This window comes from Uliginosibacterium sangjuense, assembly GCF_059132465.1.
In genome coordinates this window covers 4,403,174-4,458,900 of the sequence record NZ_CP101132.1, presented here as the reverse complement: position 1 = coordinate 4,458,900, position 55,727 = coordinate 4,403,174, and the positions used below count along the sequence as shown (strand labels likewise).

At 67.1% G+C, this 55,727-nt stretch carries 54 protein-coding genes (2 of these 54 running past the window's edge); 33 read left to right on the top strand and 21 right to left on the bottom strand.

All coding sequences use genetic code 11. The features are described from left to right. From mnmE to NMB43_RS20650, 4 genes are all read left to right on the top strand, one after another. A protein-coding gene (gene mnmE / locus NMB43_RS20665; protein ID WP_494352175.1) for a tRNA uridine-5-carboxymethylaminomethyl(34) synthesis GTPase MnmE crosses the window boundary here: on the top strand, positions 1–1,166 show its 3' portion. It extends 181 nt beyond the left edge of the window; only the last 1,166 of its 1,347 coding nucleotides appear in the window; its start codon lies off the left edge, out of view; its stop codon occupies positions 1,164–1,166. Between the two features lie 8 nt (positions 1,167–1,174). Then, positions 1,175–1,534 (top strand): hypothetical protein, encoded by a 360-nt coding sequence (locus NMB43_RS20660; RefSeq protein ID WP_494350064.1) that lies wholly within the window; start codon positions 1,175–1,177, stop codon positions 1,532–1,534. A 3-nt stretch (positions 1,535–1,537) separates the two neighbouring features. Then, complete coding sequence (locus tag NMB43_RS20655; protein WP_494350063.1) at positions 1,538–2,305, top strand: sulfite exporter TauE/SafE family protein; 768 nt, start codon at positions 1,538–1,540, stop codon at positions 2,303–2,305. A 127-nt stretch (positions 2,306–2,432) separates the two neighbouring features. Beyond that, on the top strand, positions 2,433–3,698 hold the full coding sequence (locus NMB43_RS20650; protein WP_494350062.1) for a PQQ-dependent sugar dehydrogenase: 1,266 nt from the start codon (positions 2,433–2,435) through the stop codon (positions 3,696–3,698). 106 nt (positions 3,699–3,804) lie between these two features. On the opposite strand, the gene gntR is transcribed toward NMB43_RS20650, so the two are convergent. Continuing rightward, positions 3,805–4,821 carry an HTH-type transcriptional regulator GntR gene (gntR, locus tag NMB43_RS20645; protein WP_494350061.1) on the bottom strand — a complete coding sequence of 339 codons (1,017 nt, stop codon included), beginning with the start codon at positions 4,819–4,821 and terminating at the stop codon, positions 3,805–3,807. Between the two features lie 175 nt (positions 4,822–4,996). Here gntR and NMB43_RS20640 point away from each other — a divergent pair, with 175 nt between their 5' ends. The 5 genes from NMB43_RS20640 to NMB43_RS20620 all read left to right on the top strand — a co-directional run bounded on the left by NMB43_RS20640 (position 4,997) and on the right by NMB43_RS20620 (position 9,129). Further along, a complete protein-coding gene (locus NMB43_RS20640; RefSeq protein WP_494350060.1) occupies positions 4,997–5,545 on the top strand; it encodes a gluconokinase in 549 nt (182 codons plus the stop codon). A 64-nt stretch (positions 5,546–5,609) separates the two neighbouring features. Then, positions 5,610–6,125, top strand: a complete 516-nt coding sequence (locus tag NMB43_RS20635; protein WP_494350059.1) for a TRAP transporter small permease — start codon at positions 5,610–5,612, stop codon at positions 6,123–6,125. A 13-nt stretch (positions 6,126–6,138) separates the two neighbouring features. Then, the gene (locus NMB43_RS20630) at positions 6,139–7,416 is read left to right on the top strand and encodes a TRAP transporter large permease (RefSeq protein ID WP_494350058.1); all 1,278 of its coding nucleotides are present in this window, start codon (positions 6,139–6,141) and stop codon (positions 7,414–7,416) included. A gap of 47 nt (positions 7,417–7,463) precedes the next feature. Beyond that, entirely contained in the window at positions 7,464–8,474 is a 1,011-nt protein-coding gene (locus NMB43_RS20625) for a TRAP transporter substrate-binding protein (RefSeq protein ID WP_494350057.1), read from the top strand. 349 nt (positions 8,475–8,823) lie between these two features. Next, positions 8,824–9,129, top strand: coding sequence for a TFIIB-type zinc ribbon-containing protein (locus tag NMB43_RS20620; protein ID WP_494350056.1), 306 nt, complete (start codon positions 8,824–8,826; stop codon positions 9,127–9,129). Between the two features lie 192 nt (positions 9,130–9,321). Here the strand turns inward: NMB43_RS20620 and NMB43_RS20615 are convergent, their stop codons facing one another. The 9 genes from NMB43_RS20615 to NMB43_RS20575 form a co-directional block, all read right to left on the bottom strand. Beyond that, a complete protein-coding gene (locus tag NMB43_RS20615) occupies positions 9,322–10,146 on the bottom strand; it encodes a hypothetical protein (protein WP_494350055.1) in 825 nt (274 codons plus the stop codon). Positions 10,147–10,315: 169 nt separating this feature from the next. Then, positions 10,316–10,681 carry a cupin domain-containing protein gene (locus NMB43_RS20610; protein ID WP_494350054.1) on the bottom strand — a complete coding sequence of 122 codons (366 nt, stop codon included), beginning with the start codon at positions 10,679–10,681 and terminating at the stop codon, positions 10,316–10,318. Positions 10,682–10,744: 63 nt separating this feature from the next. Then, entirely contained in the window at positions 10,745–11,335 is a 591-nt protein-coding gene (locus NMB43_RS20605) for an NAD(P)H-dependent oxidoreductase (protein ID WP_494350053.1), read from the bottom strand. Between the two features lie 194 nt (positions 11,336–11,529). Beyond that, the gene (locus NMB43_RS20600; RefSeq protein ID WP_494350052.1) at positions 11,530–12,240 is read right to left on the bottom strand and encodes a hypothetical protein; all 711 of its coding nucleotides are present in this window, start codon (positions 12,238–12,240) and stop codon (positions 11,530–11,532) included. Between the two features lie 144 nt (positions 12,241–12,384). Then, on the bottom strand, positions 12,385–13,062 hold the full coding sequence (locus NMB43_RS20595) for a hypothetical protein (RefSeq protein ID WP_494350051.1): 678 nt from the start codon (positions 13,060–13,062) through the stop codon (positions 12,385–12,387). 140 nt (positions 13,063–13,202) lie between these two features. Beyond that, positions 13,203–13,622 (bottom strand): hypothetical protein, encoded by a 420-nt coding sequence (locus NMB43_RS20590; protein ID WP_494350050.1) that lies wholly within the window; start codon positions 13,620–13,622, stop codon positions 13,203–13,205. Positions 13,623–13,815: 193 nt separating this feature from the next. Further along, positions 13,816–14,901 carry a chemotaxis-specific protein-glutamate methyltransferase CheB gene (cheB, locus tag NMB43_RS20585; protein ID WP_494350049.1) on the bottom strand — a complete coding sequence of 362 codons (1,086 nt, stop codon included), beginning with the start codon at positions 14,899–14,901 and terminating at the stop codon, positions 13,816–13,818. 28 nt (positions 14,902–14,929) lie between these two features. Further along, complete coding sequence (locus NMB43_RS20580; RefSeq protein ID WP_494350048.1) at positions 14,930–16,606, bottom strand: chemotaxis protein CheA; 1,677 nt, start codon at positions 16,604–16,606, stop codon at positions 14,930–14,932. After that, positions 16,603–16,896: an STAS domain-containing protein gene (locus NMB43_RS20575; RefSeq protein WP_494350047.1), complete on the bottom strand. Its 294-nt coding sequence runs from the start codon at positions 16,894–16,896 to the stop codon at positions 16,603–16,605. Before NMB43_RS20575 ends, NMB43_RS20580 begins: the two co-directional genes overlap by 4 nt. A gap of 115 nt (positions 16,897–17,011) precedes the next feature. Here NMB43_RS20575 and NMB43_RS20570 point away from each other — a divergent pair, with 115 nt between their 5' ends. Continuing rightward, positions 17,012–17,719, top strand: coding sequence for a fused MFS/spermidine synthase (locus NMB43_RS20570; RefSeq protein ID WP_494350046.1), 708 nt, complete (start codon positions 17,012–17,014; stop codon positions 17,717–17,719). A gap of 489 nt (positions 17,720–18,208) precedes the next feature. Here the strand turns inward: NMB43_RS20570 and NMB43_RS20565 are convergent, their stop codons facing one another. Together NMB43_RS20565 and NMB43_RS20560 are read right to left on the bottom strand one after the other, a co-directional pair. Next, positions 18,209–18,607: a hemerythrin domain-containing protein gene (locus NMB43_RS20565; protein ID WP_494350045.1), complete on the bottom strand. Its 399-nt coding sequence runs from the start codon at positions 18,605–18,607 to the stop codon at positions 18,209–18,211. 108 nt (positions 18,608–18,715) lie between these two features. Beyond that, a complete protein-coding gene (locus tag NMB43_RS20560) occupies positions 18,716–20,140 on the bottom strand; it encodes an undecaprenyl-phosphate glucose phosphotransferase (RefSeq protein WP_494350044.1) in 1,425 nt (474 codons plus the stop codon). 383 nt (positions 20,141–20,523) lie between these two features. Here NMB43_RS20560 and NMB43_RS20555 point away from each other — a divergent pair, with 383 nt between their 5' ends. The 17 genes from NMB43_RS20555 to pepN all read left to right on the top strand — a co-directional run bounded on the left by NMB43_RS20555 (position 20,524) and on the right by pepN (position 39,093). Further along, the gene (locus NMB43_RS20555; RefSeq protein WP_494350043.1) at positions 20,524–20,781 is read left to right on the top strand and encodes a hypothetical protein; all 258 of its coding nucleotides are present in this window, start codon (positions 20,524–20,526) and stop codon (positions 20,779–20,781) included. Positions 20,782–20,857: 76 nt separating this feature from the next. Continuing rightward, positions 20,858–22,021 (top strand): DUF1972 domain-containing protein, encoded by a 1,164-nt coding sequence (locus NMB43_RS20550; protein WP_494350042.1) that lies wholly within the window; start codon positions 20,858–20,860, stop codon positions 22,019–22,021. Between the two features lie 7 nt (positions 22,022–22,028). Then, a complete protein-coding gene (locus NMB43_RS20545) occupies positions 22,029–23,123 on the top strand; it encodes a polysaccharide biosynthesis/export family protein (RefSeq protein ID WP_494350041.1) in 1,095 nt (364 codons plus the stop codon). A gap of 36 nt (positions 23,124–23,159) precedes the next feature. Then, positions 23,160–24,536, top strand: coding sequence for a GumC family protein (locus NMB43_RS20540; RefSeq protein ID WP_494350040.1), 1,377 nt, complete (start codon positions 23,160–23,162; stop codon positions 24,534–24,536). Positions 24,537–24,567: 31 nt separating this feature from the next. Then, on the top strand, positions 24,568–25,191 hold the full coding sequence (locus tag NMB43_RS20535; protein WP_494350039.1) for a P-loop NTPase family protein: 624 nt from the start codon (positions 24,568–24,570) through the stop codon (positions 25,189–25,191). A gap of 9 nt (positions 25,192–25,200) precedes the next feature. Beyond that, positions 25,201–26,739, top strand: coding sequence for an O-antigen ligase family protein (locus NMB43_RS20530; protein WP_494350038.1), 1,539 nt, complete (start codon positions 25,201–25,203; stop codon positions 26,737–26,739). Next, a complete protein-coding gene (locus tag NMB43_RS20525) occupies positions 26,732–28,177 on the top strand; it encodes an oligosaccharide flippase family protein (protein WP_494350037.1) in 1,446 nt (481 codons plus the stop codon). The genes NMB43_RS20530 and NMB43_RS20525 overlap by 8 nt, the downstream gene beginning before the upstream one ends. Beyond that, positions 28,174–29,316, top strand: coding sequence for a glycosyltransferase family 4 protein (locus NMB43_RS20520; RefSeq protein WP_494350036.1), 1,143 nt, complete (start codon positions 28,174–28,176; stop codon positions 29,314–29,316). Before NMB43_RS20525 ends, NMB43_RS20520 begins: the two co-directional genes overlap by 4 nt. Before the next feature lie 2 nt (positions 29,317–29,318). After that, positions 29,319–29,915 (top strand): serine O-acetyltransferase, encoded by a 597-nt coding sequence (locus tag NMB43_RS20515; RefSeq protein WP_494350035.1) that lies wholly within the window; start codon positions 29,319–29,321, stop codon positions 29,913–29,915. Further along, complete coding sequence (locus NMB43_RS20510) at positions 29,908–30,504, top strand: hypothetical protein (protein WP_494350034.1); 597 nt, start codon at positions 29,908–29,910, stop codon at positions 30,502–30,504. Before NMB43_RS20515 ends, NMB43_RS20510 begins: the two co-directional genes overlap by 8 nt. Next, positions 30,501–31,145, top strand: a complete 645-nt coding sequence (locus NMB43_RS20505; RefSeq protein ID WP_494350033.1) for a serine O-acetyltransferase — start codon at positions 30,501–30,503, stop codon at positions 31,143–31,145. The genes NMB43_RS20510 and NMB43_RS20505 overlap by 4 nt, the downstream gene beginning before the upstream one ends. Further along, a complete protein-coding gene (locus NMB43_RS20500) occupies positions 31,142–32,074 on the top strand; it encodes a glycosyltransferase family 2 protein (protein ID WP_494350032.1) in 933 nt (310 codons plus the stop codon). Before NMB43_RS20505 ends, NMB43_RS20500 begins: the two co-directional genes overlap by 4 nt. Positions 32,075–32,079: 5 nt before the next feature. Beyond that, positions 32,080–33,180 (top strand): glycosyltransferase family 4 protein, encoded by a 1,101-nt coding sequence (locus NMB43_RS20495; protein WP_494350031.1) that lies wholly within the window; start codon positions 32,080–32,082, stop codon positions 33,178–33,180. Beyond that, entirely contained in the window at positions 33,177–34,037 is an 861-nt protein-coding gene (locus tag NMB43_RS20490; protein ID WP_494350030.1) for a class I SAM-dependent methyltransferase, read from the top strand. The genes NMB43_RS20495 and NMB43_RS20490 overlap by 4 nt, the downstream gene beginning before the upstream one ends. Beyond that, positions 34,034–35,590, top strand: a complete 1,557-nt coding sequence (locus NMB43_RS20485) for an alpha-L-arabinofuranosidase family protein (RefSeq protein ID WP_494350029.1) — start codon at positions 34,034–34,036, stop codon at positions 35,588–35,590. The genes NMB43_RS20490 and NMB43_RS20485 overlap by 4 nt, the downstream gene beginning before the upstream one ends. A 1-nt stretch (position 35,591) precedes the next feature. Further along, positions 35,592–36,299 (top strand): class I SAM-dependent methyltransferase, encoded by a 708-nt coding sequence (locus tag NMB43_RS20480; RefSeq protein WP_494350028.1) that lies wholly within the window; start codon positions 35,592–35,594, stop codon positions 36,297–36,299. 91 nt (positions 36,300–36,390) lie between these two features. Further along, positions 36,391–39,093 carry an aminopeptidase N gene (gene pepN / locus NMB43_RS20475; protein WP_494350027.1) on the top strand — a complete coding sequence of 901 codons (2,703 nt, stop codon included), beginning with the start codon at positions 36,391–36,393 and terminating at the stop codon, positions 39,091–39,093. A 3-nt stretch (positions 39,094–39,096) separates the two neighbouring features. Here pepN and NMB43_RS20470 read toward each other — a convergent pair whose 3' ends face one another. From NMB43_RS20470 to NMB43_RS20455, 4 genes are all read right to left on the bottom strand, one after another. Continuing rightward, positions 39,097–42,420, bottom strand: a complete 3,324-nt coding sequence (locus NMB43_RS20470; RefSeq protein WP_494350026.1) for a hypothetical protein — start codon at positions 42,418–42,420, stop codon at positions 39,097–39,099. A gap of 12 nt (positions 42,421–42,432) precedes the next feature. Then, entirely contained in the window at positions 42,433–42,891 is a 459-nt protein-coding gene (locus NMB43_RS20465; RefSeq protein WP_494350025.1) for a hypothetical protein, read from the bottom strand. Positions 42,892–43,030: 139 nt separating this feature from the next. Beyond that, positions 43,031–43,405: a DoxX family protein gene (locus tag NMB43_RS20460; RefSeq protein WP_494350024.1), complete on the bottom strand. Its 375-nt coding sequence runs from the start codon at positions 43,403–43,405 to the stop codon at positions 43,031–43,033. Positions 43,406–43,769: 364 nt separating this feature from the next. Continuing rightward, positions 43,770–44,498, bottom strand: coding sequence for a restriction endonuclease (locus NMB43_RS20455; RefSeq protein WP_494350023.1), 729 nt, complete (start codon positions 44,496–44,498; stop codon positions 43,770–43,772). A gap of 181 nt (positions 44,499–44,679) precedes the next feature. Here NMB43_RS20455 and NMB43_RS20450 point away from each other — a divergent pair, with 181 nt between their 5' ends. Both NMB43_RS20450 and NMB43_RS20445 read left to right on the top strand, forming a co-directional pair. After that, positions 44,680–45,144, top strand: coding sequence for a hypothetical protein (locus tag NMB43_RS20450; RefSeq protein ID WP_494350022.1), 465 nt, complete (start codon positions 44,680–44,682; stop codon positions 45,142–45,144). A 196-nt stretch (positions 45,145–45,340) separates the two neighbouring features. Next, positions 45,341–46,969, top strand: a complete 1,629-nt coding sequence (locus NMB43_RS20445; protein WP_494350021.1) for a cyclic-di-GMP receptor FimW-related protein — start codon at positions 45,341–45,343, stop codon at positions 46,967–46,969. Here NMB43_RS20445 and phoR read toward each other — a convergent pair. Beyond that, positions 46,963–48,210 (bottom strand): phosphate regulon sensor histidine kinase PhoR, encoded by a 1,248-nt coding sequence (gene phoR / locus NMB43_RS20440; RefSeq protein ID WP_494352174.1) that lies wholly within the window; start codon positions 48,208–48,210, stop codon positions 46,963–46,965. The two genes, NMB43_RS20445 and phoR, sit on opposite strands and share 7 nt — an antisense overlap. A 184-nt stretch (positions 48,211–48,394) precedes the next feature. Further along, a complete protein-coding gene (gene phoB, locus NMB43_RS20435) occupies positions 48,395–49,099 on the bottom strand; it encodes a phosphate regulon transcriptional regulator PhoB (protein WP_494350020.1) in 705 nt (234 codons plus the stop codon). A 145-nt stretch (positions 49,100–49,244) separates the two neighbouring features. On the opposite strand from phoB, the gene NMB43_RS20430 reads away from it, so the two are divergent. Next, positions 49,245–49,658 (top strand): gamma-butyrobetaine hydroxylase family protein, encoded by a 414-nt coding sequence (locus tag NMB43_RS20430; protein ID WP_494350019.1) that lies wholly within the window; start codon positions 49,245–49,247, stop codon positions 49,656–49,658. A gap of 17 nt (positions 49,659–49,675) precedes the next feature. Continuing rightward, positions 49,676–50,413, top strand: coding sequence for a bifunctional demethylmenaquinone methyltransferase/2-methoxy-6-polyprenyl-1,4-benzoquinol methylase UbiE (gene ubiE, locus NMB43_RS20425; RefSeq protein WP_494350018.1), 738 nt, complete (start codon positions 49,676–49,678; stop codon positions 50,411–50,413). On the opposite strand, the gene NMB43_RS20420 is transcribed toward ubiE, so the two are convergent. Next, entirely contained in the window at positions 50,401–52,230 is a 1,830-nt protein-coding gene (locus NMB43_RS20420; protein WP_494350017.1) for an ATP-binding protein, read from the bottom strand. The genes ubiE and NMB43_RS20420 overlap by 13 nt on opposite strands. Positions 52,231–52,411: 181 nt before the next feature. Between NMB43_RS20420 and NMB43_RS20415 the strand changes: the two genes are divergently transcribed. Then, positions 52,412–53,332 carry a Tim44 domain-containing protein gene (locus NMB43_RS20415; protein ID WP_494350016.1) on the top strand — a complete coding sequence of 307 codons (921 nt, stop codon included), beginning with the start codon at positions 52,412–52,414 and terminating at the stop codon, positions 53,330–53,332. 5 nt (positions 53,333–53,337) lie between these two features. Further along, a complete protein-coding gene (locus NMB43_RS20410) occupies positions 53,338–53,922 on the top strand; it encodes a ubiquinone biosynthesis accessory factor UbiJ (RefSeq protein WP_494350015.1) in 585 nt (194 codons plus the stop codon). Between the two features lie 69 nt (positions 53,923–53,991). Here NMB43_RS20410 and NMB43_RS20405 read toward each other — a convergent pair whose 3' ends face one another. Beyond that, positions 53,992–54,417, bottom strand: a complete 426-nt coding sequence (locus tag NMB43_RS20405; protein WP_494350014.1) for a F0F1 ATP synthase subunit epsilon — start codon at positions 54,415–54,417, stop codon at positions 53,992–53,994. 53 nt (positions 54,418–54,470) lie between these two features. After that, positions 54,471–55,727, bottom strand: the 3' portion of a protein-coding gene (gene atpD, locus NMB43_RS20400) for a F0F1 ATP synthase subunit beta (RefSeq protein ID WP_494350013.1). It continues 147 nt past the right edge of the window; only the last 1,257 of its 1,404 coding nucleotides appear in the window; its start codon lies beyond the right edge, outside the window; the stop codon is at positions 54,471–54,473.

Sequence of the window (55,727 nt, the reverse complement as noted above, 5' to 3'; positions counted from 1 at the left end):
TGGATGTGGGGCTTGTGCTTTTTTTCCCCGCCCCGCATTCCTATACCGGCGAGGACGTGTTGGAGCTGCAGGGCCATGGTGGCCCGGTCGTCATGCAGATGCTGCTGGCGCGCTGTCTTGAACTGGGGGCGCGCCTCGCTCAGCCCGGTGAGTTTACCCGGCGCGCCTTTCTCAACGAGAAGCTGGATCTGGCCCAGGCCGAGGGCGTCATCGACCTGATCGATGCAAGTACGGCGGCAGCGGCCCGATCTGCTTTGCGTTCCTTGTCCGGCCGTTTCTCCGAAGAAGTTCACGCCTGGCGCGATCGCCTGGTCGACTTGCGTATGCTGGTCGAAGCCACGCTGGATTTTCCTGAGGAAGAGATCGACTTCCTGCAGGCCGCTGATGCCTTCGGACGATTGGACAAACTGGTTGCTGAGTTGGAAGCCATGCTTGATCGCGCGCGTCAGGGCAGCTTGTTGCGCAATGGTGTGCACGTTGTCTTGGCGGGTCAGCCCAATGTCGGCAAGTCCAGCCTGATGAACCAGCTGGCTGGCGATGAGCGGGCCATCGTGACCGAGGTGGCCGGCACCACGCGCGACGTGTTGCGCGAGACGATCCAGATCGAAGGCATTCCACTGCACATCATCGACACGGCCGGGCTGCGCAGCACGCAGGACCAGGTCGAGAAGATCGGCATTGCGCGCTCATGGAAAGAGATCGAGCGAGCCGATGTGATCCTGCGCCTGGTCGATGCCCGTCATGGGATCAGCGATCAGGATCACGAGATCGACGCGGCCTTGCCGACCGATGTGCCGGTGCTGTGGGTGTTTAACAAAGCCGATCTGGTGAAGCGTGAAGCCCGTTTGGAAGAAGTGGATGGCCAACGTCGCCTCTATCTTTCGGCTTTGACTGGCGAGGGGCTGGCCTTGCTGCGTCAGGAGTTGCTGCGTATTGCGGGCTGGCACCAGCATGGCGACGATGTGATCCTGGCGCGTGAGCGCCATCTGGCCGCCTTGCGCTCTGCTCTGGAACATTGTGATCGCGCGCGTGGCTTGGCGAATCAACTGGATCTGATGGCAGAAGAATTGCGACTGGCTCAGGATGCGGTGGGAGAGATCACCGGAGAGTTCAGCGCGGATGATTTGTTGGGCGTGATCTTCTCGCGCTTCTGTATTGGTAAATAGGTTCAATCATGGCAGCAGAGTTCGAGCGCTACACAGAGCACGCGGTGCGAATCGCCCACGAGATTGAAGGGCATCTCGTGGCGCTGGGCTTGGATTGGCGTGACGAGCAGGAGATGCGGGAACTGGCCCGAGAGATCCTCGACCTGAAGGACCCACGTAAGGCCGGTAAGGACACCGAGGACCCCTGGCAACGCAAAGCCAGAGTCGAGTTGCATGGACTGGTTGGTTTGATGCTGCAGACCATGACCGAGAGCGCCACCGTTGGTTACGAGGTTCACGGTGGCGAGTGCTGGAAGGCATTGGCTCGAGCCTTGTGGGCAGAGAAGGAAGCAGGCGAGGGTGCTCCTGTTTCACGTGGAACACAGTAAGGCATGCTCGAACAACTTCCCTTGTTGTTGGCTGGTGCGTTCCTGGCCGGCTTGGTAGATGCAGTCGTTGGCGGTGGCGGTCTGATTCAGGTGCCGCTGCTACTGGCCTGTTTTCCCCAGTACTCCATCGCCGTCCTGTTCGGCACGAACAAGCTGGTGAGCATCGCCGGCACCAGTAGCGCGGCCTTCACCTACGCACGTCACGTCAAGCTGGACTGGAATGTCTTGCTTCCAGCGTGTGCTGCCGCTCTCGTAGGGTCCGCGCTAGGTGCCAGCGTCGTGTCCTTCCTTCCGCCTTCGGCACTCAGACCCATGGTTCTGGTGTTGCTGATTTGCGTAGCCATCTACACCGCTTTTCGCCCGGCCTTCGGTGCTGCGCACACCACCGGGGTGGTAGGGCGGCATGTCGTCGCGGCTGCAAGTGTGCTGGGTTTGCTGATCGGGTTCTACGATGGATTCTTCGGACCGGGCACTGGCAGCTTCCTGATCTTCATCTTCGTACGCTTGTTCGGCATGGACATGCTGCATGCCTCGGGCAGTGCCAAGATCATCAATGTGGCGACCAACCTGGGCGCGCTCGCCTGGTTCGTCAGTCACGACGGAGTACTGTGGGGGGTGGCTGCAGCAATGGCGCTGGCCAACGTACTCGGTGCGCAGGTGGGAAGTCGGGTCGCCCTGTGGAAGGGAAATGGCTTCGTACGCTGGGTGCTGTTGATTGTCGTGTCGGTGTTGATCGTCAAGCTGAGTCTGGACCTGTACCGAACGTACTGAGCTGTTTCACGTGGAACACACGGGGGCTGAACGCTCTTGCTCCGGGCCGGTCTGACGCCTGTCACCCGAGCCTTGCCGCTACCCGGGCTGGCATCCATCCTGAAATCCCCAGCCCCCGGAGAACACGATGCATCCCCTGTCCCTCCACGCCCGTCTGCGTTCCTCCCTGCGTCGGCCCGCCCCGGCTGCCTGCGCGACCGCACTGTTCCTCCTGCTTCCCGCTTGCGGTGGGGGCGGTGGGGGCGGCACGAGCGAGCCAGCACTCAGTGCTAGCGGTTCCTCCGGTTCATCGGGCAGCACGGGGAGCAGCTCCGGCAGTGCCTTGCCCCAGACCTGCAATGCCGTGACTGCCAGCCCCGCACCGGGCACCCTGAGCATCACACCGGTGGTCTCGGGCCTGGTCAATCCCTGGGCCATCGCCTTCCTCCCGGATGGCCGCATGCTGGTCACCGAGCGCGGTGGCAACCTGCGACTGGCGACGACCACGGGCGATCTCAGCGTGCCCTTCACTGGAGTACCAAGCGTGTATGCCTCGGGGCAGGGCGGCTTGCTGGACCTGATTCTGGACCCGGCCTTCGACAGCAACAGCACGATCTACTTCGCCTACTCGGAAGGCAACGCATCCGCCTCCGGCACCGCCGTGGCACGCGCAGTGGTCAACCTCAATACGCGCACCCTCAGCAATGTCACGGTGATCTATCGCCAGACGCCCAAGACCACCGGCTCCGGCCACTATGGTGCACGCCTGGTGTTCGGCACGGATGCCAAGCTGTACATCGCGCTGGGCGAGCGGCAGAAATTCGACCCGGCGCAGAATCCGCTGCAGAGTCTGGGCAAGATCGTCCGCCTCAACCCGGACGGCAGCGTGCCCGCCGACAATCCCTTCGTCGGTAATTCGGCCTACCTGCCGGAAATCTGGAGCCTGGGCCACCGCAACCCGCAGGGTATGACGCGCCACCCCACGACGGGCCAGTTATGGACGGCCGAGCATGGCGCCATGGGCGGCGACGAGATCAACACTCCGGAGCGCGGCAAGAACTACGGCTGGCCGGTCATCAGCTATGGCCTCAACTACGACGGCACGAAGATCGGCGAGGGTACGACCAAGGCCGGCATGGAGCAGCCGCGCTGCTACTGGGACCCCTCCATCGCGCCGGGCAACATGGTCTTCTACACCGGCGGCAAGGTGGCGGCCTGGGCAGGCAACCTGTTCGTCGCCGCGCTCAAGGATGGCTCCTTGAACCGCCTCACACTCAACGGCAACCAGATCACCGGCATGCAGCGCATCAACGTCGGCAAGCGGGTGCGCGAGGTACGCCAGGGGCCGGATGGTTGGCTCTACCTCGCCACCGACGAGAGCGCCGGGCAGATCCTGCGCGTCAGCGTGCAGTAGGGTCTGGAAAAGGCTGGGTTATGCCCTCGGCCGCGTATCCCGGAGACACTGGATTCCTGCCCCCGATCGGGTCGAGGGCAGGCTCTACGTAGGAATGACGGAGCGCTCAGGTGCTGCCGCGCGGAACCAGGCGGTAGGGCAGGCTCACACTGGCAGGGTCCGGGCGCTGGCCTTGCATCAGTTGCAGCAGCATCTGGGCGCCGGCACTGCCGATCTCGCTGCGTGGGGTGTGGATCGTGGTCAGCGGGGGCGCCATCTGCTCACTGCCCGCCAGGTCGTTGAAACCGGCAATCGCGATCCGCGCCGGCACCGCGATGCCCAGGCGTTGGGCGGCGAGCAGGGCGCCCTGTGCGAGGTCGTCGTTGTTGAAGAACACCGCGTCGGCATCCGGGTGGTTGGCCACCAGGGTCTCCAGCAAGCGCCCACCCAGGGCCATGGACGAGCGCTCGGGGCTTAGCAGCTCCAGCCGTGCGTCGTAGCAACCCGCCGCGCGCAGAGCCTGGCGATAGCCCTCGGCGCGCTGCAGCGTACGCGGATCGAGCTGGGCGGCGGCATACGCGATGCGGCGATAGCCGCGCGACAGCAGATGCTCAGTCATCGTCACGCCGGCTTCCAGTTGCGAGAAGCCGACGCAATGCACGTCCGGCGCCGCCGTGGTCTCCATCAGGTGTACGCAGGGCACGCCGCTGGCGGCGATCAGGCGTCGCGCCGCCTCGGTGCGGTCGAAGCCGGTCACTAGAAGGCCGGCGGGGCGGTGCGCCAGGTAGTTGCGCAGCAGCAGCTCCTCTTCGGCCGGATCGTAGTGGGTCACCCCGATCATGGGCTGGAAGCCGGCGGGGTAGAGCACACGGTGCACCGCCTCCAGCAGATCGACGAACAGCGCATTCGACAGCATCGGCACCAGCACCGGCACCTGGGTGCTGCGCGCGGTTGCCAGCGCCTGCGCCGCCGGGTCGGTCACATAGCCCAGCTTGTTGGCTGCCTCCTGCACTCGGCTGGCCAGCTCGGCGCCCACGGCGCGCCCGCCATGTAAGGCGCGCGAGGCCGTGATGCGGCTGACGCCGGCTTCGCGCGCGACGTCGTCGAGGGTGATGCGTCCGGTGGAACGGCTTTTCCTGGCCATGGGTGAAGGTAAAAAGTAGTGCTACGTGTAATCCCTAGGCGCAATTATCTCAGCGCTTGACTAGGATAGCGCTATCCATCCGCATCTGCTAATGCGGAAAACCCTTTAAGCACCGATCAGGCCTGCTTCATGAATCCCCTTGCTGTCATCAACCCCCTTCAGGAACTTCGAACGAATGGATAGCGCTACCCAAACAAGCCCGGCGGCTGCCCAGCCTGCCAAACCCCACAGCCTGGTGGTCATGGGCGTGGCTGGCTGCGGCAAATCCACCGTTGGTGAAGCCTGTGCCCAGCGCCTGGGCTGGCGACTGATCGAGGGTGACGACTACCACTCGGTCGAGGCGGTGCAGAAGATGCGCAGTGGCATCCCGCTGACCGATGCCGATCGCGCCGGCTGGCTGGACCGCCTGGGCGCCCTCCTGCAGGCCGCTACGCTGCCCGGTGGCGAGGGCGTGGTGCTGACTTGCTCGGCCCTGCGCAAACCGTACCGCGAGCGTCTGCGTGCGGCGGCGCCGGGCCTGCGCTTCGCCTTCCTGGACCTGAGCCAGGAGGCCGCCGAGGCGCGCGTGGCTGCCCGCCCGGGTCACCTGTTCCCGGCCAGCCTGGTGGCCAGCCAGTTCGCCACGCTGGAGCGGCCCGAGGGTGAGCCCGGCGTGCTGCGCCTGGACGCCACCGCAACTCTCGCCCAGCTGACTGAAGACATCGCCGCCTGGCTGGGCCAGTGAGACCAACACTGAGACCAAATTTGAGAGAACGCCCGCCACTACAGCGAGCCCGATAGGAGACAACATGAACCCAAGCGATTCCCCACCGCGCCGCATTAGCCTCGTGCGCCACTTTGCCGAAGCCTGCATGGCCATCTGCCTAGCGGTCATGGTGGTGGCTGTTTTCACCAATGTCGTGCTGCGCTACATGTCCGGCACCGGCATCGTCGTCACCGAGGAGCTGGCGCGCCTGCTCTTCGTGTGGCTGGTGTCGCTGGGCGCCATCCTGGCCTCGGCCGACAACAAACACCTCGGCTTCGACCTCCTGGTCACGCGCCTGGGGCCGGTGAGCGCCGCCGTGTGCCGCTGGCTCTCGCGGGTGCTCACGGCCATTGCGCTGGGCTACCTGATCTGGGGGGCTTGGCAACAGGTCGTGGTGGGCATGGATTCCCACAGCCCGGTCATGAACTACCCCTTGGCCCTGACTGCCGGCGGCATTCTCGTCATGGGCTTGGCCATGGCGGTACTGCTGCTGATCGACATCTGGCAGGGGCTGCGCGGGCGGGACCACGCGGTCGCCGCGCCCAGCCACCTGGAATGAGGACGACGACACCATGACCATCGCCCTCTTCCTCTTCGTGCTGTTCGCCACCATGGCGGTCGGCCTGCCCATCGCGTTCTCGCTGATGCTCACCGCACTGGCGCTGATGGTGCATCTGGACTTCTTCGACGCCCAGTTGCTGGCGCAGAACGTGCAGGCTGGCTTCGACAGCTTCCCCCTGCTGGCCGTGCCCTTCTTCGTGCTGGCCGGCGAGCTGATGAACGCGGGTGGCCTGTCACGCCGCATCATCGAGCTGGCGCGCGTGTTCGTCGGCCATATTCCCGGTGGCCTCGGCTACGTGGCCATCGCCGCCTCGGTGATGCTGGCCTCGATGAGCGGCTCGGCCATCGCCGACACGGCCGCGCTGGCGACCCTGCTGCTGCCCATGATGCGGCGCCAGAACTATCCGGACTCGCCCAGCTCCGGCCTCATCGCCGCGGGCGGCATCATCGGCCCGATCATTCCGCCCTCGATGCCCATGGTGATCTACGGGGTGACCACCAACACCTCGATCAGCAAGCTGTTCCTCGCGGGCATCGTACCGGGCATCCTGATGGCAGGCGCCTTGGCGGTGATCTGGCGCGTCGTGGCGCGCAAGCACCAGCTCCCGGTGGCCGAGAAGGCCAGCGCCGCCGAACGCTGGAAGGCCCTGGCCTCCAGCGGCTGGGCGCTGATGCTGCCAGTCATCATCATCGGCGGCCTGCGCTTCGGCATCTTCACGCCGACCGAGGCGGCCGTCGTGGCCGCGGTCTACGCCCTGTTCGTGGCGGCCGTGGTGTACCGCGAGCTGAACCTCAAGGGCATCTACGAGGTGTTGGTCGCCTCGTCCAAGACCACCGGTGTCGTCATGTTCCTGTGTGGTGCGGCAACGGCGGCCTCTTACATGATCACCCTGGCCGACCTGCCGGGCGAGCTGGCCAAGAGCTTCGGCCCGCTGCTGCAGAGCCCGGTGCTGTTCATGGCGGTGGTGGTCGTGCTGATGCTCTTGATCGGCATGGTCATGGACCTGACGCCCACCATCCTGATCCTTGGCCCGGTGCTGGCGCCCCTGGCCGTCAAGGCCGGCATCGACCCGGTCTACTTCGGCTTCATGTTCGTCTACGTCGGCTGCCTGGGTCTGCTGACCCCGCCTGTCGGCACCGTGCTCAGTGTGCTCGCCGGCGTGGGCCACCTGCGCATGGAAACGGTGATCCGTGGCGTGACGCCTTTCCTGGCCATCTACACCGTGCTGCTCGCGCTGTACGTCCTGTTCCCGCAAATCATCTTGTGGCCGTTGAGGCTGCTGTCCTGAGCGGTTCGCGTCGCTCGCCATTACCCTGATCACGGAGGCAAAAAACCATGAAACTCAAGCATCTCGTCCTTCCCCTGAGCCTCGCGCTGCTGGCTTCGGCCGGCGCCTGGGCGCAGGACATCAAGCCGCGTCTGATCCGCTTCGGCTACGGCCTCAACGAGGACTCCAACCAGGGCCGCGCGGTCAAGGTGTTCGCGGCCGAGGTCGAGAAGGCCTCCGGCGGCAAGATGAAGGTGCGCGCCATCGGCGCCGCGGCCCTCGGCTCCGACGTGCAGATGCAGCAGGCCCTCATCGGCGGCGCGCAGGAGATGATGGTGGGCTCCACCGCCACCCTGGTCGGCATCACCAAGGAAATGGCCCTGTGGGACACCCCCTTCCTCATCACCAACACCAAGGAAGCCGACGCTCTGCTCGACGGCCCGGTCGGCGACAAGGTGCGCAACAAGCTCGAAGAGAAGGGCCTGGTCGGCCTCGTCTACTGGGAGAACGGCTTCCGCAACCTCACCAACAACAAGCGCCCGGTCGCCAAGGTGGAGGACATGGACGGCATCAAGCTGCGCGTGATGCAGAACAACGTGTTCCTCGACAGCTTCAAGGCCATGGGCGCCAATGCCGTGCCGCTGCCCTTCTCGGAACTGTTCACCGCGCTGGAAATGAAGACCGTCGACGGCCAGGAGAACCCGTACAACACCATCCTGTCGTCCAAGTTCTACGAAGTGCAGAAGTACCTGAGCGTCACTAACCACGTCTACAGCCCGTGGATCGTCACCGTCAGCAAGAAGTGGTGGGACGGCCTGTCCAAGGACGAACAAGCCGTGCTGCGCGCCGCCGCCATCAAGAGCCGCGACTTCGAACGCAAGGACACGCGTGAAGAAGCCGCCAAGGCGCTGGCCGAACTCAAGACCAAGGGCATGCAGATCAACGAACTCTCGCCCGCCGAAGTGGCCCGCATGCGCGAGAAGCTGACCCGCGTGAACGCCAGCATCGCCACCAACGTCGGCATGGACCTGTGGAACGAAACCCAGGCCGAACTGGCCAAGATCCGCGGCCAGAAGTAAGCACGGCGCGTGTTCCTACTCCCCCTCTCCCCCAGCCCCTCTCCCCGCTGGGGCGAGGGGGGGGTGACACCCGGCTGCGTCGTCCCTGCGCAGGAATGACGGTCACCCGGGCACCGGCCCCGGTAGGGCAGAACTCCGCAGGAGGTTCTGCCAGCCGCCGCAAGGCGGCATTGCAAACTGGGCTGGTTGCGCGAAGGTGGCATCACGAGCTGGCATCGGCGGATCGCCCGTGGCGCTGGCGGATCGCCTTTGGCATCCGCCCTACGAAAACCGGGTTCCGGCCCACCCAGAACCACCGCGCCCAACACTTGTCTCAGAGCGTACCCCCTACGACTCAGGAGACTTCCTCATGCAATGCCCCGTCTGCACCGACAAGACCCTCGTGATGAGCGAGCGCCAAGGCATCGAGATCGACTACTGCCCCGGCTGCCGTGGCGTCTGGCTGGACCGAGGCGAGCTCGACAAGATCATCGAGCGCGCCGGCAGCGAGCTGGCCCCGGCCCCGCAGGCTGCCGCTCAGCCCGCGCCTCAGCACAGCGCACCCAACCCGTCCTATCCGCCGCAAGCCCAGCCGCGCCACCCGGGCGACTACCACTCACAGCAGCACTATCACCACAAGCGCCGCAAGAGCTTCTTCGAAGAATTGTTCGACTGAGTCCACGCGGCTGAACCGCCAAGGACGGCCTGCCACCGGGCCGTCCCGGCGATCACCTCGCAGACCTCAGGCCGGCGGCCGCGCGTAAGGTTCGGCAGCACACCTCGGCCGACCAACAGCAACAGGCCGTCACCCCGCAAGTAGTGCGCAATGAGAGCCTGTTTCGTTGGGGGCGTACCAATCTGCACGCAATTACTGCTTGGAGCCCGACTTTCGCCCATTAACTGTGGTGCTGAGAATCTTCTCCACATCCAGTTTTTTTGTTCTGTATGACGATGAAATACCACCATTTAGAACTGGAACGGTGAAGACTTCCTTACCAGTTTCATTTTGGGAGAAATCGAACTCGGTTACCGTTACCTCTACATACTCCCCTATGAGGGAACTTCCTTTGATGCGCAGATTTTCGGGCTCCGTACCCAGGGAAAGTAGGATCTCAAAAATTCCCTCATCGGCATACTCGACGGGCTGGCCGTTAACTGTGAAATTCCCAGCGTTTCCGCCGAATGTTCTTGGATCCTTGTTGGACTCCCGAAACTGGACTCTTACCGCGCGCTCTCCAACATTCACATCAACTGGGTGATAGCTGAGAGAACGAGTTTCGCGCTTTCCCACTTCGATAGGCAGAAATGGACCCTCGCCAGGCTCCCTTGTACTAAGAAAATCCGCCAGCTTGTTGTGCTGAATCTTGTTTGTGACGAGGCCGACATTAATCAGAAACTGGAGGTTCCTTGCAGCAGCCTCAGCATCGCCAGTTTTGATCATCTCCAGTATGCGTTGCTGTTCCGCTTTTTCTTCTTCAAGTGTTCGCTGCATCATTCCATTGGTTAGTGCGACCAAGGCGTTTCCAAGAGCAGCGATTGAAGCAGCCATGATGGCCACCACAAGCGGGCTTCTCCAACTTGAGGCCTTCTGTTCGTTCTCCTTCAGCTGAAGTTCGCGAAGCTTGAGCTGATACTCCCGCTCTTTGATCTGGGCTTGATGTTCCTTGTCCGAAAACCGCTGTCTTCGCTCCATGGTTCAGCTCCGTTGAGATCATCCGCTTCAGAACACGCCTTTGCCTGTCTTACCTTTAGAAACTTGCCCTCATTCTACTGAGTCACTTGTGTCCAGCGTTGAGGAAAAAATACAAGAGGGCGCAATGCGCCTCGCGGATTGCGCCATGGGTACTGACGAACGCGGCCTCTCAGGCCTTGTCCTTGTAGGCGTAATCGAAATTGATCGGCGGCGAGGTGACCGACAGATAAACGAAGGGCTCGCTGCCGGTGTTATGAAAACCGTGCGTATCGCCGTCTGCGAAGCGGACAACCTCGCCGGCTTTCAAGGCTTTCCGCTCATCGTGCGCCAGCAGAAGCGTGCCCTCGCCGGAGACGGCAATCCAGATCTGCTCGGAGGACGCATGCTGATGCGGCTTCTGAATCGCCCCCGGCGCCATCGTCACCCGGGTAATCGTGACCCGGCTCGACAGCGAGTTATGCGGCGACAGGAGCTGCAGAGACTGCACCCCGGGGTTGGACAGCGCCTTGAACTCGTTCTCGGTCAGGAATTCCATGCGGTCCTCTGAATGATTGGATGAGCGACGGTCTTTGAATACGGGCTTGGCGCCGCGCAAGGCTTACCACCGTCCCAGCCTCGCCTGGATTCGCAAACAGAATCGCTCGACGCGCTGGCTCGTCAGTGACTCGGACTTATACAGCGACATCATCTCGAACCGACAGCCGCGCGCGCATGCGCCCAGGAGCGCAATCCTCAGCACGCGCTTGACCGGTTGCCACAGCACGAAAAGGTCCACCCACCAAGGTGAACCGAGGGTGGTGATGGCCAGCATCTTTTGCAAGTTGTGAAGCCGTGGCTTGATCGGCCCCAGGTCCGAGGCATGGTCATAGGCCACACCGGGCGCCCAGACGCGGTCGAACCAGCCCTTCAAGATCGCCGGAAAACCGAACCACCAGGTGGGGAAGACAAGAACAAGCGCTTCGGCTTCGCGCAATTGCGCGATCCTGGCTTGAATGCCATCCGGATGGAACGCCGGCCCATAGTAGCTCTGGCGCTCGCCAGCGGTGAGCACCGGCGAAAACCCCGTCTGATGCAAGTCTTCGACTAACACCTCGTGCCCGCCTGCGCGCAAGGAGTCGATGGCCTTACCTGCCAGCGTATGGCACAGGCTGTCCGTCAAAGGGTGGGCGATGACAACGAGACATTTCATGGCCAGGCATTGTGGTTACAAGTAGGGCAGAACTCCGCAGGAGGTTCTGCCGGCCGCCGAGACGCGGCATGGCCTTGGGTCGGGCTTGGCGAGGCGAGGATGAGCCGGCGGATCGCCTTTGGCATCCGCCCTACGCGCTGCGCGGTTTCATCGCGCTGCGCCCCCGGGACGATAGGCTGGACGCCGCGGCATTGCTAGCAACCACACGCGGCTTCTCTGCCAGAAAGCCCGGCCGCTTTTCGAATGAACTCCTGGCTCGTCGCTAGGGAAGAAAGGTACAAGCGTTCATCGTAGCCACAGTTGTCATCAGGCAACGTAAGCAGCAAATCGATCTTGCCATCACCATCAAGGTCACCGACCCAACGGATGAATGGTGTTGTATCCCCTCCGTAGTGACCCTCCAGACTTGTAGAAAATAGGAACTGCTTGGTTTTTCCGTCACCGATGTGATAACGGAAACCGCCAAACTCCGGGAGTTTCACCCAGGAAATAATTAAAGGTGTTGCTCCCCACGGCATTTGCCAGCGCCCAAGCCTCTGGAGCTGTGTATAGGCGCGGGTACCGTATGGAGAATTCCCTGCCATAAACCAAGTGACAACTTTTCCTGGCTTCAACGTAATTCCGTGAAACAAAGCAAATGGACTATCGTCGATAGATAGAACGTCAATGGCCTCATCTTCATCAAGGACATTCTTTTCCTTTGACGAAGTAATACTAACGGCTGCATTACGAATCTCGCAGTCTGATCCATTGCAGTAGAGTCCGAGCCATGAGCCATGACGGGGCAATGTCCCTTCGGCATACCTCTTCGAATACTCGATTGCGGCAAGCGGCTTCGCAGGTTCAGCGCAAACTGACCCCAGCCACGTGCAAAGTACTGCCATCCAGAACTGTTGTCTTCGCATACTGCTTTTCCAATGGATTAAGACGCCAACGTTTGACGTGAGGGGCCGCCGTAGCGGCGAAGACGCGAAGGGAACCTGCAAGCAAAAGGCAAGACTTGACCCCTCTTTTGTTAGTGACCCCTCTTTTGTTAGCAATTTAAGGCTTTAGGCTTCATAAAGCGACTTTCCCTCAAGCTTTGCAAGCACGTATTCAAAAGAGAGCAGACCATTTCCACGGCATAATAGAAAATATGCCTTTAGCCCTTGGCAGTACTCGGTCATGGACGAGGCATCAAACAACAATTCTTTGCCGACATCACCTTCTCTAAGATTGAATTTAACTGAGGCAGGGTTGTTGCATATTGCAGCACGGAATTCCGATGAGTATCCAGCTTCTTCGGATATCCATTCCATTTCCCAGTGGTTGGATAGCATAAAGATGTAGCCTTCAATTGTGTGGATGAAACCACTAGCAATATCGTAGTAGGCCTCAAGCTCGCCGGTGTCCGGTGCAGCGTATTCGTGCTCCACACGGTTACGGATTTTGTTGATTTTTGCTAACGATCTGGAGGAAATTGCTCCAGAGGCACTTGCAAAATCCAGTTTCTTCGGAAAGTTTGTTGCGACTATTGAAGCGCCAAGAACGCCAAGCAGGGTGTCTAGCTGACACTCGACTGCACGCTTTAGGTGCGCAATACAGTTGATTTTTGCTGCTAGACTTGGCTTGTCGAGTTCTTGTTCTGCGAACTCCAAGTAGTCAAAAGGCATCAAGTCAAATGTTGGGAACGTCAAGTTCTCTCCTGAGCCAGATGAATAGGAAAGGTGTTCAAGATTCCTTTTCATGAAACTCACTAGCTCAGTATATTTCGTAACTGACATGCACTTGGCCTAACGTGGAAGTGAGGGGCAGCCGGAGCGAAGCGTAGGGAACCACAAGCGCAGCTTGTGGCTGTCCCGCTCAACTGCAGTTTTAGACGCATCGTTCACAGCGAATTCGCCGCTGCTGCAACAAATTGCTTGAGACGATCCTCGGACAGTTTGGCTTCCCGCTTGGGATCCTTCATGTTTGGTGAGTACATGACGATGTTCGCCGCGTTCTGAATTGGTGAGCCGAGTGGAGGAACTGCGTTGCCACGGTGACCAGCTTCAGAATGAGCGTCTAGGGTGAAGTTGTAAACATTAAGTCCCGCGTGCTCGACCAAACTCCGGAAATAGAAAAGTGCGGGTATGACGTGGTTGAACCAGTCCTCTGATGTGTTTTGCGTTCCCAGGGCTGGATAGCGCCACGCGGAACCGCCAATGTGCTCCCAGCCGAAGCGACGAAAATTCAGAATTATGCGATCCCGGTCATTTACGTCTTGAACGGAGGTGTCGTCAATGTCGAATGTGAGCGTGATTGGCATGTGTGAATAACCTCAAGGCGACTGACGTTAGGTGAACGACATTGTGTCCAAAAAAACTGAGCGCCAACACCGCCCAATAAAACAGAAACGCCGCCAAAGTTTGTGATCCATCAAAGGCTTGGTGTGATCCGCAGACATTACGATCTCGTGTCGGCCACTCACGCCTCGGCTTACTTCTTTTCAAAACCCGCCTTCAGCGCCCACTCCCCCACCCCCTGATCCGCTCCCCAATCCGGGGCAGCGGCAACACATCCTTCACCCCACCCCGCTGCACCGCCGCGCGGGGCATGCCGTACACCACGCAGCTTTCTTCGGCTTCGGCGATGGTGTGGGCGCCTTTGTCGAACATTTCTTTCATGCCGAGGGCGCCGTCGTCGCCGAGGCCGGTCATGAGGAGGCCGAGGGCTTGTTTGCCGGCGACGCGGGCGACGGAGCTGAAGAGGCAGTCCACCGAGGGGCGGTGGCGGTTGATGAAGGGGCCGTCGACGACTTCGACCTTGAAGCCGTTGCCGGCGGCTTGCAGGCGCATCTGTTTGCCGGCGGGCGCGATGAGGGCCTGGCCGCGCGCGACCGGGGCGCCGTGTTCGGCCTCGCGCACGCGCAGGGCGCACAGGCCGTCCAGGCGTTCGGCGAAGCGTTTGGTGAAGCCGGCGGGCATGTGCTGCACGATCACGATGCCGGGCAGGTCGGCGGGCAGGCTGGGGAGCAGGGCCTCCAGCGCGAGGGTGCCGCCGGTGGAGGCGCCGATGGCGATGACGCGTTCGCCCGTGACGGGGGCGAAGGCCTGCGGGCTGGGGGTGCTGGGAGCGCTGGGGCGGGGTGGGGCGGCGGCGGGGCGCGGGCTGCCGAGCATGCGGCGGAGCTGGCCGAGGTTGGCCTGGGCGGCGGCGCGCACGGCGGCGGCAATGCTGTCGGCTTCGTCGATGAAGAATTCGTTGAGGTCGGCGCGTGGCTTGCTGATGAGGCTGACGGCGCCGGCCGCCAGTGCGTCGAGCCCGGCCTGGGCGCCGTTGCCGACGAGGCTGGAGCACACGACGACGGGGGTGGGGCGCTCGTCCATGAGCTTCTTGAGGAAGGTGAGGCCGTCCATGCGCGGCATCTGCAGGTCCAGCACGATCACGTCGGGCCACTCGCGCTGCATGATCTCCATGGCGAAGATGGGGTCGGCGGCGGTGTCGATGAGGCGGATGTCGGGGTGTTTGGCGAGCAGGTCGCGCGCGGCGAGGCGTACGACCAGCGAGTCGTCGACAACCAGGACCTTGATGGGGGCGGGGCTCATGGGCGTTCCGTTACGTGGGTGCGGTCCGTCAGGCGCGCGGCTGCGCGTCGGCGATGGGGTGATGGGCCGGCAGGTGGATCAGGAAGCGGGTGCCGCGGCCGGGTTCGCTGGCCAGGCGGATGTCGCCGCCCAGCGCGCGCACGCCTTCGGCCACCGCGTCCAGGCCGACGCCACGGCCGGACAGGCGGGTGGCGCTGTCGCGGGTGGACAGGCCGGTGGTGAAGACCAGGGCCAGCAGGTCTTCGCGGGCGGGTTGGGCGGTGGCCTCGACCAGGCCGCGGGTGCGCGCCACCTGCAGCAGGCGGGCGCTGTCTATGCCTTGGCCATCGTCGGCCAGTTCGAGCTGCAGGCCTTCGGGGCCGGCGTCGAGCGAGAGGTGCAGGCTGCCGCGCCGGGGCTTGCCGGCAGCCAGGCGGGCCTCGGGGGGCTCGATGCCGTGGTCGATGGCGTTGCGCACGAGGTGCTGGACGATCTGCGCCAGGGTTTCGGCGAGCGCGCGGTCGAGCTTGAGCTCACCGCCGAACAGGCTGAGGTCGATCTCCTTGCCCAGCTCGGCGGCGAGGTCGCGCACCGTGCGCTGCAGGCGGGCGAAGCAGTCGGCCACGCGCACGTCGCGCAGGCCGTGGGCGAGGCTCAGTGCATGGGCGGCCTGCTCGGCCAGCCCGCGCGCTGCGCCGCTGTGTTGCAGCTCGGCGGCCAGCGTGGCGAGCTGGGCCACCAGTTCGTCCAGTTGGGCCAGGGGCACCTTGGCGCTGCGGCTCTCCTGCGCCATCCGCTCGCGGATCTCGGCCTGGCGCGTGGCGGCGAGCTGCACCAGTTCGGGCGGCACATAGCCCTCTTCGACCAGGATGCTGCCGATCGGCCGCGCGCTGGGTTCCACGCGGCCGCGCTGGGCGCGCAGCGCGCCGGCCAGCTCTTCGGCGGTCAGCGCGCCCACGCGCACCAGCATCTCGCCCATGCGCAGCTCGTTGTCGGGCAGGGCGCGCAGGCTGGCGGCGTAGTCGTGGATCAGGCGGCGCGGCGGGTGGATGCGCAGCTCGCAGGATTCGCGCGCGCAGGCGAACACGTCTTCGATGGCCTGCTTGTCGGCGGCGGATTCCAGCTCGACCTCGAAGCGCAGGTAGCACAGCTCGGGCTCGTAGTCGGCGGCGCCGGGCAGGGCGCTGTCGTCGATATGCAGGGCGACGATGCGGCCCAGGCTGTCGAGGTAGCGCAGGAAGTCGGCCGGGTCCATGCCCTGGCGCATGATGTCGTGCGAGAAGCGCACCGACAGCAGCCAGTGCGACTCGGGGCGGGCAGCGGCCTCCACCGGCGGAATCTCGCCGCCGAGGTAGGGCACCAGCTCGCCGATCAGGCGGGCGCGGTCTTCCTGGGCGAAGTCGGGCGTCGGTTCATCGAGGGCCGACAGGCCGATCAGGAAGCGCAGGTGGTCGCCGCAGGCGAGCAGGGTGGACACGACGTGCGGGCTGACCGCGAGGCTGCGGTTGCGCACGCGGTCCAGCACGTTTTCCATGACGTGGGCGAACCACTCGACCTCGATGGCATCGACCACCACCGCGCTGCCCTTGAGCGTGTGTGCGGCGCGGAAGGCCTCTTCCAGCTCGATGTGGGCGTAGGGTGCGCGCTCCAGGTGGAGCAGGGCGGATTCCAGCCGGTCGAGCAGGCCGCCTGCTTCGAGGTGGAAGGCGTCGCGGGTGGGCATCATGCGTCCGGGCCCGCGTCGGTGTCGGCGAGCAGGCCCTCGCAGCGGTAGAAGCGCAGCAGCTCGCGTACGGGAGCGCTGGCCGCCGCGTAGCGCAGGCGGGTGCCGTGCAGCGCTGCTTCGCGCCGGGCGAGCAGCAGCAGTTGCAGGCCGGCGGTGTCGCAGCGCTGGACCTCGGACAGGTCCACGCGCAGCTCGGCGCGGCTGCGCGCCAGATCGAGCAGGCGTGGCGCCAGCTTGGCCACGGTGTGCACGCTCAGCTCATGACCGCCCTTGAAACGTAGGACCCCCATCTGAATCCCCCGGAGACGGGCAAGCCTTCGCCCTTCAGTCAGAATTACGGCCACTGAGGATAATTCTTGGGCGGGGCCACACGGCCCTGCCCAAAAGTGCGGAGCCCCGCTCACGATGATGCTCTACGAAGACCTGGGACAGTCGGCCACGCTGGTGATCCAGGGCGCACGCCTGGTGGCGGCCGGGCATAGCGCGCACCAGCAGTGGGAGGTGTGGGACAGCGCCGCCTTCGGCCGCTTCTACCGCCTCGACGGGCACCTGATGGCGAGCGAGCGTGACGAGGCGGTGTGCCATCGCGCCCTGGTGCTGCCACCGGCGCGCGCGCATGGGGCGATCCGCTCCGCCCTGGTGCTGGGTGGCGGCGATGGCGGCTCGGCGCGCCAGTTGCTGGCGCTCGACACGGTGGAAGAGGTGGTGGTGGCCGAGCTGGACCCGGCGGTGGTGGAGCTGACGCGGCGCTACCTGCCGGGCCTCTGCGGCGAGGCCTTCGATGACCCGCGCGTCGACCTGCGCATCGGTGACGCCCGAGACTATCTGCGCGATGCGCCCGCCACCCGCCGCTTCGACCTGATCGTGTTCGACCTCACCGATGCCGAGGGCACGGCCTCGCCGCTGTATGCCGAAAGCTTCCTGTGCCTGTGCCGCGACCGCCTGGCGCGCGGTGGCCTGCTCTCGCTGCACCTCGCCTCACCCTTGTTCGCCCCGGCCTTGGTGCGCCAGTTGCACCAGCGTCTGCAGCGCGTGTTCGGCCGGGTGTGCGTGCACCACGCCGTGATCCCGAGCTACGGCGGAAGCTGGGCGCTGGCCTGGGCGGGTGTGTGAGGGGGTGAAAGACGCGGGGTTCCGGCCCCGATCGGGTTGGGGCGGGCTCTGCGCAGGACGGGCGGTCGGGGTGTGCATGTTCCCCCTCTCCCCCCGCCCCTCTCCCCGCTGGGGCGAGGGGAGTGCTGGCGTGCCCTGACCCGTCGTCCCTGCGCAGAGCCCGCCCTCGACCCGATCGGGGGCAGGGACCCAGTGACTTGGCCTTTCGTTGTTATCGCCGGGCGGATCGAAAGACGCTGGATTCCTGCTTTGCGAGCTTTCGGCATTCGCCGAAATGCCTGCCAACCCCGCTACGCAGGAATGACGGGCGCGAGAGGCCCGGCCCGGTAGGGCAGAACTCCGCAGGAGGTTCTGCCGGCCACCGCCAGGCGGCATCGCAAACAGGGCTGGCTGTGCGAGGTGTTTCCGCGACCCGGAATGGAAACGGCCCCGCGGGTGGGCGGGGCCGTCAGGTGTGTCGTGCTGCGCGCCGAAGCGCGGGCGGCGGCCTCAGGTCGTGGGGACGAGGGCCTTGTCGAGGACTTCCCACACCACTTCTTCCTCGAAGGTGACGTGGGCCTGCATGCATTCGGCGAACTCCCGGATCAGCGCGCGGCTGGGTTCCACCGGCAGGCGGGCGATGATGGCGCGCATGCGGGTGTGCTCCAGGATGGTCTGGTCGGCCAGGTCGTTGCGGCCGAGCTGGCGCAGCACTGGCAGGGCATGGCGCTCTTCTTCCTGGAAGTGCTGGTCCACCTCGTCGTGGAAAACCTGGCACACGCGGGCGGCCAGTGCCGCGATGTTGGCGTCGTCGTCCTCGATGGCGGCCTGGCGCGTGGCCACGGCCAGCTTCATGGCCGCGTCGTGTTCCTGCGACAGGTGCTTGCGCCGCAGACTGAGTGTTCGCATGCTGCTTTCTCCTCTACCTGACCGGGTTTCCGCCCGGCGTGAATCATCAGACTCTGCCCGCTGACCTTGCGCCGGAGTTTGATCTGGGTCAACCCGCGCCGGCCCGCTTCAGTATGCGCGACTGTCGCGCAGGACCAAACGCACGGTCTTGAGGATGATCCAGAAATCCAGGCTCAGCGACCAGTTGCGCAGGTAGTCCAGATCGCATTCCACGCGCAGGGCCATCTTCTCCAGCGTATCGGTCTCGCCGCGCAGGCCGTTGACCTGGGCCCAGCCGGTGATGCCCGGCCGCACCTTGTGGCGCACCATGTAGCCCTGGATCAGGCGGCGGTACTGCTCGTTGTGGGCGACCGCGTGGGGGCGCGGGCCGACCACGCTCATGCGCCCCTGCAGCACGTTGAAGAACTGCGGCAATTCGTCGAGCGAGGTCTTGCGCAGGAAGGCGCCGACGCGTGTGATGCGCTGGTCGCCGCGGGTGGCTTGGGTGACCTGGGCGCCGTCTTCACACACCGTCATCGAGCGGAACTTGTAGATCACGATCTCGCGTCCGTCGAGCCCGTAGCGGCGCTGGCGGAAGATGACCGGCCCCGGCGAGCTGAGGCGCACCGCCGCCGCGCAGGCCAGCATCACGGGGGCGAGCAGGAGCAGGGCGAGGCTCGCCAGGGCCAGGTCGGAGCCGCGCTTGAGCAGGCCGTTGAGACCGGTGAACGGGGTTTCGCAGACGGCGAACACGGGCACGCCGTTGACGTTGTCCATGCGCCCCTGGATCAGCTCGGTGACAAAGATGTCGGGCACGAAGTAGGTCGACGCGGTGGTGTCGCGCAGGTCCTCCAGCAGCCGCAGGATGCGCGGCTGGGTGGCCATGGGCAGTGCGATGTAGATGCGGTCCACGGTGCCGCGCTTGACGTAGTCGGCGAGGTCGGCGAGCCCGCCCAGCAGCGTGATGGGCGGACCCTGCGGGTGGCGTTCGGCCTGGCGGTCGTCGAAGAAGCCGTCCAGGCGCACGCCCAGCCAGGCGTGTTGTTCGAATTGTCGGGCCAGGGTCAGGCCGGTGTGGTTGCAGCCGACAATCACCGCACGGTGGGTGCCATTGGCGACCACCAGGGCCGGCATCAGCCAGATCACCAGCAGGCGGCCCAGGGCCATGCACAGCGGCACCGCGATCACCCAGGCCAGCAGCACGCCGGGGTGGAACAGTTCGAGCAGCCGCGAGGCGTAGCCAAACACCCCCAGCAGCAGTGCGACCACGGCCCAATGCATGATGCCCTTGCGCAGCATGCGCTTGGGGCTGTCGGTCAGGCGCAGGTTGCCAGGGAAGGTGAGGAAGAAGGCGAAGATCGCCAGCACCGCCTCGGCCACGCCGGGCATCTGGCGATAGGCCAGGTTGGCGGCAAGGAAGCAGCCGGTGACGATCAGCGGGTCGAGGAAGCACTCGACCATGCTCGCCGGCGTCAGCGGCATGTGGGCCAGCCCGCTGAACTTGTGGCGGTCCGCGCTGGCGAGATCGAAAGGGCTGCTACGGGCATTGTCCACTTGAGATAGAGGCCGCGTGACGATGCCTTGGGCAAGCACATTCTGGACCGAGCTGTAAGGCCGCTCGGCGCCGCATCATGGTGCATGCCTGGGTGGCCTCCGCCCCCGTCCTGCAAGGCTGTCGACGCCCTTTACAGATCGCGGGAAAATGCTGCGTTGCGGCAGCCAAGGTCGTGAAGCAGGTCACGCAGGGTCTGCGAAAGGGTCTGAGCCAGGCAGGCGGGGTCTGAATATTGCTTGAGTGTGCGTACGTAAAGATAGGAAAAGACAGGCGGCGCCTGTTTCTTCCATATAGAAGCGTACCGGAGCCAACAGAGATGACCCCACCTCGCCTGCTTCATTCATCGGGATGCCGCAACGCATCAATTCTGTGCGTCGGAGTGTTGCTGGCACCACTTTCGCACGCTGTCACCCAACTCGATGCCCCGCTGCAGCGCCAGCCCGCGACCCAGGTCGTGGTGGCGGATATCCCGCCCGCTGCTGCCGAGCTCAGCCGCCGCGAAGTGACCACCGCGCGGCCCGCAGTCCAGGCCGCCTCCCCGGTGGACGAGGCGCCGGTGAGCGGCGTGCAACGCAAGCTCCTGATCCTGCTGTCCGGCGTCGGCCTGGTGCTTCTGGTCGTCCTGCAGCGCGTCCAATAAACCGGGGCCAGGGGCAGGCTGCGGGCGGGCAGCCCGCTGGCCCTGGCCTGCCCGGCCCCCAGAGCGGAACCCAGCCATGAAGCAGGTTCGCATTCTCGGTACACGCGGCATCCCGGCGGCGCACGGTGGCTTTGAGACTTTCACCGAGTCGCTCGCGCCCTACCTGGTCGAGCAGGGCTGGGACGTGACCGTCTACTGCCAGCGTGACGCCGACGGTGGGGGCGAGGGCGAGACGCAGTGGCGTGGCGTGCGCCTGCACCACATCGAGGTCACGCAGGAGGGGCCGCTGGGCAGCATCGTGTTCGACTGGCGCTGCACCCTGCACGCGCTGCGCCAGCCACAGGGCGTGAACCTGGTGCTGGGTTACAACACCGCGCTGTTCTCGCTGCTCTACCGCCTGCGCGGGCGGGTGAACCTGATCAACATGGATGGCCTGGAGTGGCGCCGCAGCAAGTGGTCGCGCCCGGTGCAGGCCTGGTTCTACCTCAACGAGCGCCTCGGCTGCTGGTTCGGCAACCACCTCATCGCCGACAACCCGGAGATCGCGCGCCACCTCGCCACGCGCGTGAGGGCTACAAAGATCACCACCGTGCCCTATGGCGCCGATGCGGTGCCGGCCGGGCTGTCCGCCGCGGCACTGGTGGGGCTGGGCCTGCAGCCCGATGGTTATGCGCTGCTGGTGGCGCGGCCCGAGCCGGAGAACTCCCTGCTCGAGGTCGTGCGCGCCTTCTCGGCACGCCCGCGTGGCTACCCGCTGGTGGTGCTGGGGCGCTACGACCCGCAGCGGGTGCCGTTCCACCGTGCGGTGATGGCGGCGGCCGGGCCGGAGGTGCGTTTCCTGGGTGCCATCTTTGATCGCGACATCCTGGCCCAGTTGCGGGCGCATGCCCGTCTGTACCTGCACGGCCATCAGGTGGGCGGCACCAATCCTGCTCTGGTGGAAGCCATGGCGGCGGGTTGCGCGGTGCTCGCCCACGACAACCCGTTCAACCGCTGGGTGGCGGGCACGCAGGCCGCCTACTTCAGCGACGAGGCCGCTTGCGAGCGCGCGCTGGGGGTGTTGCTGGACGATCCGGCCCAGCTCGCCGCCATGCGTACTCACAGCCGTAACCGCCATGCCCAAGACTTCACCTGGGATGCCGTGCTGCCGGCCTACGCCTCCCTGCTCGAGCACTGGAGCCGGCAGGCGCGGTCTGCGGCCGTCGGGGTGAATCACCCCGGGAGTATCCACCCACTATGAGCTTGTCATGAGCCACCCCATGAAACCTGCCGCCCTGCTTCCCCTCCTTCTCCTCGCCGGCCTGCTGACGGCCTGCCAGACGCCGCCGCCGGCCGGCACCAGCACCTCGCAGCAGGTCAAGGGCAAGCAGGCCCTGGCGCAGGAGCTGGCCGTCGCCGTGCCAAACGCCTCGGCCCCTGCGGTGCAGCCGGCCCTGCCGCCGGCCACGCCCTTCACCCTCAACGTGGGCGACCAACTGGAGGTCAAGTTCCCCGACTTCCCGCGCTATGACATCGCGGTCACGGTGCGCCCTGATGGCCGCATCTCGATGCCCCTGATCGGCGTGGTGGAGGTCGCCGGGCGCACTCCGGACGAGGTTCAGGACGAGATCGCGCGGCGCCACCTGGAGCTGGGCGGGGCCGCCGGGCAGAAGGAATACGCCCTGCTGCCCGGCGATGAGCTGGACATCAAGTTCCCCTATCAGCCGAGCTTCTCCGAGCGCCTGGCGGTGCGCCCCGACGGCAAGATCCAGTTGATGCTGGTGGGCACCGTGCAGGCCGAGGGCCTCACCCCCGAGGCCCTGCAGGAAGAGCTGCGGCGGCGCTACGCGCAGCACCTCAAGGTGCCGGAGCTGGCGGTGATCCTGCGCAGCTCGGTGGCCGCCACCTTCCGCCTGCCGGACGGGCGCATCGGCCGCAACGAGGCGGCGCGCCTGCGCCCCATGCTGATCGTGCGCAGCTTCAACCAGCCGCAGGTCTTCGTCGGCGGCGAGGTGGCCAAGCCCGGCGTGTTCACCTACCGCAACGGGCTGACCCTGATGCAGGCGCTGATCGAGGCCGGCGGCGAGCGCAAGAGCGCCGAGCTGGAGAGCGTGATCGTGCTGCGTAAGGGCACCAACCAGACGCCCATCGTGATCCGCCGCGACCTCAAGGCCGACATCTACTCCTCGGCCACCAACGACATCTACCTCGAACCGGCCGACGTGGTGATCCTGCCCAAGAGCTCGATCGCCTCGCTGGGCGATGCGCTGGAGCAGTACGTGTTCAACCTGTTCCCCTTCATCAAGAACAGCAGCATCGGCTGGACCTACCAGACCGGCGAGATGACCACAAAGATCAAGTGAGCCCTGCCCACCGACAACCATCCGGGAAACGCCTCCATGAAGGACCAAGAAGAACTGTTCGATTCGCGTGAGCTGCAGGCGCAACGCTCCTTTACCGCGCGCGACATGTTGCGCATCGTGTTCAAGCACAAGTGGGCGATCCTCGTCTGCTTCATCGGCGTGACCGTGCTGGTGTCCGCCGCCATGCGCTGGCTGCCGCCCACCTACGTGGCCGAGGGCAAGGTGCTGGTGGTCACCGAGCGCCAGGGCAACCCCTCCTTCCTGTCCGGCATCACGGCCTACCGCGAGCAGCCGCAGGGCGATCCGGTCAACCGCAAGATGGAGACCGAGATGGAGCTGTTCACCACGCGCGAGATGAGCGAACGCGTGGTGCGCAAGCTGGGGATCCGCTACGAGCAGGTCTACCGCAAGCCCTACCAGGTGCTGCTTGACCCGCTGGTGAAGGTCTACGATTGGGTGACGCAGAACGTCTTTGGCATTCCGCCCGACCCCGAGGCGCGCGGCTTCCGCGACACGGTCAGCGCCTTCGGCAAGAGCTTCGTGGTGGCGCCCACCAAATCCAAGAGCGCCGACACCACCTCCAACGTGATCGCCATCCAGCTCAAGGCGGTGGACCCCGAGATGGCCCACCGTGCCGTGCAGGCGTTGATGGAGACCTACATCGAGTACGCCGCCGAGCAGAACCGCAACGAGGCGGAAGAGGCCTACAAGCTCGTCGCCAAGCAGAAGGAAGACGCCTTCGGCGAACTGGTGCAGGCCGAGACCGCGCTGCAGGGCTTCCTCGCCAGCCGTGGCGACAACCTCGGCCATGCCGCTGCGTCGCCGCGCGACGGTGAGAGCGCCTCGCCCTCGCAGCTCGCACCGGGGCGCCAGTCGGTGGTGGGCACCATGAAGTCGCGCCTGGTCGACATGCAGTTGCGCCTGGGTGAGCTGCGCCAGGTGTACCGCGATGACTCGGAGAACGTGCGCCAGTTGCGCAGCGCGATCGCCGACCTGGAGCGACGCATGGCCCTGGAGGTCAGGGCCAACGCCGAGGCCGAGGTGCGTGCCGCGGCGCTGGAGCGCAACCGCAAGATGGCCGAGAACCACTACCAGGAGCTGGAGCGCAAGCTCGACCAGATCGGCCTCTACCTGAAGCTGTCGCGTACCGACGCCGACACCCGGCGCATCGTGGAGGGCGCGCAGCGGCCCAAGTCCTCGGAATGGAAGAAGGACCTGGTGGTCGCCATCCTCGGCTCCCTCGCCGGCCTGGTGCTGGGTCTGGGCGTGGCCGGCTACCGCGAGTACTCCGACCACCGCCTGCAATCGGCCGAGGAACTGGAGCGCCACCTGCGCCTGCTGCCACTGGCGGTGATTCCCGATCTGTCCGCCACCGAACTGGCCCAGTTGCTGCCTGCCGGGCGGCGGGCCTGAGGTGGATCGGGGCCAAGCGAGAACGCACACCATGAACCAACACGAAGCCAATTTCTGCGCCCTCACGATGAAGCTGTTCGCCCAGTTGCGGCGGCAGGATTCCGCCCGCGGCAAGGTGCTGCTGGTGAGCAGCGCCCGCCCGCAGGAGGGCAAGACCTTCATCGCCAGCGTGCTGGCGCGCACCATGGCCACGCTCGACGATGAGGCGGTCGCCCTGGTCGACGCCAACATGCGCGCGCCGGGCCTGCAGGCCCTGTTCGGCCTCGCCCCCGGGCGCGGCTTCGCCGACTGCCTGGCCAGCGGCAGCCTGGACGCGCCGCTGGCGCCGATGGCCGACTCGCGCCTCGCGGTGCTGCCGCTGGGTGGCGAGGCGCGCCCCGGCGCGCTGTTCAAGACGCAGCGTGTGGAGGCCTTGTTCGACGCGCTGCGCGCGCGCTTTGCCATCAGCGTGGTCGATGGCGACGTGCTGGGCGACTGCGGGGCGCTGCCGCACCTGGCCGACGGCACCCTGATGGTGGTGGACGCCTCGCGCACCCGGCGCGAGGTGGCGCAGGGCGTGCTGGCCCAGGTCGGGCTGGCGCCCGACAAGCTGCTGGGCGGCATCCTCAACCGGCGCGAGCAGTACATCCCGTCCATGCTGTACCGCGCGCTCTAGGCCATCGTCATGAGCGCCCCGTCCCTGGTCCGCTACGCTCGCCCCGGTGCCCGTCTGGGCTTGCCGGTGCTGGCCAGCGCGGCGGTGGGCGGCCTCTACGTGCTGATCGCGCACGAGACCCTGACCTGGCTGATCCTCATCTTCCTGGGCCTGTGCGCGGCCGCCACCGCCTTCCTCTACGGCGACCTGCGGCGCCTGCTGCTGTTCGTCTTCGGCCTCACCCTGTCGATCGACATCAGCAAGGCCTTGATCGTCGAAGGCGGCATCTACACGCCGGGCCTGTCGCTGTACCTGTCGGACCTGCCATTGCTAGGCCTGGCCGCGCTGCAACTGGGCGAGATGCTGTTCATCACGCGCCGCCTGCCGCGCCTGACTTCGCTCGACAAGGTGGCCTGCGGCTTCGTCGCCTGGCTGTGGATCAGCGCCATGTATTCGAGCGTGCCGCTCAATGGCGCAATGTCGGCGCTGTCCTACTCCAAGTATCTGCTGGCTTATTTCGTGCTGTCGCGCATGTTGTCCAGCTATGACCAGATGCGCCTGTTCCTGGGCGGCCTGGTGGCTGCTTTCGGCATGCAGTTCCTGTACGTGTGCGCACAGTTCCTCACCGGCTCCTCGCTCGAGCTGCAGGGTGCCAAGTCGACCACCCTCGGCACCCACCTGGTGTTCGACGCCGCTGGCGGCGCCTCGGCCTTCCGCCCCGGCGGCTTCCTGCACCACCCCAACGTGCTGGCCGACTATCTGACCTTCATGCTGCCGCCCGCCCTGACCCTGGCCCTGCTGGGGCGCCGCTGGCTGCCCTCCAAGGTCTGGCTGGCCGCTCTGTTCGTGCTGATCTGTGGCAGTGCGATGCTGGTGCTGACCCTGTCACGTGGCGGCTGGATCTCCTTCGGCTGCGCTGCCCTGCTGATCGTGGCCATCGGCCTGCGCCGCGGCCTGGTCGGGCAGATCCACATCACCCTGGGCTTGATGAGCCTGGCCGCCGGCCTGGCGATCATTTCCATCGCCTATCCGCAGGCCATCCTGCGCCTCACGCAATCGGACTCGCGCTCCACCGAGTCGCGCCTCGTCATGGCCGCCCAGGCGTCCCTGATCATCCGCAGCCACCCCTTGATGGGCGTCGGTTTCGGCGGCTACAACCGGGCCGCCCAGACCTATATCCCGGAAGCCTTCTCCTATGTCTCCAAGCATTTCCAGGAGGAGCTGCAGAAGGGCATCGTGCACAACTTCTACCTGCTCACCGCGGCCGAGCTGGGGGTGCCGGCCACGCTGTACTGGCTGTACCTGATGTACCGCTTCATCGCCCAGGCCTGGCCGCTGCAGCGCTGGCGCAGCCCGGCGACGTTTGCGCTCGCGCTGGGGCTGGCCGCCGGGCTCGCCGCCCAGATCGCCTTCCATGTCTTCGACCACTTCTATGCCGACGTGCGCATCGAGTTGCTGTGGTGCGTGGCGGGCGCGCTGACCGCGCTGCGCCGCCTCGAAGACCGGCAGGCCCGGCGCGCGGCGCGGCGTGGTGCGGTGCAGGCGGTAGCGGGGGTGGCCCATGCCTAGCACCCGCCTGCTCGCCAACCTCAAGTCGGTCGGCGCTATGCGCCTGGGGACCGCCGGCCTGTCCTTCCTCCTGTTCTGGGTGCTGGCGCATCGCCTGGGCAGCGAGGCCACCGGCGCCTTCGCGCTGCTGCTGGCGGTCTACCTGTTCAGCCAGTACCTGCCCCTGATCGGCCTGCATCTCGCGGTGCTGCGCGACGCCGCCGCCGGCCGCGTGCCGCAGCCCGTCCTGCTCGCCACCGCGGCCAGCGTGGCCTTTCCCATGGGTTTGCTGTGTGCGCTGGCCATCGGTGCGGCCGGCCATCTGGTCTATCCGCCCGCGCTGTGGCCGGCCTTCTGGCTGGTGGGTCTGGCCATCCTGCCGACGGCGTGGACCGACGTGGTGGAGGCCAGCCTCATGGGCAGCCAGCGCATGGATGTGCTGGCGCGGGTGAACCTCGCCGAGGCGCTGCTGCGCGTGCTGGGCGGCATTCTCGCCGTGCTGCTGGGCGGCGGGCTGACGGCGGTGTTCGCGGTCTTCCTCGGCGGTCGTGTGCTGGCGGTGCTGGCCTACGCGCGCGCCGGCTGGGTGCTCCCGCTGCGTCACTGGCCCATCGACGGCGGCCTGCTGCGCCAGTACCTGCGCGAGTGCCCGGTGTTCTTCGCCATCCTGCTGCTGTCGATGCTGGCGGCGCGACTCGACACCTTCCTGCTGTCACACCTGGTGGGGCTGCAGGAGCTGGGCGTCTACGCGGTGGCCGCGCGCCTCTACGAGGCCTTGCTGATGGCACCCTCGGTGGTGTCGACGGCGCTCTACCCGGCGCTGCTGCGCCTGCGCGCGGAGCCGGGGCCGGAGGGCGCCTATGCGCGCCTGCTGGGTCAGGCCCTGGGCTGGGCCCTGCTGCTGGGCCTGCCCTGCGCGATCCTGCTGGTGGTGCTGGCGCAGCCCCTGGTGAACCTCTTGTTCCCGCCGGTCTTCCAGGCCGCCGGGCCGGTGCTGCAATGGCTGGCAGTGGCTGCCCTGCTGGCCGCGCTGGACCAGATCCTGGCCTGTGCCATGCTGGCCAGCCAGGCGCAGGCGCGCGATCTTGGTTCCCTGTTGCTGGGCGTGCTGCTGCTGCTGGCCTTGCTGCCCCTGCTGGGCAGCCGCCTGGGCATCGTCGGAGCCGCCATGGCGGTGGTGCTCGCCTTGCTCGCACGCGTGTTATGGCGCCTGACCTGGCTGGCCCGGGCCGGCGGCCTGCCGAGCGCGCCGCGTCGGGTACTGCCGGCGCTGGCTGCCGGGGGTCTGGTCTTCGCCTTGCTGCTGGGCCTGCCGCCGCTGCACTGGGGCCTGCAACTGGTGGTCGCGGCGGGCGCCGCCGCCGGCCTGGCGCTGACCCTGGGCGCGCTGCTGGGGCGCGAGGTGCTGGGCCAGTTCCGCCTGGCGCTGCTGCAACTGCGCGCGGGGAGGAACGGATGAGGATCCTCCACCTCGACCCGGACGACATGGACAACCCGCTGTCTGGCGGCGGGCCGGTGCGCACCTTCGAGATCTGCCGCCGCCTCGCGCGGCGCCACGAGATCACCGTGCTGACGCCGACCTTCCCCGGCTCCACGCCGACGCTGGAGCGCGAGGGCATCCGCTACCAGCGTCTTGGCCGCAAGATCGGCAACCACGGCTCCTCGCACCATTTCACTTTCCTTGCCAGCCTGCCGGCGGCGGTGCGCCGCTTCGACTATGACCTGCTGGTCGAGGACCTGATGCCGCCCTGCGCCGTGACCTGGACTCCGCTGTTCAAGCGCGACCGCCCGCTGGTGGCCTCGGTGCAGTGGTTCTTCGCGCGCGAATGGACACGCCAGTACAAGCTGCCCTTCCACTGGGGCCAGGAGTACGGCCTGCGCCTTTATGACCATTTCATCGCGCTGACGCCGCAGATGCAGCAGTTCGTCCTGCAGCGCCACCCGCGTGCGCGCTGTGCGGTGCTGCCCAACGGCGTGCCGGAGGACTTGTTCGAAGTGGCGCCGCGGGCCGGCGACTTCATCTTCTACCTCGGCCGCGTCGAGATCCACGCCAAGGGGCTGGACCTGCTGCTGCAGGCCTATGCCCAGTTGCCGCGCGCAACGCGCCTGCCCCTGGTGGTGGCAGGCGGTGGCTTCGAGCACGATGCCTTCGAGGCCTTGGTTGCCCGTCTGGGCCTGGGCGGCGAAGTGCGCCTGCTGGGCAAGGTGGATGCCGCGCAGCGCGCGCAGCTCTACCGCGACTGCCGCTTCGCCGTGGTGCCCTCGCGCATCGAGACCTTCGGCATGACCATCCTAGAGGCCTGCGCCGCCGGCAAGCCGGTGCTGACCTTCGACCATGCGCCGATGAACGAGGTCGCGCCGCCCGCCCTGCCGGGCGTGGCCGCCTTCTCCGTCGAGGCCTATGCCGCAGGCATGGCCGGGCTGCTGCGCCTGGAGGACGGTGCGCTGCTGGCACTGGGTGCGCGCTGCCGCGAATGGGCGCGGCGCTACGACTGGGACGCCATCGCCGCCGCGCAGGAAGCCTTCTACCTCGCCACCCATGAGGAGTGGCGTATCCGTCGCGCCGGCCGGCGCCTCTTTGCCAGGACAGGGAGCTGAACATGCAGGCCACCGTCGCACCCCCGATCACGCGGGAAGAAACCCGCCGCCGCCTTCAGCGCGACCGCGAGCGGCTGCGCCAGGCCCTGCTCGAAGCCGGCGAGCCCAATCCCTGGCTGTGGTGCCACCCGTCCTGGGTGGCGATCCGCCTGCACCGCTGGTCGCACTACCACTTCGCCAATGGCCGCCGCCTGCTGGCGCGCGCGCTGTGGCACCTGAACCTGCTGCTGACCGGGGCCGACATCAGCCCGCAGGCGCAGATCGGCGCCGGCGTGCTGCTCACCTCGCCGGCCACCCTGATTCTGCTGGGCCGCTTCGGCGAAGACCTCACCGTGATGCCGCAGGTCGGCGTGGGGGGCGGCATTGCGCGCGATGACATCGGCGGCGGTCCCGGCCTGCCGGTGATCGGCGATCGCGTATACCTGGGCTTCGCCTGCACCGTGCTGGGGCCGGTGCGGATCGGCGAGGGGGCCGAGATCGGCGCACGCTGCCTGGTCACGCGCGACGTGCCGGCGGGGGCGCACCTGCTGGGCGCCGAACCGCGCATCCTGCGCGGCGAACCGGCGGCCGGCGACGCGAAGGAGGCGGCCCATGCCTGAGCAGGCGCACTCCCTGCGTCAGGTGTGGCGCTACATCAACGCCGACATTGCGGCCACCGCCGGCTACGCGGCCGACTTCTTCGGCACCGGCATGAGCCTGGCGCGGCGCCTCAGCATCCTGCTCATGCCCGGCATGCTGTGCTGCGCGCTGCACCGCCTGGCGCACTGGGCGTGGGCTCGTGATTGGCGGCACCTGGCCCACCTGCTGGCATTGCTCAACTATGTGCTGCACAAGGCCAACCTGAGCCCGGCCGCGCAGATCGGGCCGGGCCTCTACATCCCGCATACCGTGGGCATCGTGTTCCACGGCCGGGCCGGCAGCCGGCTCACCCTGTACGCCTACTGCCAGGTTGCCCCCTCGCGCCCGCAGCCGGCTTTCGGCCTGCGCCTGGACGACGCGCCACGTCTGGGCGACCAGGTCACCGTGGGGGCCTACTCGGTACTGCATGGCGCGGTGAGCGTGGGCGACGGCGTGCGCATCGGGCCCAACGTCGACGTGCGCCAAGACCTGCCGGCCGGCGCCACGCTGCTCACCCGCAGCCGGCCCAACATCGTGCAGCGTGAGGCGATGGCCGGGAGGGCCGCATGAGCGGGCCGGGCCTGCGCGCCACCCTGCGCCTGATCCACGGTGACATCGCGCGCATGTCGTCCCTGGCCGGCATCCGCATGTCGCCGCTGGGCATGCTGTTCATGCTGATCTCGCCGGCCATCGTGGCCTTGTCCTTGTACCGCCTGTCGCACTGCTTGTACGCCAAGGGCCTGCGCAAGCCGGCCTGGCTGCTGTATGTGCTGAACACCTACGTCACCGGCGCCGACATCACGCCCGCCACCGAGATCGGCGAGCGCTGCTACATCGGCCACGCGGTGGGCCTGATCCTGTGCGGCAAGGTCGGCCGCGAGGCCTCCTTCTTCGGTGGCGTGATCATGGGCGGCGGGCGCGGGCGCGGCGACATCGGTGGCGGCGACGGCCTGCCGGTGATCGGCGATGGCGTCTTCATCGGCGCCGGCGCGCGGGTGATCGGCAAGGTCCGCGTGGGCGACGGCGCCATCATCGGCGCCTGCTCGCTGGTGCTGCACGACGTGCCGGCCGGCATGGTGGTGTATGGCAGCCCGGCGCGCGTGGTCAAAGCGGTCGCCGACAGCCTGGACTTCAACGCCATCGCGGCCGAGCACAACGCGGAACACGACGGGCAGCGCAGCAGCGAGAAGATGACGGAGGGCAGTGCATGATCGCCAGCATCATCGTGGTGAATTGGAAGGTGCGCGAGCTGCTGCGCCAGTGCCTGCGCTCGGTGGAGGAGGCCGGCGGGCTGGCGCCCGAGGACTACGAGCTGATCGTGGTCGACAACGATTCACAGGACGGCAGCGTGGAGATGGTGGCGGCCGAGTTCCCGCGCGTGCGCCTGATCGCCAACAACGCCAACACCGGCTTCGGCGCCGCCAACAACCAGGCGTATGCGGTGAGCCGCGGCGACTACGTGATCCTGCTGAACCCCGACACCCTGGTGCTGGACGGGGCCCTGCGCACCCTCGTCGAGCGCCTGCAGGCGCGGCCCGAGGTGGCCATCTTCGGCTGCCGCCTGCTCAACGGCGACGGCAGCCTGCAGAAGTGGACCGGCGGCGCCTTCCCCTCGATCCGCAACCTCGCCAGCCACTACTTCTTCCTCGACCGCCTGCTGCCGCGCGCCCTGCGCGCCGCACCGCTGTACCTGGATCGTGACGTGAGTGAAGAGATCGCCGTCGACTGGGTGTCCGGCGCCTGCCTCATCGCGCGCCGCAGCCAGCTCGGCCCGCGCATCTTCGACCCCGCCTTCTTCATGTACGGCGAGGACATGGAGCTGTGCCACCGCATGCAGCGCGAGGCCGGCAGCGTGGTTTACACGCCCCATGCCAGCATCATCCACTACCAGGGGGAAAGCATGAAGCAGCAGACCGGCGACCTGCTGCTGTCCTCCATCAAGGGGCCGCGCCAGTTCTTCCGCCAGACGCGCGGCAAGCGCCTGGTGTGGGCCTTCGACCTCATCACCATGGCTGGCTTCGGCCTGCGCTGGCTGCTCTACCGCGTGGCCGCGCTGGCCTCGCGTGGCGCTGCCGCCAAGGCCGCCTCCAGCCGCCAGTACATGCAACTGGCCTGGCGCCTGATGCGGACCCCGGGGTAGACGCCATGCGACTCGGACTCGACATTCACCAGATCGGCGCACGCCTGACCGGCAACGAGACCTATGTGCGCAACCTGCTGGAACAGTACAGCGCGCTGGCCCAGCCGGACGAGCTGTGCCTCTACCACACCGGCGGCGTGGCGGCGCCGGCGCCGGGCTGGCGCGGCGAGCTGCGCCACCTGCGCCCGCACAGCGCGCTGCTGCGCATTCCCTTCGCCTTTCCCGCCGCGCTGTGGGCCGACCGCGTCGACCTCGCCCACTTCCAGTACGTGGCGCCGCCGCTGTGCCCCTGCCCGACCGTGGTGACGGTGCACGACATCTCCTACGAGTTCCTGCCGCAGTTCTTCCGCCCCGCCGAGCGCCTGCGCATGAAGGCGCTGATCCCGCTGTCGGCGCGGCGCGCGCGCCAGGTCATCACCATCTCGGAGTTCTCGCGCCGCCAGCTCATCGAGCGCTACCGCCTGCCGCCGGAGAAGGTCACCGTTACCTGGCTGGGCGTGTCGCCGCGCTTCCGCGTGGTCGAAGACGCGACCTGGCTCGATGCCCGGCTTGACCGTTTCGCCCTGCGCCAGCCCTACCTGCTGGGCGTGGGCAACCTGCAGCCGCGCAAGAACCTGCCACGCCTGATCCGCGCCTTCGCCCGCCTGCGCGCGGCCGGCCTGCCGCACCAGTTGGTGCTGGTCGGTCAGGCCGCCTTCAAGGGCCACGAGGTGGAGCTGGAGATCCTGCGCCTGGGCTTGCAGAACGATGTGCTGCTGACCGGCTACGTGTCGGAGGACGAGCTCATCGCGTTGTACAACCGTGCCGCCGCCTTCGCCTATCCCTCGCTCTATGAGGGATTCGGTCTGCCTGTCGTCGAGGCCATGGCCTGTGGCGTGCCGGTGGTCACTTCGAATGTTTCGTCGATGCCGGAAGTGGCGGGCGAGGCTGCCAGCCTGGTCGACCCCATGTCGGAGGACGAGCTGTACGCCGCCCTTTTCGCCGTACTCGGCGACCCCGCGCGCCAGGCCGCGATGCGCGCGCAAGGCCTGGCGCGTGCACGCCACTTCGACTGGCGCGACACCGCGCGTCAAACCCTGGACATCTACCGCAGGAGCCTGTCATGAACCCGAGCCGCGCCGCCACCTTGCAGCCCCTGGGCATCCGTTTCCACATCGACGGCTATGGCAGCAACCTGGAACGTCCGCCCGAGGAGTCGCCCGACACCACCACCGAGGAATACGCCGGCGAACAGGCCGAGGCCAACGTGCGCAAGACGCTGGACTACATCCAGCCGCTGCTGGCACGCAAGCGTGCGCGCACCGTGCTCGACGTGGGCTGCGGCATCGGCGTCATGGTGCGCACCCTGCTCAGCATGGGCTACGACGCCTATGGCACCGACCTCGCCGGGCTGACGCGCTTCTGGCAGCGTCAGGGCCTGCCGCAGGACCGCATGTTCATCGTCGACCCCCTGCAGATGCGCCTGCCCTTTGCCGACAACTCGATCGACCTCGCCTTCACCTTGGGCGTGATCGAGCACGTGGGCACCACCGACGGCCATGCCGACCGCCGTGCCGACTATCGCGCGATCCGCCGCCACTGGGTGCAGGAGATCATGCGTGTGGTCAAGCCGGGTGGTGCGGCGCTGATCGGTGGCCCCAACCGCACGTTCCCGATCGACGTCGCGCACGGGCCGGACTCGCGCGCCAGCGGCATCGAGCGTGCGCTGTCACGCCTGGCCGGCGCCACCGTGCACAAGCCCTGGGGCGAGAACTTCCTGTGGAGCTACGGCGACCTGCACGACTACCTGCAGGGCATTCCCTGCCGGGTGGAGCCGCAGTCGGTGGCCGGCTACGTCGGCTACTCGCGCGTGCCGGCGCTGGTCCGCCCGCTGATCACCGGCTACGTCAAGCACATGCCGCGCGCGCTGCTGGGTACCGGCTTCAACCCGTGGATGATGGCCCTGGTGGAGAAGCCGGCATGAAGGCGCGCCGCGTTTCCCTGCTGGCCGCCCTCGCGCTGTGGCTGGCCGCCTGCCAGCCGCCGCCCCCGCCGCAGCCGCAGACGCCCTTCGATGTCCGCGTGGAGGTGGACGCGACGCGCCCCGGCGCTGCCGCCAACCGCCTGATCCTCGGCAACAACGTGCAGTGGGTGGACCGTGGCGATGAGTTGCTGAGCGATGACGGCAAGCGCTTCGATGCACAGCGCCTGGCCGCGGTGCAGGCGCTGGGGCCAACCATCCTGCGTTACCCCGGCGGCTCGCTGGCCGATACCTACCGCTGGAAGGCCGGCATGGGCGAGCAGGCCCAGCGTGGCGAATCGGAGCACTTCTACTCGCGCAAGATCCAGACCATCCGCATGGGCACGCGCGAGTTCCTGGAGCTGTGCGAGGCCACCGGCGCGCAGGGCCTGATCACTGTGAACGTCGCCAGCGGCACACCCGAGGAGGCGGCCGACTGGGTGCGCCAGATCAACGTGACCGGCCTCATGTCCACGCGCAGCGGCAAGCGCCTGCCGGCGGTGAAGCACTGGGAGATCGGCAACGAGCCCTATCTGCAGGACGACAACCAGAAGAAGCTGTGGATGACGCCACAGGTCTTCGCCCAGCGCGCCAACGCCTTCATCAAGGCGATGCGTGCGGTCGACCCCAGCATCGAGGTCGGCATCCCGCTGCGCTCGGACTCGCTCGGCGGAGTACCGGCCACCCCGCTGCAGGGCTTCAACAAGGCCGTGCTGGCCGGCATCACCGAGCGCATCCAGTTCGTCGCCCTGCACAACGCCTACATGCCGCTGGCATTCGACAAGCGCTACGAAGACCAGCGCCTGTTCACCGCCGCCATGGGCGCCGCCGAAACGGTGCGCGCCGATCTGGACGCCACCCGCGCGCTGCTGCGCCAGTGGCGGCCCAACGACAACATCCGCCTCGCCGTGACGGAGTACAACGCCTTGTTCAGCCTCGGCAAGGGACGTAGCGACGAGTACATCGCGACCCAGGTCGGCGCCCTCTATGTGGCCGACCTGCTGGCCCTGTTCGCACAGACGCCGGACCTGTGGTCGGCGCAGTACTGGTCGCTGTCCGGCAACTGGAAGTTCGGTGCCATCGCCCTGAATGGCAGCCTGCGTCCCGGTTACCACGTGCTGCAGGCCTACTCGGCCCTGCTCCATGGGCGTCTCGCGCCGTTGCGCATCGACACCGACTTCTTCGCCACCGAGCACACCGGCTTCGCCGCCGCGGTGAAGCAGCGCGCACGCGTGGGCGGGCTGGCGACGGTAGACGGCAGCACGGTGCGCGTGCTGCTGTTCAACCGCGACCTCCATCGCCCCGGGCGCGCCAGCCTCAGCCTGGGCGGCGGCCTGCAAGCCGCCCAGGCCAGCCTGCGCGTGTTCTCCAGCGAACGCCCCTTCGATCCCGAGGACCGCCAGGACAAGCTGCGCGTGGCCGACAACAGCCTCGCCGGTGGCGCCAGCCTGGCCTTCACGCTGCCGCCGGCTGGCTTCGCCCTGCTGACCCTCCAGACCACGAAAGGCAGGCCCTGACATGCGCGAGATCGAGCAGTTGGAACAGGTGGTGCACAGCCACCTCGGCGGGCACCTGAGTACGCAAGGGAGCATCCGTATCCTGGAGGCCGGCTGCGGCTCCACCAGCCACATCCGCCTGCCGCAGCCGGCGCATGTCACCGGCATCGACATCTCGGAGCGTCAGCTCGCCCGCAATACCGGCTTGTCCGAGGCGGTGCTGGGCGATCTGCAGGCGCACCGCTGGGCGCCCGACAGCTTCGACCTGATCCTGTGCTGGGACGTACTGGAGCACCTGCCCGAACCGCGCGAGGCGATCGCCCGCATGAGCGAGGGCCTGCGCCCCGGTGGCCTGATGGTGCTGGCCTTGCCCAATCTGTTCTCGCTCAAGGGCCTGGTCACGCGCTTCACGCCCTGGTGGTTCCACGTCGCCTTCTACCGCTACGTGATCGGCGACAAGCGCCCGGCCGCACAGTGGGACCAGTTCCCCACCTTCCTGCGCCTGGACTGCGCGCCGGCACGCATCCGCCGCCAGGCCGAGGCCAGCGGCCTGGCCGTGGTCCACTACTGCCTCTACGAGGGCCCGGTGCAGGCCCACATGCGCCAGCGCCACCGCCTCGCCGACTGGGCCTTCGCCGCCCTGGGCGGCGTGTCGCGCCTGCTCACGCTGGGCCGGCTCAACCTCAACCATTCCGATGGCATGCTGGTGCTGCAGCGTCCGGCGACCTGAGGCGGAGCAGGGCGGGCGTCTGATGGCCGCGATAGGCGACCCCGGGCGGTGACATGCCTACAATGGGGGCTACACGACTGGAGCCCCCCTCATGAACGCACCGCAGACCATCTACCTCAAGGACTACACGCCGCCCGCCTACCTCGTCGACACGGTAGCGCTGGATGTCGCCATCCATGCCGGCTACACCGAGGTCGCCGCCACGCTGGCGATGCGGCGCAACCCGGCCGGGCAGGGCGGTGCGCTGGTGCTCAACGGCGAGGATCTGCGCCTGGAGTCGGTCGAGCTCGATGGCCGCGCGCTCAGTGACCGCGAATACCGGCTCGAAGACGAGTTGTTGATCATCGCCTCGGTGCCCGAGGAGTTCACGCTGGAAACCGTGGTCCGCATCGAGCCGGACAGCAATACCCAGCTCTCCGGCCTGTACCGCTCCAAGGATGGTTACTTCACGCAGTGTGAGGCGCAGGGTTTCCGCCGCATCACCTATTACCCGGACCGGCCCGACGTGATGGCCAGCTTCGTGTGCACGCTGCACGCCGACAAGGCCGCCTTCCCCATCCTGCTCGCCAATGGCAACCCGGTCGCCCAGGGTGACGAGGACGGCGGCCGTCACTGGGCCCGCTGGGAAGACCCCTTCGCCAAGCCGGCCTACCTGTTTGCCTGCGTGGCGGCGAAGCTGGACGTGCTGGAGGACCACTACCTCACCAAGTCCGGCCGCCGCGTGCGCTGCGCCGTGTACGTGGAGCCCGGCAAGCTGGACCAGTGCGATCACGCCATGGCCGCGCTGAAGAAGAGCATGAAGTGGGACGAGGACGTGTTCGGCCTGGAGATGGACCTGGACCACTACATGATCGTGGCGGTCGGCGACTTCAACATGGGCGCCATGGAGAACAAGGGGCTCAACATCTTCAACACCAAGTACGTGCTGGCACGCCCCGACACCGCCACCGACACCGACTACCAGAACATCGACCGCGTGGTCGCCCACGAGTACTTCCACAACTGGACCGGCAACCGCGTGACCTGTCGCGACTGGTTCCAGCTCTCGCTGAAGGAGGGGCTCACCGTCTTCCGCGACCAGCAGTTCGGCATGGACGTGCATTCGCGCGGCGTGACGCGCATCCAGGAAGTGCGCACCTTGAGAGCCGCCCAGTTTCCCGAGGACGCGGGGCCGATGTCGCACCCGATCCGCCCGGCCAGCTACGCTGAGATCAACAACTTCTACACCGCCACGGTCTACGAGAAGGGTGCCGAAGTCATCCGCATGATCCACACCCTGATCGGCGCCGAAGACTTCCGCCGCGGCATGGATCTGTACTTCGAGCGCCACGACGGGCAGGCCGTGACCTGCGAGGATTTCGTCGCCGCCATGCAGGATGCCTCCGGCCTCGACCTCACCCAGTTCAAGCGCTGGTACAACCAGGCCGGCACGCCGCGCCTGATCGTGCGCAGTAGTTTCGATGCGGCCACGCAGCGCTATACGCTGGACGTGGAGCAGCAGTTCCCGCCCACGCCCTACGAGGCGCGCATGGCGGCCGATGGGCTGGAGTTGCCACGCGGCCCCTACCACCTGCCCATCGTGATCGGTCTGCTGGATGCAGCGGGCCGCGAGCTGCCGCTGCGCCTCGCGGGTGAGGCCAGCGCCGCAGGTACCCAGCGCGTGCTGGCCCTGCGCGAGGCTCGCCAGTCCTTCGTCTTCGAGGACGTCGCGGCGGAGCCCGTGCCCTCGCTGCTGCGTGGCTTCTCGGCGCCGGTGGTGCTGGACTATCCCTACACCAGCGCGCAACTGATCCACCTGATGGCGCATGACAGCGACGCGGTGAACCGCTGGGAGGCGGGGCAAAGACTGGCCACCGAGATCCTGTTGGCGGGTATTGCGGCGCTGGCGTCTCCCTCTCCCGAGAGTGGGGCGGGAGAGGGCGTTCCTCCCATCGACTGGATTCCCTCGCACTACCTCGACGCGCTGCACCACCTGCTGTCCTCGGCCTTTGCACCCGGCGGCGATCCGGCACTGGTGGCCGAGGCCTTGCTGCTGCCCTCCGAAACCTATCTGGCCGAGCAGATGGAGGTGGTCGATCCGGACGCCATCCACGCTACCCGCCTGACGCTGCGCCGCCAGATCGCCCAGGCCCTGTGTGTGCCGCTGAGCGAGGCCTACCAGGCGCTGCGCATCGACGCGCCCTATTCGCCGGAAGGCGCCCAGGCCGGCGCCCGCGCGCTGCGCAACGCCTGCCTCGGTTATCTCGCCGAACTGAACGATGCCGAGGCACACGCCCTGGTCGTCGAGCACTACGAGCAGGCTGCCAACATGACCGACACCATGGCCGCGCTGGGGGCGCTGGCCAACCTCGACATTCCGGCGCGGCACACTGCGCTCGACAGCTTCTATGCCAAGTGGAAGGGCGAGGCCCTGGTCGTCGACAAGTGGCTGCAGGTGCAGGCCACCTCGCGTCTGCCGCACACCACGCAGGATGTACGGGGCCTGATGGCGCACGAGGCCTTCGACATCCGCAACCCGAACAAGGTGTACTCGCTGGTGCGCGCCTTCTGCGCTGCCAACCCCAAGCACTTCCACGCGGCCGATGGCAGTGGCTACCAGCTCGCGGCCGATGTGATCCTGCAACTCGACGCCCTGAACCCGCAGGTCGCCTCGCGCATCGCGCGCTGCTTCGACCGCTGGAAGAAGTTCGATGCGCAGCGTCAGGATCGGGCGCGAGTGCAGCTCGAACGCATTCGTGCACATGCCGGCTTGTCCAGCGACGTGGCCGAGGTGGTGGGCAAGGCGCTGGCTTAGGCGTCAGGGGCGTGCAATCGAGCTCAGCAAGGCGGCGACCAGGCTGTTGCTGTCGCGCACACCGGTGCACACGTTGGCAGGGGGCGTGGCGTGGCTGTTCCAGGCGCCGAACACATGGCGCAGGGGGATGTCGCCCAGGCTCTGTTCGCTGGCCAGGCGTGCCACCTGCTCCTGGCTGAGGCTGCTGGCGCTGCCTTCGCGTGCCACCAGGCGTTGCTGGGTGCCCACGCTGATGAGCGCGTGCATCAGGCGTACGCCGGCGGCCTGCTGGGCGGGCGGGGTCAGCAGCAGGGCCGCGCTGGTTGCAGGGGCAAGTTCGCTCAGGTCGCTCTTGCGCTCGCGCAGCAGGACCAGGGCGATCATGCTGACCGTGCCGATCCACAGATTCTGCTCGGTCAGGAAGAGGTCCAGCTCCTCCCAGTGCGGGGGCGGCGGCGAGAACAGGTCGCGCAGGCCTTCCACCACCTGTCCGCGCTCGTAGCTGCCGACGCGCAGCCCGCAGGCATGCAGGGCGAGCGCCAGCAGAGGGAGGCTCACGCTGTCGGCGGGGCTGCCCAGCACCTGGTAGAGAATCCGGCCCCAGTCCGCCAGGCGCAGGCTGCGCGGGTCCAGCGGCAGCTCATGCTTGAACGGCCCGAGCTTGAGCATGGCCGCGAGCAGTTCGGCGGCCTGTGGGTCGGCCGGCTCGATGCTTTGCGTCAGCGTGGCGGCGCTGCGCTCGAGGACGCTGCGCCACAGCGCGGCATCCTGCGCCACGCTGTCCGGCGGTGGCGCGGGCAGGGCCGCGTCGAGGCTGCTCACCAGCTCGCCCTGCAGCAAGTCCACGCCGCCGGTGGCGAGTTCGGCCGGCGCTTCTAAACCGCTGCCCAGCAGTTCGCGCAGGCCGGTGTAAAGCTGCTGGGCTGGCGCTAGGGCGAGGAGGCTGCTGCGCTCGTACAGGCGCAGCGCGCGGCGGATCAGGTCCAGTGCCCGCCCGGGGTCGGGCTTGCCGCTGCCGGCGGCGGCGCGCGACAGCAGGGCCGCGCTGTTGAGCACGTACCACAGCAGCGGTGCGCAGCGGTCCAGCATGTCGGCGTAGTCGACGACGATCTGGGCATCTTCCTGCATGGTGGTGTCGAGGGTGCCGGCACGCACCAGGCTCAGGCGCATCCGCGCGCCCTCGAACGAGGCCCAGGGCGGCGACAGATCCAGCACGCGGAAATTGGCCAGCGCCTCCAGCGGCATGCGGCCGTTCCAGCCCAATTTCTGCATGGCCTGCGTCACCAGCCGGGTGAACGCGCCGACCCGCTCCAGGTGGGTGGCCCATTCGCTCAGCCGGCTGGTGTCCAGCGCGTTGCCGGCCATATCGAAGCGGCGCTTGTAGCTGTTGTTGCCATTGCTGGTTAGCACGTCGATGCCGGTCGCCAGGGTGTCGCGCAGGTAGCCCTCGGGGTCCAGGCCCTGGTAGTAACTCAGGAAGTCGGCTTCGGTGGTCACCAGCGGCGAGCACATCCAGTCCATCAGGCGGGCCGACCAGTCGCACAGGAAGTCCAGCCGCGCCCTGTCCTCGGCGCGCTTCTCGTCGAGCCGGTGGCCCAGGCGCTGCAGATGTTCCAGCAGGGCCGCGCGGCCCTTGGGCTGGCTCGGCGAGGGCCAGGTGGTGAGCGGGCTGTCCCACAGCTCGGCCAGGTGGTACAGCGCGTCCAGGAGCATCTGCTGCTGCTTGGGCTGGGCCAGCAGCCAGTCCTGCACCGGGCTGCGCCCCAGCAGGTACTCGATCAGCATCTGCATGGCGATCGGCACCGCATGGCGGCGCTCGCGCAGCTTTTCCATGCCGGCCAGATTGGGCAGGCGTACCAGCCCCTGGTCGCTGAACTCCAGCAGGCTGCGCTGCACGGCCAGGGGTTGCAGGCGCGCGCGCTGCAGGATCAGCAGGGTCAGGTGGCGGCGGTCGGCCTTGTCCGTCTGGTCGAGGGGCTCCGCCTGGTCCGACACCAGCACCTTGGTGAGGTAGTCGCGCCAGTCGGCGGGCGGGATCAGGTGCATCAGGCGATGCGAGAAGAAGGACGAGCTCACCCCCAGCGGTTCGCTCTGGATGTGCTGCTCGATGGCGTAGAACTGGCTGCGGTCGGCCAGGAAGCAGAACACCGCGCGCTCGGCCACCTGGTCCTTGAGCTGGCTGGCGATCTTTCCGATGTAGTCGATCAGTTGCGAGCTGTCCTCGGGGGCCAGCTTGTCCAGCTCGTCGACCAGGATCACCGGGGCGAAGCCCGCCTCGCGCAGCCAGCGGAACAGCACCGGCAACTGGCGCTTGAGCGTTTTGAGGCTGAGGTCCGGGATGAAGGTGCTCTCCACCGCCTGCTTCTGCGAGCGCTGCCGCGTGCTCGACAGGCTGACCGCGAACAGGCCGGCCACCGCCGCCAGCAGCGCCGCTGCCGGGGTGCCCAGGTTCTGGCTCAGGGCGGTCGCCCCGGTGAGCCCGGCCGCGCTCAGGCCCAGCACTGCCGGCAACCAGTCGGCCGCGTTCGACTTGCCGCCCACGCTGGCCTGCACGTCCTGGATGTGGCTGGTGGAGTCTGTCTGCTTGCGCTGGAACTGGCCGGAGATGCGACGGTAGGCATCCACCACCCCGGCCAGGGCCTGCAACTCGTTGCAGCCCTTGGCGCCGCGCTGCCAGGGCACGTCGTGGCGCATCACGCCGGCGACCACGCCATCTGGCAGGGCGGCCCAGTAGTCGCGCAACTCGGCCAGCGAGGGGTGATCCTCGAACAGGAGCAAGGGCAGCTGCGCGCTGCGCTCGGCCAGCTCGTCGAGATGGGCCGGCGACAGGCGCTTCTCGGTACGCAAGGCATCGCAGCGCTCGCGGTAGAAATGCGTCAGCCACCATACGAAGGAGCGGTGGGTCCGCAGGATCACCTGCTCCAGCAGCACCTCGCTGGCGCCGGGCTGGCTGGGTGCGGGCGCGGGCTCGGCCAGGGTGGTCTCGACCGAGCCCTCGGCGCGCTTCTCGGTGATGCGCAGACGGGTGGTCTCGCCGCTCTTGGGCTTGTCGACCCACAGGTCAGGCCCGTGCAGCGAGATCAGCAGGGGTTGCAGCATCTTGCCGGCATCCTTGCCGATGCCCTGTACCACGCTGCGCACCAGGGTCGTCTTGCCGCCGCCGCGGGCGGCACCGATCAGGAAGGAGCGGCCATTGATCTCGCCCTTGCAGTAGCGCTCGATCTCACTTCGCAACAGGCGGGCGGCCGGCGAACCGGCGACGATGGCCTCTGGCGCCGGACGGTCCGCCGTGGCGGGCGTCAGCGTGGCCTCGGCATAGGGCTCGGGTGGCAGTTGCAGGCGCAGCATGCCGGCCTCCCCCTACTTGCCGGCCGACTTGCTGCTGTCGGTCTTGGCCGGCTCCGCCGCCGGCCGCGGGTTGAGGATCGCCAGCGCGAGGCTGGTCAGCAGCACGGCGAAGATCAGCACCCCGGCCATCGCCATCAGGGCCGGCGAGCAACGCCAGCCGCCCAGCCCCGCGCCCAGCCCGCCCCACTGGCTGCGCAGGCCAAAGCCGCCGCGATGGGTGGCGAACAGCCAGACGAGGCAGATCACCAGGCCGCCGCCGAGGGCATAGGTGGTGATCGTCACCGTCAGCGTACCCGCCTGCTCGCGCGCCGCGGCGGCTGCCGACTGGCTGGTCGGCGGGGCGCTGGCCGCGGTCGGCGCGCTCTGTCCGGCGGTGTTCGTATCGGCGGCCTGTGTCGGCAGCCCCGCCAGCAGGCCCAGGCACAGCATCAGCAGGGCCACGCCGGCCCGCAGCATCTCTCTCTGTCGCATTGGCGTTCTCCCGCGCCTCCCTGACCGCTTCACTATAGGAAGCGCGCGGGCCCTTGGCGTAGCCCTTACCCCATCAGGCAGTCAGGCAAGAAAAAGCCCGGCACATGGCCGGGCTTCCTGCGGTCGCGGCGACAGGCGATCAGGTCTTGCGCGTATCCACGCTCAGCGCGGTCGAACCGCTGCTCACCAGCAGCAGGAAGCCACCGGCCATGGCCAGGTTCTTCAGGAACATGATCATCTGCATCTGGTCGGCGAAGTTGCTGTGGAAGATCACCGCCGAGACCACCGAGAAGAAGGCCAGTGCTGCCGCCACCAGGCGGGTCTGGAAGCCGACCACGATGGCCAGACCGCCCACCAGCTCCAGCGCGATGGTGGGCCACAGCAGCAGGGTCGGCACGCCCATGGCTTCCATGTAGCCGGCGGTGCCGGCAGGATTCATCAGCTTGCCGAAGCCGGAGATGACAAAGATGAGGGCCAGCAGGATGCGGCCGGCGAGGTGGGTATAAGCGTTCATGATGGTGGTGCCTTTCGTTCTGTCGGGTGGTGGAGTCCGTCGCCCGGGGGGCCGGATGACATGGACTGAATCCTAGTCATGGCTTATTCCGGGATAAAGACGGCTTTCGACAAATGATTGTTGCTCAAATAGCAACAGTCGATCAGGGCGCCAAAAAAAACGGCCCAGGTCATGGGCCGCAAAATTACTCATTGGAGACGTCACATCCCGGCACGATGAGAACCGGGATGGAACGTGCGATAACCCGCTCCGCGAAACGGCTCAGGTTGGTTCGGACACTATACGAATTAGCATGGAGGCTCAAGCGCCGGTGCCCCGCCGCGGGTTGGCCAGCGTGATGCAGCACACGACACGAGCCTGCGCCTCAGGCCGGCGCGACGGGCGCAGCCTCGTCCGGCGGCGGGGTCACCAGGGCCAGCAGCCGCGTGCGCGCGTCGTCGCCCAGGCGATTGAGCATGGCCAGCAGCAGCCGGCCGTCGATCGGGGTGATGTGGGCCGAGCGCGCCAGCTTGGCCGCCTCGTCCGAAAACCCGTCGGGGGCGATCAGGAAGGCCTTGGGCACCGCGTTCTCCACCATCACCCGCAGCAACTCCTCCACCTGCCGCCGCTCGATCGGCTGGCCATCGCTGGCTTTGCAGCGCACCAGGCTGGTGGCCTCCTCGCCTTCGTCCTGGTACAGGCGCAGCATCAGACCGCCCCAGGCCTTTTGCGGGCAGGCATCGACGCGGATGCCCTTCTCCCGGTAGAAGCCTGCGGCCAGCATTTCCAGCCGCGTGGGCGGCAGACCCTGCAGCATCGCAGGCGTCCATTGTGGGCCGGGCTCGACGGACTCGACCGCCTCCTCCTCGGCGGCGAAGAGCACCATCTCATCCTCTTCCCGTGGCTGACGCAGGACGCGGAACAGGGCGATCGCCACCAGCACGAAACTCAGCGCGCTGGCGATGAACTGCACCAGATTGGCTCCATGGCTATGGCGTGTCAGCAAAAGCGGCAGCGCCAGATAGCCCAGCACGAATACGCCCAGCGCACGCAGCGCCGCACTGCGCCAGGCATTGCCGGCAAACAGGACGACCAGGTTCAGATCAGATGGCACCGCAGCATTCCCCCGAGGCAGATCAGCCGACCGATTACACCATTTGCCGCCGGCTGAGCTGATTTTGCGCCCATCCGGCGACGAAATGCGCCCGCCTGCTTCCGGAAGGCGCCCACCAAGCGTCGCCGCTCCGCCGGAGCGGACTACACTGCGGACATCTCCGCCTCATGGAATGCACACCGTGGCCCGCGACACCCCAGTTCCAGCCTTTCTCGCCCTGTTGCTTGCCCTGCTGGGGGCGGCCGTGGTTGTGTGGGCCGCGCGCCAGGCGGGCGACGTCCTGCTCGAGCGTCTGCGTCCGACGCCGCGTCCCGCTGTCGTGCAGCCCGCCCTGCCCGCCGCGCAGGCCGACGAGGCGCAGGCCCAGCGCGAGCGCCGCGCACGTGTCCAGGCGCAGGAAGAGGCGATCGCGGCCGAGAAGCAGCGCCGCGAAGCCCAGCGCGCCGCCGTGCTGCAGGCGCGCGAAGCCACCATTGCCGCCGAGCGGGAAGAGGAGGCACGCAAACAGGCGGCCTGGGAGCGCTTCTACCGTCGGCCCAAGAAGTGCGAATCGCCGCCGGACAACGCGACCCTGGTGGAGTGCAGCAATCACTACCTGCGCGAGCAGCAGCGCTTCGAAAAACAGTACGTGGCCAACAAGCCCTGAGCGGGCGGAGAGCCTGCTTTGGCAAGGCGCCACGGGCTTGCCCATTGGGGCAGGCGGGCCGCTCGGGCGTGTTACTGTGCCGTCTGTCATACTCTTTGCTAGCCTCAGGGGGTACTCTGCGGCTTGGAGCGGTTCGTTCTTGGCCCGAAAATTGCGGGGCTGAGCCGCCTCTTGCACCCATACCGAGTCCGAATCGATGAGCGTCGTGCCGTCCCGTAACCTGCAGTCGATCGATTTCGCCCAGGCCACGCAATGCCTGGCCGCCCTGCGTGCACTCAATCCGACCGATACCGACGACACCCAGGTCGCCCTGGGCCAGTTGCTCGCTGGCATGATGGCGGCGCCGCCGGACCCGCTGTCGCATATCCAGGTGCTGGAGGAAATGCGCACCACGCTGGACTTCGTCCAGGCCCAGGGCGCTTTGCGCTACGCCTCGCGCCCGCTGCCACCGGCCGGCAATGAAGAGGAAACCCTGCAGCGCGTGATTAACCTGTGGTCCGACATGGCACGCAGTTACGCGCTGGCAGCCCATCGCGCCGCGCTGGACCCGGCCTTCGCCGACCGTCGTGCGCTGGTGACGCACCGTCGCATGCAGTACAGCGTGCTGACCATGATCGAATACTTCCGTGCCCGCCGCGAGATTCCGCCGGGCCTGTGGCGCGGCCTGCACGGCCAGTTCCAGGCGGCCGAGCGTGCCGGCGTGGCGGACGTGCGCGTGCCCGACGTGCTCAACGAGGTGTGGGGCGCGCAGAGCACGCAGGAGTCCTATGTCTCGATGCTCCTGGTCGACGCCGCCAGCCCCTATAGCCGGACGCCGCGCGAGTTCGTGTGGCTGATCCGCTGGTCGCAGCGCTTCGCGCCCTATTGCGGTCTGCTCAAGGAATTCGGCGCGACCAAGTCATCCATCTATTGCCTCGATCCGGATGCCGACCATGGCCTGCGCCCGGCCGGCCTGCTGACCCCGGACGCCAAGCTGCGCGGGCTGGAGACGCAGAAGCTTGCCTCCCACATCCAGGCCGTGGTGTCCCAGCTCAAGAAGGGTGTGGCCGCGGCCTCGCTGGGCCTCGGCGAGGACTGCGTGCAGCCGGCCTGCGCGCGTCTGCTGGTCTCGCTGTACCGCCCTTGGGGCCTCGCCTCGGCCGGCCGCAAGTTCCCGCGCCGTTCGCTGCGCGGCCAGGTCAAGATCGCCACCGACCCGCTGGCCATCGCCTTCTTCATCGACGGCCGCGAGTTCACCCAGCCCACCGACGTGCGCCGCAGCAGCTTCTCCGACACCCAGGTGTTCCGTGCCTTCGACCGCGTCGAGTACGACGAGAGCGAGGCCAGCCTGCAGGAGCGCGCGCTGCAACTGGGCTATGTGCTGGAGACCTGGGACATTTCCGACCAGTCGGTCGCTGGCTACCGCCTGACCCGCCGCCGTGGCGAGTCGCGTGTGGAGCATCGCCAACTGGTGGGCCTGCGCAACGAGGGCAGCGAGAAGATGCTGCTGGCCGAGTTGTCGTGGCTGCAGTACCAGCAGAACGGCGCGCTGTCGGCCGGCGTATCGCTGATGCCTGGGCCGGCCCAGGTCATCGCCGTCAAGCTGCTGCTCAACGAGCGCACCAATCGCGAGCGCTATCGTCTGGGCTTCGTGATCCCGGCGGTGCCGGCCATGAAGACCGAGATGTCACTGGTGGTGCCGGCCGGCTGGTTCCTCGCCGACCGGCGCGTCGAGGTACGCGGCGAGACGATCTGGAACGCGCGCATGATCAAGCTGCTGTCGCGCGGCTCCAACTTCGACCGCGTGTACTTCGTGCGCGAGGAAGTGCCGGAAGCGAATTACTGAGGCTTGCTGTCGGCCGGTCGCAGGATGCGGCGGGCCGGGAAACGCACCGCGAAGCGGCTGCCGCGCCCGGGTTCGCTGCTGATCTCCAGGCTTGCTTGATGACGCGTCAGGATGTGCTTGACGATCGCCAGCCCCAGGCCCGTGCCGCCGGTCTCGCGTGAGCGACCGCGATCCACGCGATAGAAGCGCTCGGTCAGGCGCGACAGATGCTGTGGCTCGATGCCGATGCCACTGTCTTCCACCGCAAAGCAGGCGTCGTTGTCGCGTACCTGCCAGATCAATCGGACCTCGCCACCCGCCGGGGTGTAGCGCACCGCGTTGCTGGCCAGGTTGGCGAAGGCCGAATGCAGCTCCTTGTGACTGCCGATGATGGTGGCGGCCGGGCCGAGGTCGGTGCTGATCCGGTGGCGGCCGGCCGACAGCAGTTCGGCATCCTGTTGCACCGCGCGTAGCAGGCCCTGCACATCGACCTGCTCTTCTTCGGGTTGTGGCCCGCCTGTCTCCAGTGCCGACAAGGCGAGCAGATCGTCGATCAGGCGCTGCATGCGTCCCGATTGGTCCAGGGCGAGCCCGAGGTAACGTCGTGCGTCCTCGGGCGGGAAGTCTTCCAGTCCGTCCTGCAGCATCTCGATGAAGCCGCTTACCACGGTCAGCGGTGTCTTGAGTTCGTGCGAGACATTGGCCACGAAGTCGCGTCGCATGTTCTCCAGGCGTTCGATCTGGGTCACGTCGCGCGACAGGATCATGCGCTGGTCCTCGCCGAAGGGGATGAGCTGGATCGACAGGGTCAGCCCTTCGCGCCGCACCGGGCGGAACAGGAAGGCCTCGCCCTCGCGCCCGGACTCGATGTGCTCCACGAAGTCCGGCTGGCGCACCAGGTTGGTGATCACCGACCCGACATCGCGCTCGGCGTCGATCGAAAAATGTTCGGCCGCCGCCGCGTTGGCCCATTCGATGATGTGATGGCGCGACATGTACACCACGCCGTCCGGCATCGCCTGGCTGGCTTCACGGAAGCGGGCCAGCGCCTGCGACAGGCGTTCGCGCTGGTCGTAGGCCTGGCGCACGCGGCGGCTGATGCTGGCGAAGATGAAGTTCCATAGGCCCAGGGCGCGCGGCAAGGGGGTGCCGACGGGCTGACCGGCCCAGCGCACCAGTTTGTCCAGGTTACGCAGGTGATACAGCGTGACCCCCAGCAGGCAGGCGATGACCAGCAGCAGCGCCCAGGTCAGGCTCAGCAGCGGCCACGCCGCGGCGAAGATGGCGACGAGCAGGACGGCCAGCAGTGCGGCAGCGCTCCAGATGACTCGACTGGGGTGAATGGCGGACTCCCTTGGGGCTGGGTCAGTGTAGACGGCCGACGGGCCCTCTAAGCGGAGCGCAGCATACAGCCTGGCGGTTGCCGTCGTGTGTCGAAGCCGTGGTTCAAGTGGCCGTGCTGGTCATCTCGGCCGAGAGGCGATAGCCACTGCCGCGCACGGTCTGGATCAGGCGATCATGCTGGCTGGGCTCCAGTGCGCTGCGCAGGCGGCGGATGTGCACGTCTACCGTGCGTTCCTCGACGAAGACATGGTCGCCCCACACCTGGTCCAGCAGTTGGGCGCGCGAATGCACGCGCTCGGGGTGGGTCATCAGGAAGTGCAGCAGGCGGAACTCGGTCGGCCCCAGGTTCACCGCCTCGCCGCGGGCCGTCACCCGGTGGGTGCTCGGGTCCAGGCGCAGGCCGCTGACCTCGACCGCATCCGAGGTGGCTTGCGGAGCACGGCGACGCAGCACGGCCTGGATGCGCGCGGCCAGCTCGCGGGGCGAGAAGGGCTTGGTGATGTAGTCGTCGGCGCCGGTCTCCAGGCCCAGCACCTTGTCCTGCTCTTCACTGCGTGCGGTCAGCATGATCAGCGGGATGCTGCGCGTGCGCTCTTCGTTGCGCAGGCGCCGCGCCAGTTCGATGCCGGAGGCGCCGGGCAGCATCCAGTCGAGCAGGATCAGGTCCGGCAGCGCCTCGCGCACGATGCGCTGGGCCATCTCGGCGTCACCGGCGCGCACCACGGTGTGGCCGGCGCGCGTGAGGTTGGCAGCGATCAGTTCCTGGATCGCGGGTTCGTCTTCGACAAGCAGAATATTGGCCGGCATGGTGTGGGCCTCCGAAATCGTTCCGGCGGAGTCTATGACTGCATGATGACGCTTTTATGACGGGTCATGGTACTGAAACACGTGTCCGCGCGGCGGCGGGTTTATCATGCTGGCCGAGCCCCCGCAGCGGGGCATGGAGCCCGGCATGTCACAGTCCCCCGAATCGCCTTATCCCCTGGAGATCGTCGTCCACAAACAGTCGCGGGAGCTTGAACTCGCGTTCTCCGACGACCTGCAAGGACGGCTGAGTTTCGAATTCCTGCGTGTCCATTCCCCTTCCGCCGAGGTGCGTGGCCACGGCGAGGGGCAGGCGGTGCTGCAAACCGGCAAGCGCGATGTGAATCTGCTGGGCGTCGAACCGGTGGGCAATTACGCCGTGCGCCTGGTGTTCTCGGACGGTCACGACTCCGGTCTCTATACCTGGGACTACCTGCATGGGCTCCTGCGCGAGCGGGATGTGCTGTGGGCGCAGTACCTGGCCCGCCTGGAGGCGGCCGGTGCCAGCCGCGAAGTGGCGACGCCAGCGGCACCCAAGTCCACGCCCTGCGGCAAACATTGAAACGGAAGCGCACGACGATGAGCGACAAGCACACCCATTTTGGCTACGAGACCGTGGCGGAAGAAGAGAAGGCCGGCCGCGTGGCCCAGGTCTTCTCCTCGGTCGCGGGCAATTACGACATCATGAACGACCTGATGTCCATGGGCCTGCACCGGCTGTGGAAGCGCTTTACCATCGAGATCGCCAATGTGCGGCCCGGCCAGCGCGTGCTGGACGTGGCGGGCGGCACGGCCGACCTGTCGCTGGCCTTCGCCAAGCGTGTCGGCGAGACCGGCGAGGTGTGGCTCACCGACATCAACCACGCGATGCTGGCGGTCGGTCGTGACCGCGTGACCGACAAGGGCCATCTGCTGCCGGTGGCGCAGTGCGACGCCGAGAAGCTGCCCTTCCCGGACAACTATTTCGATCTGGTGACGGTGGCCTTCGGCCTGCGCAACATGACCCACAAGGATGCCGCCCTGGCCGAGATGCGGCGCGTGCTGCGCCCCGGCGGGCGCCTGCTGGTGCTGGAGTTCTCCCACATCTGGAAGCCGCTGGCGCCAGCCTACGACCTGTATTCCTTCAAGGTGCTGCCATGGCTGGGCGACAAGGTGGCGAAGGATGCCGACAGCTACCGCTACCTGGCCGAGTCGATCCGCATGCATCCGGACCAGGAGACGCTCAAGAGCATGCTCGAAGCGGCCGGTCTCGCCCGCGTGGAGTACTTCAACCTGGCCGCCGGCGCGGTGGCCCTGCACCGCGGCTACAAGCTCTGAGGCGGCTTGCGCACGGGGGCCTGTAGCGGCAACTGCAGGGTGAAGCTGGCACCCGCCCCGGGCTCGCTGGTGACGCTGATGCTGCCACCCAGGGGCCCGGTCACCACGTTGAACACGATGTGCAGGCCCAGGCCGGTTCCGCCCTGGCCCAGGCGGGTGGTGAAGAAGGGGTCGAAGATGCGTGCCTGGATGTCGTGGCTCATGCCCACGCCGTCGTCGGCCACCACCAGGCGCAGGCCTTGTGCTCCCTGCGCGAAGCCGGTGAGCGTCACCAGTCCGCCCTGGCCAGCCGGGAAGGCATGCGTCACCGCATTGAGCACCAGGTTCATCAACACCTGATCCAGCAGGCCGGGATAGCTGTCCAGCTCCAGCGCGGGCACGTCGTGTTCCACCCGTACGCGGGCACGCCGCAGCGTAGGCTGCATCATCGCCACTAGGTTGCCCACCAGTTCGTCGAGACGGAACAGCCGCCGTTGTTCGCTGCTGCGATCCGCCGCCACCTGCTTGAAGCTCGCGACCAGGCTGGCGGCTCGGCTGACGTTGCCGTGGATCATCGTACACGCCTCGATGACGCTGGCCACCGCCTGGCGCCATTGCGTGCGGGTCAGCTGGCCCTCGCGCTCGCGCAACTGGCGCGCCAGGTCTTCCAGCGTGGTGGCGGCCAGCATGGTGTTGCCCAGCGGTGTGTTCAGTTCGTGTGCCACCCCTGCGACCAGCGAGCCCAGGGCGGCCAGCTTCTCGTTGCGGATCAACTCCTGCTGGGTGCTGCGCAGGGTCTCCAGAGCCGTCTCCAGCGTGTGGTTGGCCGCTTGCAGGTCGCGCGTGCGCTCACCCACGCGTTCCTCCAGCGCCTGGTTGAAGGCAGCCAGGCGGGCATGGCTGCTGCGTCGCTCGGCGGCGTCGCGCAGCAGGCCGAACAACAGGAGGCTCACGATGCAGGCGAGCAGGATATAGGCCGGGCGCGCCCAGGGCGGCGGACGGGTCGCCGCCGCCCAGCCGGCCAGCGGTACCACGCCGATCTCCCAGAGGCCCCCGGGCAGACGCAGTGTCATGCTCACCGGCTGGCGCGTGAACACGGCCGCGTCGCCGAAGAAAACCTCGCCCCGGCTGCCCAGCCCGTCGCGCCCACGCAGGGCGATGCGGTAGTCGGCGGTAGTGGTCGACAGCGCGGCGTTGCGGCGCAGGGCATCCCAGTCGATGACCATGCTCAGCAGACCCCAGTAGCTGCCGTCGCGGTTGAACACCGGGGTACGCGCGATCAGGCCGAGTCCGCCCTGGACCAGCTTGAGCGGGCCGGCCACGAGGGTGCTGCGGGCATCCATCGCACGCTGAACCGCAGGCCATTGATCCGCGTTGCCGGGGTAGTAAAGCCCCAGCACGCGTTCGTTGCCCTTCAGGGGATACACCCAGGCCACGCGATTGGCCGGTGCCACAGCGATGTTGCGCACGTTGCGACCGGTGCGGTGCAGGGCCTCCAGCATGGGCACGATATGCCGCTCGTCCAGTTGGGATTCGACGCTGCTGACATAGGCCACCAGGCCGCTGACCAGGAAGAGCGTGCTGTTGAGTTCGGTTTCGAGGCGGCTGCGCAGATTGGATGCCTCGGCCGTGGCCAGTGCGGTGGCGGCCTGCACGCGGCGTGAGCGGTCCAGTTGCACGATGCCCTCGCCACACAGAAGCAGCAGGAGCAGCACCGCCGCGCTCAGCAGGCGCATGCCGCGCGTCTCCATGGCCAGCCGGCCCAGCTTGCGCAGGGGCGCATGTAGGCCGTGTCCGGCAGTACCTGGAGAGGGGCGTGTCAGATCCTGTTCCGCCATGTTGTTGCTGCAATGCGCAAGTGCTAAGGACTATTACGTTCGCCCATGCGCTGGCTTGAGCCCGACTTGCTGTTAGGATGCGATCGCCTGCAGGCGCAAGCCATTCAACCGGGCTGTTGAACCTGTACCCTCGATCCCCATCTAAGCCCATGGCGTCGCCTTTTCGTGCAGGCGCCATCACATGGAATACGGAGTCCTCTCGATGATCAAGCACTGGATCCTGGCCCTCTTCGTGGCCGTCAGCGGAAGCGCCCTCAGCGTGGGTGAGGCCGAGGCCAAGCGCCTGGGTGGCAGCAAGTCGATCGGTATGCAGCGCCAAGTCGCCCCGACGGCACCCAAGGCGCCCGCCGCCGCGCCCCAACAAGCCGCCCCGAACCAGGCGGTCAAACCTGCCACACCGACCACCCAGCCTGCCGCGGCACAGAGTGGCTGGCGCAAGTGGATGGGCCCGCTGGCCGGTCTGGCCGCCGGTATCGGCCTGGCCGCCCTGTTGTCGCACCTTGGCCTGGGCGGTGAGTTTGCCGGCTTGCTGCTGGCGATCCTGGCTGTCGTGGCGGTGATCTTCCTGCTGCGTCGCTTCATGGGCAACCGTGGCCAGGCCACAGCGCGCGAGCCTGCCTACGCCGGCGGCGTGTCGTCCTACCAGGCCCCGGCGGCGCGTGAGGCCGTGAATTCGCCTCCGCTCGGCGCGGCGCCGGTTGAAGCAACGCCGGCTACCGCTTCGCGTATCCCGGCCGATTTCGATGCGGCTGGTTTCGCCCGCCAGGCCAAGGTCAATTTCGTGCGTCTGCAGGCCGCCAACGATGCTTGCAATCTGGACGACATTCGCGAGTTCACCACGCCCGAGATGTTTGCCGAGATCAAGCTGGCGATCGATGAGCGTGGCTGCAAGCTGCAGAAGACCGATGTGATTCAACTCGATGCCGAGGTGCTGGAAGTGACCGAGGAGGCCGCGCGCTACGTCGTGAGCGTGCGCTTCAACGGCTTGCTGCGCGAGGAGGCCGACAGTGCGCCGCAGGCCTTTGACGAAGTCTGGCACCTCAGCAAGCCGGCCGATGGCAGCCGTGGCTGGGCCCTCGCGGGCATCCAGCAGCTCAACTGAGCGCGATGCTCGAACGCGCGCTGCTGAGCCCCGCGTTGGGCGCGGTGAACCGCATGCTGGCGGAGCAACCCGCCTTGCGCGCGGAGCTGGGCCAGCATGCCGGCAAGCAGGTGGTGCTGTTCGTGGGCAGCCTGCCGCTGCGCATTGCCGTCGGTAGCGGCGGTGTGTTGGAGCCGGGCGAGGAGGCGCGTCAGCCTGATGTCGAGGTGAGCCTGCCTGGCGCGGCCCTGGCGCGCGCGCTGGATGGCCTGGACGCGGTTCAGGCGCAGGCGCGGGTCAGCGGTGACGCCGGTCTGGCAGAATTACTGCCGCGCCTGGCGAACAGCCTGCGGCCCGACATCGGTGGCTGGCTCAGCCCGGTGCTGGGCGACATCGTGGCGAACCGTGTGGAGCAGGGCCTTACTGCCCTGTCTGCGGCGGGGCGGCGCGGCCTGGACGGCCTGAGTGCCAATATCGGCGAATACCTGCGAGAAGAAGCACGCCTGGCGGTCAGCAGCGCTGAAGGGCAGGCACAGCGTGCCGAGCTGGAGCGGCTGCGCGCGGACCTGGCACGTGTCGAGTCACGTGTGGCGCGGCTTGGTGGAGGATGATGCCGGGCCGAAGCCGGCAATGAAAAAGGCGCCCGAGGGCGCCTTTTTCATTGAACCTGCTTGCGCGAATCAGTGCCCGCGCTTGCGCAGCGATGCGATCGCATGCAACTGGCCGATCGCTTCCGCCAGTTCCGACTGCGCCTTGGCGTAGTCGATGTCCGACTTGCGGTTGGCCAGGGTTTCCTCGGCGCGACGCTTGGCTTCCAGCGCCTTGGCCTCGTCCAGGTCGGCGCCGCGGATCGCGGTGTCGGCCAGCACGGTGACCAGGTTCGGTTGCACTTCCAGCAGGCCGCCAGCGACGAAGACGACTTCCTCTTCGACCTGGTTCGGCACCTTGATGCGCACGGTGCCGGGGCGGATGCGCGTGAGCAGCGGGGTGTGGCCGGGCAGGACGCCCAGCTCACCCGATTCGCCCGGCAGCGAGACCAGTTCGGCGAGGCCGGAGAAGAGCTTCTCCTCCGCGCTGACCACGTCTACGTGTACGGTCATTGCCATGATGTATCTCCGTGACAGGCGCCGGACGATCACTCATCCGGCGCCATTCCGCCTTACTGCAGCGTCTTCGCCTTTTCGACGGCCTCTTCGATCGTGCCGACCATGTAGAAAGCCTGCTCGGGCAGGTTGTCATAGTCGCCATTGACGATGCCCTTGAAGCCCTTGATGGTCTCCTTGAGCGGCACGTACTTGCCGGGCGAACCCGTGAACACTTCAGCCACGTGGAAGGGCTGCGACAGGAAGCGCTGGATCTTGCGTGCGCGGGCCACCAGCAGTTTGTCTTCCGGTGCCAGTTCGTCCATGCCCAGAATCGCGATGATGTCGCGCAGTTCCTTGTAGCGTTGCAGCGTCTGCTGCACGCCACGCGCAACCGCGTAGTGCTCTTCGCCGACGACCAGCGGGTCGAGCTGGCGGCTGGTGGAGTCAAGCGGGTCGACGGCCGGGTAGATACCCAGCGCGGCGATGTCACGCGACAGCACGACGGTCGAGTCCAAGTGCAGGAAGGTGGTGGCTGGCGACGGGTCGGTCAAGTCATCCGCGGGCACATACACGGCCTGGATCGAGGTGATCGAGCCGACCTTGGTGGAGGTGATGCGCTCCTGCAGCTTGCCCATTTCTTCCGCTAGCGTCGGCTGGTAGCCCACGGCGGAGGGCATACGGCCCAGCAGCGCGGACACTTCGGTACCGGCCAGGGTGTAGCGGTAGATGTTGTCGATGAACAGCAGGATGTCACGGCCTTCGTCGCGGAACTTCTCGGCCATGGTCAGGCCGGTCAGCGCCACGCGCAGACGGTTGCCCGGGGGCTCGTTCATCTGGCCGAACACCATGGCCACCTTGTCCAGCACGTTCGACTCCTTCATCTCGTGATAGAAGTCGTTGCCTTCACGGGTGCGCTCACCCACGCCGGCGAACACCGAGAGACCCGAGTGTTGCTTGGCGATGTTGTTGATGAGCTCCATCATGTTCACGGTCTTGCCCACGCCGGCGCCGCCGAACAGGCCGACCTTGCCGCCCTTGGCGAACGGGCACACCAGGTCGATCACCTTAATGCCGGTTTCGAGCAGGTCGATGGAGGGCGACAGCTCGTCGAACTTGGGCGCTGCGGCGTGAATCGGGCGCAGCTCTTCGGAAGCGATGGCGCCGGCCTCGTCGATCGGGCGGCCCAGCACGTCCATGATGCGGCCCAGGGTGCCATGGCCGACCGGCACGGAGATGGCCGCGCCAGTGGCGTTGACCTTCATGCCGCGACGGATGCCGTCCGACGAGCCCATGGCGATGGTACGTACCACGCCATCGCCAAGCTGTTGCTG

Bases quoted from the DNA above. Each gene is read 5' to 3' on its own strand.
- NMB43_RS20495 (WP_494350031.1), top strand. From the start codon at position 32,080: ATGCGACTCGGACTCGACATTCACCAGATCGGCGCACGCCTGACCGGC.
- NMB43_RS20570 (WP_494350046.1), top strand. From the start codon at position 17,012: ATGATGCTCTACGAAGACCTGGGACAGTCGGCCACGCTGGTGATCCAG.
- NMB43_RS20615 (WP_494350055.1), bottom strand. From the start codon at position 10,146: ATGGAGCGAAGACAGCGGTTTTCGGACAAGGAACATCAAGCCCAGATC.
- NMB43_RS20640 (WP_494350060.1), top strand. From the start codon at position 4,997: ATGGATAGCGCTACCCAAACAAGCCCGGCGGCTGCCCAGCCTGCCAAA.
- NMB43_RS20500 (WP_494350032.1), top strand. From the start codon at position 31,142: ATGATCGCCAGCATCATCGTGGTGAATTGGAAGGTGCGCGAGCTGCTG.
- NMB43_RS20630 (WP_494350058.1), top strand. From the start codon at position 6,139: ATGACCATCGCCCTCTTCCTCTTCGTGCTGTTCGCCACCATGGCGGTC.
- NMB43_RS20580 (WP_494350048.1), bottom strand. From the start codon at position 16,606: ATGATGCCCACCCGCGACGCCTTCCACCTCGAAGCAGGCGGCCTGCTC.
- NMB43_RS20650 (WP_494350062.1), top strand. From the start codon at position 2,433: ATGCATCCCCTGTCCCTCCACGCCCGTCTGCGTTCCTCCCTGCGTCGG.
- NMB43_RS20490 (WP_494350030.1), top strand. From the start codon at position 33,177: ATGAACCCGAGCCGCGCCGCCACCTTGCAGCCCCTGGGCATCCGTTTC.
- NMB43_RS20525 (WP_494350037.1), top strand. From the start codon at position 26,732: ATGCCTAGCACCCGCCTGCTCGCCAACCTCAAGTCGGTCGGCGCTATG.
- NMB43_RS20470 (WP_494350026.1), bottom strand. From the start codon at position 42,420: ATGCTGCGCCTGCAACTGCCACCCGAGCCCTATGCCGAGGCCACGCTG.
- NMB43_RS20460 (WP_494350024.1), bottom strand. From the start codon at position 43,405: ATGAACGCTTATACCCACCTCGCCGGCCGCATCCTGCTGGCCCTCATC.
- NMB43_RS20655 (WP_494350063.1), top strand. From the start codon at position 1,538: ATGCTCGAACAACTTCCCTTGTTGTTGGCTGGTGCGTTCCTGGCCGGC.
- NMB43_RS20575 (WP_494350047.1), bottom strand. From the start codon at position 16,896: ATGGGGGTCCTACGTTTCAAGGGCGGTCATGAGCTGAGCGTGCACACC.
- NMB43_RS20420 (WP_494350017.1), bottom strand. From the start codon at position 52,230: ATGGCGGAACAGGATCTGACACGCCCCTCTCCAGGTACTGCCGGACAC.
- NMB43_RS20535 (WP_494350039.1), top strand. From the start codon at position 24,568: ATGAACCAACACGAAGCCAATTTCTGCGCCCTCACGATGAAGCTGTTC.
- NMB43_RS20480 (WP_494350028.1), top strand. From the start codon at position 35,592: ATGCGCGAGATCGAGCAGTTGGAACAGGTGGTGCACAGCCACCTCGGC.
- NMB43_RS20485 (WP_494350029.1), top strand. From the start codon at position 34,034: ATGAAGGCGCGCCGCGTTTCCCTGCTGGCCGCCCTCGCGCTGTGGCTG.
- NMB43_RS20415 (WP_494350016.1), top strand. From the start codon at position 52,412: ATGGAATACGGAGTCCTCTCGATGATCAAGCACTGGATCCTGGCCCTC.
- NMB43_RS20530 (WP_494350038.1), top strand. From the start codon at position 25,201: ATGAGCGCCCCGTCCCTGGTCCGCTACGCTCGCCCCGGTGCCCGTCTG.
- cheB (WP_494350049.1), bottom strand. From the start codon at position 14,901: ATGAGCCCCGCCCCCATCAAGGTCCTGGTTGTCGACGACTCGCTGGTC.
- NMB43_RS20505 (WP_494350033.1), top strand. From the start codon at position 30,501: ATGAGCGGGCCGGGCCTGCGCGCCACCCTGCGCCTGATCCACGGTGAC.
- gntR (WP_494350061.1), bottom strand. From the start codon at position 4,821: ATGGCCAGGAAAAGCCGTTCCACCGGACGCATCACCCTCGACGACGTC.
- NMB43_RS20565 (WP_494350045.1), bottom strand. From the start codon at position 18,607: ATGCGAACACTCAGTCTGCGGCGCAAGCACCTGTCGCAGGAACACGAC.
- NMB43_RS20405 (WP_494350014.1), bottom strand. From the start codon at position 54,417: ATGGCAATGACCGTACACGTAGACGTGGTCAGCGCGGAGGAGAAGCTC.
- NMB43_RS20620 (WP_494350056.1), top strand. From the start codon at position 8,824: ATGCAATGCCCCGTCTGCACCGACAAGACCCTCGTGATGAGCGAGCGC.
- NMB43_RS20600 (WP_494350052.1), bottom strand. From the start codon at position 12,240: ATGCGAAGACAACAGTTCTGGATGGCAGTACTTTGCACGTGGCTGGGG.
- NMB43_RS20465 (WP_494350025.1), bottom strand. From the start codon at position 42,891: ATGCGACAGAGAGAGATGCTGCGGGCCGGCGTGGCCCTGCTGATGCTG.
- ubiE (WP_494350018.1), top strand. From the start codon at position 49,676: ATGAGCGACAAGCACACCCATTTTGGCTACGAGACCGTGGCGGAAGAA.
- NMB43_RS20590 (WP_494350050.1), bottom strand. From the start codon at position 13,622: ATGCCAATCACGCTCACATTCGACATTGACGACACCTCCGTTCAAGAC.
- NMB43_RS20520 (WP_494350036.1), top strand. From the start codon at position 28,174: ATGAGGATCCTCCACCTCGACCCGGACGACATGGACAACCCGCTGTCT.
- NMB43_RS20410 (WP_494350015.1), top strand. From the start codon at position 53,338: ATGCTCGAACGCGCGCTGCTGAGCCCCGCGTTGGGCGCGGTGAACCGC.
- NMB43_RS20595 (WP_494350051.1), bottom strand. From the start codon at position 13,062: ATGAAAAGGAATCTTGAACACCTTTCCTATTCATCTGGCTCAGGAGAG.
- NMB43_RS20660 (WP_494350064.1), top strand. From the start codon at position 1,175: ATGGCAGCAGAGTTCGAGCGCTACACAGAGCACGCGGTGCGAATCGCC.
- NMB43_RS20515 (WP_494350035.1), top strand. From the start codon at position 29,319: ATGCAGGCCACCGTCGCACCCCCGATCACGCGGGAAGAAACCCGCCGC.
- NMB43_RS20540 (WP_494350040.1), top strand. From the start codon at position 23,160: ATGAAGGACCAAGAAGAACTGTTCGATTCGCGTGAGCTGCAGGCGCAA.
- NMB43_RS20430 (WP_494350019.1), top strand. From the start codon at position 49,245: ATGTCACAGTCCCCCGAATCGCCTTATCCCCTGGAGATCGTCGTCCAC.
- NMB43_RS20625 (WP_494350057.1), top strand. From the start codon at position 7,464: ATGAAACTCAAGCATCTCGTCCTTCCCCTGAGCCTCGCGCTGCTGGCT.
- pepN (WP_494350027.1), top strand. From the start codon at position 36,391: ATGAACGCACCGCAGACCATCTACCTCAAGGACTACACGCCGCCCGCC.
- NMB43_RS20605 (WP_494350053.1), bottom strand. From the start codon at position 11,335: ATGAAATGTCTCGTTGTCATCGCCCACCCTTTGACGGACAGCCTGTGC.
- NMB43_RS20610 (WP_494350054.1), bottom strand. From the start codon at position 10,681: ATGGAATTCCTGACCGAGAACGAGTTCAAGGCGCTGTCCAACCCCGGG.
- phoB (WP_494350020.1), bottom strand. From the start codon at position 49,099: ATGCCGGCCAATATTCTGCTTGTCGAAGACGAACCCGCGATCCAGGAA.
- NMB43_RS20510 (WP_494350034.1), top strand. From the start codon at position 29,908: ATGCCTGAGCAGGCGCACTCCCTGCGTCAGGTGTGGCGCTACATCAAC.
- NMB43_RS20550 (WP_494350042.1), top strand. From the start codon at position 20,858: ATGAAGCAGGTTCGCATTCTCGGTACACGCGGCATCCCGGCGGCGCAC.
- NMB43_RS20545 (WP_494350041.1), top strand. From the start codon at position 22,029: ATGAGCCACCCCATGAAACCTGCCGCCCTGCTTCCCCTCCTTCTCCTC.
- NMB43_RS20635 (WP_494350059.1), top strand. From the start codon at position 5,610: ATGAACCCAAGCGATTCCCCACCGCGCCGCATTAGCCTCGTGCGCCAC.
- NMB43_RS20445 (WP_494350021.1), top strand. From the start codon at position 45,341: ATGAGCGTCGTGCCGTCCCGTAACCTGCAGTCGATCGATTTCGCCCAG.